48 protein-coding genes (2 of these 48 only partly in view) are annotated in these 57,671 nt (G+C 63.4%); 21 read left to right on the forward strand and 27 right to left on the reverse strand.

Going from position 1 to position 57,671, the window contains the following annotated elements; genetic code table 11:
* Window positions 1–188, forward strand: the 3' portion of a protein-coding gene (gene soxR / locus JMJ54_RS02125; protein ID WP_203536298.1) for a redox-sensitive transcriptional activator SoxR. The gene continues 307 nt to the left of window position 1, outside the view; the window shows 188 of its 495 coding nt (coding positions 308–495); the start codon falls outside the window, past its left edge; the stop codon is at window positions 186–188.
* A gap of 63 nt (window positions 189–251) precedes the next feature.
* On the opposite strand, the gene fghA is transcribed toward soxR, so the two are convergent.
* A complete protein-coding gene (fghA, locus tag JMJ54_RS02130) occupies window positions 252–1,094 on the reverse strand; it encodes an S-formylglutathione hydrolase (protein WP_203536870.1) in 843 nt (280 codons plus the stop codon).
* Window positions 1,095–1,105: 11 nt separating this feature from the next.
* Complete coding sequence (locus JMJ54_RS02135; protein ID WP_275411026.1) at window positions 1,106–2,236, reverse strand: S-(hydroxymethyl)glutathione dehydrogenase/class III alcohol dehydrogenase; 1,131 nt, start codon at window positions 2,234–2,236, stop codon at window positions 1,106–1,108.
* A 106-nt stretch (window positions 2,237–2,342) separates the two neighbouring features.
* On the opposite strand from JMJ54_RS02135, the gene JMJ54_RS02140 reads away from it, so the two are divergent.
* The 3 genes from JMJ54_RS02140 (at window position 2,343) to JMJ54_RS02150 (ending at window position 6,599) form a co-directional block, all read left to right on the forward strand.
* The gene (locus tag JMJ54_RS02140; protein ID WP_238999836.1) at window positions 2,343–3,206 is read left to right on the forward strand and encodes a LysR substrate-binding domain-containing protein; all 864 of its coding nucleotides are present in this window, start codon (window positions 2,343–2,345) and stop codon (window positions 3,204–3,206) included.
* A gap of 175 nt (window positions 3,207–3,381) precedes the next feature.
* A complete protein-coding gene (locus JMJ54_RS02145) occupies window positions 3,382–5,286 on the forward strand; it encodes a B12-binding domain-containing radical SAM protein (RefSeq protein WP_203536299.1) in 1,905 nt (634 codons plus the stop codon).
* Between the two features lie 245 nt (window positions 5,287–5,531).
* Window positions 5,532–6,599 (forward strand): porin, encoded by a 1,068-nt coding sequence (locus tag JMJ54_RS02150; RefSeq protein ID WP_203536300.1) that lies wholly within the window; start codon window positions 5,532–5,534, stop codon window positions 6,597–6,599.
* A 117-nt stretch (window positions 6,600–6,716) separates the two neighbouring features.
* Here the strand turns inward: JMJ54_RS02150 and JMJ54_RS02155 are convergent, their stop codons facing one another.
* Complete coding sequence (locus JMJ54_RS02155; RefSeq protein WP_203536301.1) at window positions 6,717–8,237, reverse strand: fumarate hydratase; 1,521 nt, start codon at window positions 8,235–8,237, stop codon at window positions 6,717–6,719.
* A 151-nt stretch (window positions 8,238–8,388) separates the two neighbouring features.
* Between JMJ54_RS02155 and phnF the strand changes: the two genes are divergently transcribed.
* From phnF to thpR, 3 genes are read left to right on the forward strand one after another with little or no spacing between them, the layout of a single operon-like run.
* Window positions 8,389–9,114, forward strand: coding sequence for a phosphonate metabolism transcriptional regulator PhnF (phnF, locus tag JMJ54_RS02160; RefSeq protein WP_203536302.1), 726 nt, complete (start codon window positions 8,389–8,391; stop codon window positions 9,112–9,114).
* A complete protein-coding gene (locus tag JMJ54_RS02165) occupies window positions 9,114–9,908 on the forward strand; it encodes an NUDIX hydrolase (RefSeq protein WP_203536303.1) in 795 nt (264 codons plus the stop codon). The genes phnF and JMJ54_RS02165 overlap by 1 nt, the downstream gene beginning before the upstream one ends.
* The gene (gene thpR / locus JMJ54_RS02170; protein ID WP_203536304.1) at window positions 9,905–10,414 is read left to right on the forward strand and encodes an RNA 2',3'-cyclic phosphodiesterase; all 510 of its coding nucleotides are present in this window, start codon (window positions 9,905–9,907) and stop codon (window positions 10,412–10,414) included. Before JMJ54_RS02165 ends, thpR begins: the two co-directional genes overlap by 4 nt.
* A 29-nt stretch (window positions 10,415–10,443) precedes the next feature.
* Here thpR and JMJ54_RS02175 read toward each other — a convergent pair whose 3' ends face one another.
* The 5 genes from JMJ54_RS02175 to JMJ54_RS02195 all read right to left on the reverse strand — a co-directional run bounded on the left by JMJ54_RS02175 (window position 10,444) and on the right by JMJ54_RS02195 (window position 16,410).
* Entirely contained in the window at window positions 10,444–11,274 is an 831-nt protein-coding gene (locus JMJ54_RS02175; RefSeq protein ID WP_203536305.1) for a sulfurtransferase, read from the reverse strand.
* A gap of 45 nt (window positions 11,275–11,319) precedes the next feature.
* Window positions 11,320–13,017, reverse strand: a complete 1,698-nt coding sequence (locus JMJ54_RS02180) for a methyl-accepting chemotaxis protein (protein WP_203536306.1) — start codon at window positions 13,015–13,017, stop codon at window positions 11,320–11,322.
* An 81-nt stretch (window positions 13,018–13,098) separates the two neighbouring features.
* Window positions 13,099–14,277: an acetyl-CoA C-acetyltransferase gene (locus JMJ54_RS02185; protein ID WP_203536307.1), complete on the reverse strand. Its 1,179-nt coding sequence runs from the start codon at window positions 14,275–14,277 to the stop codon at window positions 13,099–13,101.
* Window positions 14,278–14,358: 81 nt separating this feature from the next.
* Window positions 14,359–16,065 carry a PHA/PHB synthase family protein gene (locus JMJ54_RS02190; RefSeq protein WP_308437959.1) on the reverse strand — a complete coding sequence of 569 codons (1,707 nt, stop codon included), beginning with the start codon at window positions 16,063–16,065 and terminating at the stop codon, window positions 14,359–14,361.
* An 81-nt stretch (window positions 16,066–16,146) separates the two neighbouring features.
* Window positions 16,147–16,410, reverse strand: coding sequence for a hypothetical protein (locus tag JMJ54_RS02195; protein WP_203536897.1), 264 nt, complete (start codon window positions 16,408–16,410; stop codon window positions 16,147–16,149).
* A 118-nt stretch (window positions 16,411–16,528) separates the two neighbouring features.
* Here JMJ54_RS02195 and pbpG point away from each other — a divergent pair, with 118 nt between their 5' ends.
* A complete protein-coding gene (pbpG, locus tag JMJ54_RS02200; protein WP_308437973.1) occupies window positions 16,529–17,356 on the forward strand; it encodes a D-alanyl-D-alanine endopeptidase in 828 nt (275 codons plus the stop codon).
* Window positions 17,357–17,416: 60 nt separating this feature from the next.
* On the opposite strand, the gene trxC is transcribed toward pbpG, so the two are convergent.
* The 4 genes from trxC to JMJ54_RS02220 all read right to left on the reverse strand — a co-directional run bounded on the left by trxC (window position 17,417) and on the right by JMJ54_RS02220 (window position 21,624).
* Window positions 17,417–17,839: a thioredoxin TrxC gene (gene trxC, locus JMJ54_RS02205; RefSeq protein WP_203536309.1), complete on the reverse strand. Its 423-nt coding sequence runs from the start codon at window positions 17,837–17,839 to the stop codon at window positions 17,417–17,419.
* Between the two features lie 61 nt (window positions 17,840–17,900).
* Window positions 17,901–18,950 (reverse strand): ABC transporter ATP-binding protein, encoded by a 1,050-nt coding sequence (locus tag JMJ54_RS02210; protein WP_203536310.1) that lies wholly within the window; start codon window positions 18,948–18,950, stop codon window positions 17,901–17,903.
* Window positions 18,947–20,560, reverse strand: a complete 1,614-nt coding sequence (locus JMJ54_RS02215) for an ABC transporter permease (RefSeq protein ID WP_203536311.1) — start codon at window positions 20,558–20,560, stop codon at window positions 18,947–18,949. The genes JMJ54_RS02210 and JMJ54_RS02215 overlap by 4 nt, the downstream gene beginning before the upstream one ends.
* A 68-nt stretch (window positions 20,561–20,628) precedes the next feature.
* Entirely contained in the window at window positions 20,629–21,624 is a 996-nt protein-coding gene (locus JMJ54_RS02220; protein WP_308437974.1) for a Fe(3+) ABC transporter substrate-binding protein, read from the reverse strand.
* A 173-nt stretch (window positions 21,625–21,797) separates the two neighbouring features.
* Here JMJ54_RS02220 and JMJ54_RS02225 point away from each other — a divergent pair, with 173 nt between their 5' ends.
* A complete protein-coding gene (locus JMJ54_RS02225; protein WP_203536313.1) occupies window positions 21,798–22,706 on the forward strand; it encodes a recombination-associated protein RdgC in 909 nt (302 codons plus the stop codon).
* 68 nt (window positions 22,707–22,774) lie between these two features.
* On the opposite strand, the gene kdoO is transcribed toward JMJ54_RS02225, so the two are convergent.
* The 4 genes from kdoO to bioB form a co-directional block, all read right to left on the reverse strand.
* Window positions 22,775–23,716 (reverse strand): Kdo hydroxylase KdoO, encoded by a 942-nt coding sequence (gene kdoO / locus JMJ54_RS02230; protein ID WP_203536314.1) that lies wholly within the window; start codon window positions 23,714–23,716, stop codon window positions 22,775–22,777.
* Between the two features lie 8 nt (window positions 23,717–23,724).
* Window positions 23,725–24,180 (reverse strand): DUF2214 family protein, encoded by a 456-nt coding sequence (locus tag JMJ54_RS02235; protein WP_203536315.1) that lies wholly within the window; start codon window positions 24,178–24,180, stop codon window positions 23,725–23,727.
* Window positions 24,181–24,192: 12 nt separating this feature from the next.
* Window positions 24,193–24,984, reverse strand: a complete 792-nt coding sequence (locus JMJ54_RS02240; RefSeq protein ID WP_203536316.1) for a C40 family peptidase — start codon at window positions 24,982–24,984, stop codon at window positions 24,193–24,195.
* 114 nt (window positions 24,985–25,098) lie between these two features.
* Window positions 25,099–26,076 (reverse strand): biotin synthase BioB, encoded by a 978-nt coding sequence (gene bioB, locus JMJ54_RS02245; RefSeq protein ID WP_203536317.1) that lies wholly within the window; start codon window positions 26,074–26,076, stop codon window positions 25,099–25,101.
* 71 nt (window positions 26,077–26,147) lie between these two features.
* Here bioB and JMJ54_RS02250 point away from each other — a divergent pair, with 71 nt between their 5' ends.
* Window positions 26,148–26,822, forward strand: a complete 675-nt coding sequence (locus JMJ54_RS02250) for a ComFC family protein (RefSeq protein WP_203536318.1) — start codon at window positions 26,148–26,150, stop codon at window positions 26,820–26,822.
* 3 nt (window positions 26,823–26,825) lie between these two features.
* Here the strand turns inward: JMJ54_RS02250 and JMJ54_RS02255 are convergent, their stop codons facing one another.
* The 9 genes from JMJ54_RS02255 to JMJ54_RS02295 form a co-directional block, all read right to left on the reverse strand.
* Entirely contained in the window at window positions 26,826–30,716 is a 3,891-nt protein-coding gene (locus tag JMJ54_RS02255) for a translocation/assembly module TamB domain-containing protein (RefSeq protein WP_203536319.1), read from the reverse strand.
* Window position 30,717: 1 nt separating this feature from the next.
* On the reverse strand, window positions 30,718–32,472 hold the full coding sequence (locus JMJ54_RS02260; protein WP_203536320.1) for an autotransporter assembly complex protein TamA: 1,755 nt from the start codon (window positions 32,470–32,472) through the stop codon (window positions 30,718–30,720).
* A 571-nt stretch (window positions 32,473–33,043) separates the two neighbouring features.
* A complete protein-coding gene (locus JMJ54_RS02265; RefSeq protein ID WP_203536321.1) occupies window positions 33,044–33,616 on the reverse strand; it encodes a chalcone isomerase family protein in 573 nt (190 codons plus the stop codon).
* A 72-nt stretch (window positions 33,617–33,688) separates the two neighbouring features.
* Window positions 33,689–34,894, reverse strand: a complete 1,206-nt coding sequence (locus JMJ54_RS02270) for an acetyl-CoA C-acyltransferase (protein ID WP_203536322.1) — start codon at window positions 34,892–34,894, stop codon at window positions 33,689–33,691.
* 195 nt (window positions 34,895–35,089) lie between these two features.
* Window positions 35,090–37,471 carry a 3-hydroxyacyl-CoA dehydrogenase/enoyl-CoA hydratase family protein gene (locus tag JMJ54_RS02275; protein WP_203536323.1) on the reverse strand — a complete coding sequence of 794 codons (2,382 nt, stop codon included), beginning with the start codon at window positions 37,469–37,471 and terminating at the stop codon, window positions 35,090–35,092.
* A gap of 87 nt (window positions 37,472–37,558) precedes the next feature.
* On the reverse strand, window positions 37,559–38,956 hold the full coding sequence (locus JMJ54_RS02280; protein ID WP_203536324.1) for an OmpP1/FadL family transporter: 1,398 nt from the start codon (window positions 38,954–38,956) through the stop codon (window positions 37,559–37,561).
* A 139-nt stretch (window positions 38,957–39,095) separates the two neighbouring features.
* On the reverse strand, window positions 39,096–41,552 hold the full coding sequence (locus JMJ54_RS02285) for an acyl-CoA dehydrogenase (protein ID WP_203536325.1): 2,457 nt from the start codon (window positions 41,550–41,552) through the stop codon (window positions 39,096–39,098).
* A gap of 35 nt (window positions 41,553–41,587) precedes the next feature.
* Window positions 41,588–42,235, reverse strand: coding sequence for a TetR/AcrR family transcriptional regulator (locus JMJ54_RS02290; protein WP_203536326.1), 648 nt, complete (start codon window positions 42,233–42,235; stop codon window positions 41,588–41,590).
* A gap of 170 nt (window positions 42,236–42,405) precedes the next feature.
* Window positions 42,406–42,819: a YchJ family protein gene (locus JMJ54_RS02295; RefSeq protein ID WP_203536327.1), complete on the reverse strand. Its 414-nt coding sequence runs from the start codon at window positions 42,817–42,819 to the stop codon at window positions 42,406–42,408.
* Window positions 42,820–42,895: 76 nt separating this feature from the next.
* Here JMJ54_RS02295 and JMJ54_RS02300 point away from each other — a divergent pair, with 76 nt between their 5' ends.
* The 7 genes from JMJ54_RS02300 (at window position 42,896) to JMJ54_RS02330 (ending at window position 49,096) form a co-directional block, all read left to right on the forward strand.
* Window positions 42,896–43,573, forward strand: coding sequence for an HAD family hydrolase (locus JMJ54_RS02300; RefSeq protein WP_203536328.1), 678 nt, complete (start codon window positions 42,896–42,898; stop codon window positions 43,571–43,573).
* A 2-nt stretch (window positions 43,574–43,575) separates the two neighbouring features.
* Window positions 43,576–44,346, forward strand: coding sequence for a CHAD domain-containing protein (locus JMJ54_RS02305; protein WP_203536329.1), 771 nt, complete (start codon window positions 43,576–43,578; stop codon window positions 44,344–44,346).
* Window positions 44,347–44,605: 259 nt separating this feature from the next.
* Entirely contained in the window at window positions 44,606–45,109 is a 504-nt protein-coding gene (locus JMJ54_RS02310) for a rhodanese-like domain-containing protein (RefSeq protein WP_203536330.1), read from the forward strand.
* A 3-nt stretch (window positions 45,110–45,112) separates the two neighbouring features.
* Window positions 45,113–46,078 (forward strand): serine O-acetyltransferase EpsC, encoded by a 966-nt coding sequence (gene epsC / locus JMJ54_RS02315; protein WP_203536331.1) that lies wholly within the window; start codon window positions 45,113–45,115, stop codon window positions 46,076–46,078.
* On the forward strand, window positions 46,075–46,305 hold the full coding sequence (locus JMJ54_RS02320; RefSeq protein WP_203536332.1) for a helix-turn-helix domain-containing protein: 231 nt from the start codon (window positions 46,075–46,077) through the stop codon (window positions 46,303–46,305). The genes epsC and JMJ54_RS02320 overlap by 4 nt, the downstream gene beginning before the upstream one ends.
* Before the next feature lie 108 nt (window positions 46,306–46,413).
* Window positions 46,414–47,343 carry a family 2A encapsulin nanocompartment shell protein gene (locus JMJ54_RS02325; RefSeq protein ID WP_189460584.1) on the forward strand — a complete coding sequence of 310 codons (930 nt, stop codon included), beginning with the start codon at window positions 46,414–46,416 and terminating at the stop codon, window positions 47,341–47,343.
* Window positions 47,318–49,096, forward strand: a complete 1,779-nt coding sequence (locus JMJ54_RS02330; RefSeq protein WP_203536333.1) for a family 2A encapsulin nanocompartment cargo protein cysteine desulfurase — start codon at window positions 47,318–47,320, stop codon at window positions 49,094–49,096. The genes JMJ54_RS02325 and JMJ54_RS02330 overlap by 26 nt, the downstream gene beginning before the upstream one ends.
* A gap of 59 nt (window positions 49,097–49,155) precedes the next feature.
* Here the strand turns inward: JMJ54_RS02330 and dut are convergent, their stop codons facing one another.
* Window positions 49,156–49,605 (reverse strand): dUTP diphosphatase, encoded by a 450-nt coding sequence (gene dut, locus JMJ54_RS02335; protein ID WP_203536334.1) that lies wholly within the window; start codon window positions 49,603–49,605, stop codon window positions 49,156–49,158.
* The gene (coaBC, locus tag JMJ54_RS02340) at window positions 49,602–50,795 is read right to left on the reverse strand and encodes a bifunctional phosphopantothenoylcysteine decarboxylase/phosphopantothenate--cysteine ligase CoaBC (protein WP_203536335.1); all 1,194 of its coding nucleotides are present in this window, start codon (window positions 50,793–50,795) and stop codon (window positions 49,602–49,604) included. The genes dut and coaBC overlap by 4 nt, the downstream gene beginning before the upstream one ends.
* Window positions 50,796–50,850: 55 nt before the next feature.
* On the opposite strand from coaBC, the gene radC reads away from it, so the two are divergent.
* The 4 genes from radC to JMJ54_RS02360 form a co-directional block, all read left to right on the forward strand.
* Window positions 50,851–51,525 (forward strand): RadC family protein, encoded by a 675-nt coding sequence (gene radC, locus JMJ54_RS02345; RefSeq protein ID WP_203536336.1) that lies wholly within the window; start codon window positions 50,851–50,853, stop codon window positions 51,523–51,525.
* Between the two features lie 326 nt (window positions 51,526–51,851).
* Entirely contained in the window at window positions 51,852–53,060 is a 1,209-nt protein-coding gene (locus JMJ54_RS02350; RefSeq protein WP_203536337.1) for a branched-chain amino acid ABC transporter substrate-binding protein, read from the forward strand.
* A 144-nt stretch (window positions 53,061–53,204) separates the two neighbouring features.
* The gene (locus tag JMJ54_RS02355; RefSeq protein ID WP_203536338.1) at window positions 53,205–56,633 is read left to right on the forward strand and encodes a proline dehydrogenase family protein; all 3,429 of its coding nucleotides are present in this window, start codon (window positions 53,205–53,207) and stop codon (window positions 56,631–56,633) included.
* Between the two features lie 323 nt (window positions 56,634–56,956).
* Window positions 56,957–57,671, forward strand: the 5' portion of a protein-coding gene (locus JMJ54_RS02360) for a branched-chain amino acid ABC transporter permease (protein ID WP_203536339.1). 215 nt of this gene lie beyond the right edge of the window; 715 of the gene's 930 nt are visible here — the first part of the coding sequence; it begins with the start codon at window positions 56,957–56,959; its stop codon lies beyond the right edge, outside the window.

The raw sequence follows: 57,671 nt of genomic DNA on the forward strand, positions 1-57,671 counted from the left end.
CCGATCTCGACGCCCGGATCGCCCAGCTGCAGGCGTTGCGCGACCACCTCGACGACTGCATCGGCTGCGGCTGCCTGTCGATCGAGCATTGCCGGCTGCGCAATCCGAACGACACCCTCGGCGCACAAGGTCCGGGGGCGCGCTATCTGAACATCGAAATGGTTGCGGACGCAGCGGCGCAAGACTGAGCCGGTTTTCGGCGGGAATGAAAAAACCCCGGATCAACCGGGGCTGCAGGGGACTGCATCGTTTCAGGCTGCAAGGTGCTGCGCGTGGAAACGCAGGTGATCCTCGATGAAGCTGGCGATGAAGTAATAGCTGTGATCGTAACCGGGCTGGCGCCGCAAGGTCAGCGGCCAGTCGTGCTGCCGGGCGACCCTCGCCAGCACATCGGGCTGCAGCTGCTCCGGCATGAAGCCGTCCTGCTCGCCCTGGTCGACCAGCATCGGCAAGCGCTCGACGGCGATCTCGAGCTGGTGGCAACTGTCGTAACTCAGCCACGTGCTGCGATCCTCGCCCAGATAGGCGGCAAAGGCCTTCTGCCCCCACGGCACCGCACTCGGATTGACGATGGGCGCAAACGCCGACACCGAACGATAGCGGCCCGGGTTGCGCAAAGCGATCATCAACGCACCGTGCCCACCCATCGAATGGCCGCTGATCGCGCGCTGCTGCGTCACCGGAAAATGCGCTTCGACCAGCGCCGGCAGCTCGTCGACCACGTAGTCGTACATCCGGTAGTGCGCCGCCCACGGTGCCTGCGTCGCGTTGACGTAGAAACCCGCGCCCTGCCCCAGATCGTAGCCGTCGGCATCGGCCACACCGTCGCCGCGCGGGCTGGTATCGGGCATCACCAGCGCCAGCCCCAGCTCGGCGGCAACACGCTGTGCGCCGGCCTTGGTAGCGAAGTTCTCGTCGGTGCACGTCAGTCCGGACAGCCAGTACAGCACCGGCACCGAACCGCCCTGTGCCTGCGGCGGCAGGTAGATCGCGAAGGTCATCGTCGTGCCGGTAGCGGTCGAGCGGTGGCGGTAGCGCTTGTGCCAGCCACCGAACGTGCAGGTACTGGAGACCAGTTCGAGTGTATCGGCCATGATGACGTCGCTCACGCCTTGGTCGCGTAGTGGATGACGGAGCGGATCGACTTGCCCTCGTGCATCAGCTCGAACGCCGTGTTGATGTCTTCGAGCGGCATCGTGTGGGTAATGAAGTCGTCGAGGTGGAACTCGCCCTTCAGGTAGCGCTCGACATAGTCCGGCAGTTCGCTGCGGCCGCGTACACCGCCGAAGGCCGAACCGCGCCAGACCCGGCCGGTAACGAGCTGGAACGGACGGGTGCTGATTTCCTCGCCGGCACCGGCGACGCCGATGATCACCGACTCGCCCCAGCCCTTGTGGCAGCATTCGAGCGCCGAGCGCATCACCTTGACGTTGCCGATGCATTCGAACGAGAAATCGACGCCGCCGTCGGTCATCGCGACGATCACGTCCTGGATCGGCTGGTCGAACTCGTTCGGGTTGATCAGGTCGGTCGCGCCAAGCTGCTTGGCAAGGTCGAACTTGCTGGTGTTGATGTCGATGCCGATGATGCGCGACGCGCCGGCCATCTTGGCGCCGATCACGGCCGACAGGCCGATGCCGCCGAGACCGAAGATCGCCACCGTATCGCCTGCCTTGACCTTGGCGGTGTTCATCACCGCGCCCATGCCGGTGGTGACGCCGCAACCGAGCAGGCAGACCTCCTCCAGCGGCGCGGCCTTGTTGATTTTCGCCAGCGCGATTTCCGGCAGCACCGTGTATTCGGAGAACGTCGACGTGCCCATGTAGTGGTAGATCGGCTTGCCGTCTTTCGAGAACCGCGTCGTGCCGTCCGGCATCAGGCCCTTGCCCTGCGTTGCACGGATCGCCTGACAGAGGTTGGTCTTGCCCGACTTGCAGAACTTGCACTCGCCGCATTCGGGCGTGTACAGCGGGATCACGTGATCGCCGACCGCGACACTGCTCACGCCCTCGCCGACCGCCTCGACGAGGCCTGCGCCTTCATGGCCGAGAATCGCCGGAAACACGCCTTCCGAATCCATGCCCGACAGGGTGTATGCGTCGGTATGACAGACACCGCTGGCGACGATGCGGACCAGCACTTCGCCCTTCTGCGGCAGCTGCAGATCGACTTCCTCGATGGTCAGCGGCTCGTTCGGGCCCCAAGCGACGGCGGCACGGGTTTTCATGGTTTGCATGGAACGTCCTCGATAAAGGTTGGCGCAATGACAGTGATTCTATTTATTACCCATCAGCCGACAATCTGGCTAAATGGAAAGATATTTTTGCCAATGAGAAACAATAATGAACTGGGAAGGCGTCAGCGAATTCGTCGCCGTCGTTGAAACGCAGAGCTTCACCGCCGCAGCGCAGCGGCTGGGGATCTCGGTCGCACAGGTCAGCCGGCAGGTGTCGCAGCTCGAACAGAGGCTGGCGGCGCGCCTCTTGTACCGGACAACACGCAAGGTCAGCGTCACCGAAGCCGGCCAGTTGTACTACCAACACTGTAGGCCGCTCCTCGACGGCCTGCGCGAAGCCGAACAGGCTGTGTCGCAAGCGCAGGACCGGCCCAGCGGCCACCTCAGGGTCACCGCGCCGGTGTATTACGGAGAACGGGTCGTCGCCCCGCTGCTGCACCGCTACCTGCAGGAGCAGCCGGCGGTGACCGCCGAACTCAACCTCGACAACCGCAAGGTCGACCTCGTCGCCGAAGGCTTCGATCTCGGCATCCGCCTCGGACCGATGGATGCCTCGTCGCTGATGGTCCGGCAGCTCGGCAGCCGCACCCACCATGTGTGCGCGTCACCGGCGTATCTGGCGCAGTTCGGTGCGCCGCATACGCTGGCCGAACTGAAACACCACCAGTGCCTGACCGGCACGGTGAGCACCTGGCGATTTCGGGAAGCAGACGGACACACCCGCGAAGTCCATGTCGGCGGCCGGCTGCGCTGCAACAGTGGCGCAGCCCTTGTCGATGCCGCACTGGTGGGCATCGGCATGGTGCAGCTGCCCGACTATTACGTGGACGCCCATCTGGCCAGCGGCCGGCTGTGCAGCCTGCTCGGCGCCTATACGCTGGTCGACGGCATCTGGGCCAACTATCCGCGCAACCGCTTCGTCCCCCTGAAGGTGCAAGGCTTCATCGATCTGCTCGAAACCACGCTGTAAATCTGCCGACCGGCGCAGTCCGGCATGCCGGAGCGCCGAGTCTGGCAAAATACGCCTTTGCGTCGGTGCAAGCCCGCGCGTTTCTTCGGCAAGGCCTGGTAATGAACATTTCGAGTTGGATCGCCGCCCGCAACGGGCATGCACCGGTTTCCGTCATCCTCCGGCGGGGGACCGCATGCTGAACCAGCCGTTCCGCGTCCTCTCGTTCATTCCGCCGATGACGCAGCTCAACACACCCTACCCGTCGACGGCCTATCTGACCGGCTTTCTGCGTTCGCGCGGCTTCGATGCGGCACAGGAAGACCTGGCGCTGCAGCTGGTGCTGGCGCTGTTCTCGCGCGACGGACTCGCCCGGCTGCGGCAATGCGTCGAACACGTTCCGCCGCGCCGCCGCAGCGAAGCGGTGCAGTCATTCCATGACCAGTTCGACCGCTACGACGCGACGATCAGTGCGACGATCGCCTTCCTGCAGGGCCGCGACTCGACCGTCGGCCACCGGATCTGCAGCCGCAACTTCCTGCCCGAAGGCCCGCGCTTCGCTGCGCTCGACGTCTACGTCGACGACGAAGGCGGCGATCCGCTGGCATGGGCGTTCGGTGCGCTCGGCATGCAGGATCGCGCCCGCCATCTGGCCACGCTGTATCTGAACGATCTGGCCGACGTGCTGCGTGACGCGGTCGATCCGCGCTTCGAATTCGTCCGCTACGCCGAATCGCTGGCGATGAGCCAGCCGACTTTCGACCCGCTCGCCGACGCGCTGGCCGCAAAGCCGACACTGGTCGACGAGGTACTCGAAACGCTGACACTGGCCGCGATCGAACGCCACCAGCCGACGCTGGTGCTGCTGTCGGTGCCGTTCCCGGGCGCCGTGTACGCGGCGTTCCGGATCGCGCAGACGATCAAGGCGCGTTACCCGCAGATCAAAATCGGCCTTGGCGGCGGCTTCGCCAATACCGAGCTGCGCGAGCTGTCCGATCCGCGCGTGTTCGACTTTGTCGACTTTGTCACGCTCGATTCGGGCGAACGCCCGCTGCTGGCGCTGATCGACCATCTGAAAGGGGGCCGCTCGCGCGAGCGACTGGTCCGCACCTTCGTGCGTATCGAGGGCAAGGTCCGTTACATCAACTTCCCCGAACCCGACGTGCCGTTCGAGGAATGGGGCACGCCGACCTGGGACGGCCTGCCGCTCGACCGCTACCTGTCGCTGCTCGACATGCTCAACCCGATGCACCGGTTGTGGAGCGACGGCCGCTGGAACAAGCTCACCGTCGCGCACGGCTGCTACTGGAAGAAATGCAGCTTCTGCGACGTCACGCTCGACTACATCTCCCGCTACGAAACCGCATCGGCCAAGGAGCTGGTCGACCGGATCGAGAAGATCATCGCTGAAACCGGCCAGACCGGCTTCCACTTCGTCGACGAGGCCGCACCGCCGAAAATGCTCAAGGCACTGGCCGAGGAACTGCTGCGGCGCAAGGTGGCGATTTCGTGGTGGGGCAATGTGCGCTTCGAAAAATCGTTCAGCCCCGAGCTGTGCCAGCTGCTGGCCGATTCGGGCTGCATCGCGATCTCGGGCGGGCTCGAGGTCGCGTCGGACCGGCTGCTGAAGCTGATGAAGAAAGGCGTCTCGGTTGACCAGGTGGCCCGTGTCACCGCAGCGTTCACCGAGGCGGGCATCCTCGTGCACGCCTATCTGATGTACGGCTTCCCGACCCAGACGGTGCAGGACACCGTCGACGCACTCGAATACGTCCGGCAGCTGTTCGAGCACGGCTGCATCCAGTCGGGCTTCTTCCATCGCTTCGCCTGTACCGTGCATTCGCCGGTCGGCAAGAACCCCGAGGAATACGGGGTCACGCTCGAACCGCTGCCGCCGGGCGGTTTCGCCAAGAACGACGTCGGCTTCGTCGATCCGAGCGGCGTCGATCACGACGCACTGGGCCGCGCGCTGAACAAGGCGCTGTACAACTACATGCACGGCATCGGTCTGGATCAGGATGTGCGCAGCTGGTTCGATCTGCGTGTACCCAAGTCGACCGTGCCCCGGCGCTTCATCGAACGGGCGCTCACCCAGCGCTAGTCTCTCCCGGCCTCGGCCGATCTCCTCGTCGAATAAACCAGCGGACCTGATGGCCCGCTGGTTTCGTTTCACCACATTCAATCAATTTATCAAATCACAAGTGTTGTTTTAATAGCCAAAAACTAAAAACACACTTCACGATTAATGACATTGTCATTTAGTGTTGCCTTGCGTCACGACGATAGACCTGAGCTATCACAAGACGGTTCCCGAAAAAATGCAACGCTTTGCACACAAGGATGATTATGTTCACGCGTATCTTGCTAGCTGCGGCTGTATCCGCGGCCTTCAGCGCCCAGGCCTTCGCCGAAGTCACCATCGGCGGCTCGATCGAAGCCGACGTCTACTACGTCGATTCGCAAGCCAAAGGCTATAAGGGCGAAGTCGAACTCGATGTCGAACCGCGCCTGTTCTTCAGCGGCAGCGACAAGCTCGACAACGGCTCCAAGGTCATCTGGAAGATCTGGACCGGTGTTGAAAACTATCGCGACAACACCGCCGCTGGTGGCGAACTCAATACCGGCAGCTCCGCCCGCACTTGGGGCAACCGCGAAGCCTGGGGCGGCTGGCAAGGTGACTGGGGTACGCTGCGACTGGGCAAGATCTATTCGCCGACCTATCTGAAACTCGACTGGCCGTACGGCAACCTCGGCGGCGCCATGCACGTCGCCGAAGTCGGCGTGATCGGCTTCAACCCGGAAAACGCGATCAACTACGATTCGCCGAACTGGGGCGGCTTCACCTTCTCGGGCCAGTACTCGTTCCGCGGCCAGAACAACCAAGTGGACGGCAAATCGAGCGAGTACTTCTACGACATCACCGCCGGCTTCGCCAAGGCCGGCTTCATGATCGACGCCGGTTACCAGGAAACCCGCAACGACGGCGGCAGCGAGAAGGACAAGATGTACTTCGTCGCCGGTGGCTACAACTTCGGCGCGTTCACGATGAAGGGCGGCTTCAAGTCCTGGGATTGTCAGGCCGGTGCCGGCTGCAACTCGTTTGCCGGTCCGCAGCAGGAACAGTACTGGCTGCAAGGCATCTACTCGGCCGGCAAGCATACGGTCGGCCTGACGTACAACTACTTCACCGAGGCGGAAAACGCCGCGGGCAACAAGATCGATGACAGCGATACCAATGTGCTCTTCGGCCAATGGAACTACGCGCTGTCCAACAATACTTCCGGTTATGTCCAGCTTCGCTATGCGATGAACGGCCAGAACGGCGGTATCGGTGCCAACTACGGGACGTCATACGGCAATGCGGTCGATGCTGACAGCTACCGTCTGCTGATCGGAACCTGGACCGGGTTTTAAACGCTGTACCTAGATACGAGAACCTTGAAAGGCGACTTCGGTCGCCTTTTTTTTCGTCGCCAAACAAAAAAAAACCGGCCCCAAGGCCGGTCTTTTTGTTTGCAGCACACTCGGCGATCAGACCGTTGCGAGCGGGATCTTGCCGATTTTCGCCTGCCATTCCTTCGGTGCAATCGCGTGCACCGAGGTGCCGCCGCTATCGACCGCCACCGTCACCGGCATGTCGACGACGTCGAACTCGTAGATCGCTTCCATGCCCAGATCCTCGAAACCGACAACACGCGAACCCTTGATCGCCTTGGACACGAGGTAGGCTGCACCACCGACCGCCATCAGGTAGACCGACTGGTGCTGCTTGATCGCATCGATGGCAACCGGGCCGCGTTCGGCTTTGCCGATCATGCCCAGGAGGCCGGTCTGCGCCAGCACCTGCCCGGTGAACTTGTCCATCCGCGTTGCCGTGGTCGGGCCGGCCGGGCCGACGACTTCGTCACGCACCGGATCGACCGGACCGACGTAGTAAATGAAGCGGTTGGTGAAATCGACCGGCAGCTTCTCGCCCTTGTTGAGCATTTCGACCATGCGCTTGTGCGCAGCATCGCGGCCGGTCAGCATCTTGCCGTTCAGCAGCAGCGTCTGGCCCGGCTTCCACGAAGCGACTTCCTCACGGGTGACGGTGTTCAGGTCGACACGGGTGGACTCGCTGGACGGCGTCCAGGTCACATCCGGCCAGTCCTCGAGCTTAGGTGCTTCAAGCACTGCCGGACCGGAACCGTCGAGAATGAAGTGGACGTGACGCGTTGCCGCGCAGTTCGGGATCATCGCGACCGGCAGGCTGGCTGCATGGGTCGGGTAGTCCTTGATCTTCACGTCGAGCACGGTGGCCAAACCACCCAAACCTTGCGCGCCGATACCGAGCGCGTTGACCTTCTCGTACAGCTCGATGCGCAGTTCTTCAGCACGGTTTTGCGGGCCGCGTTCGATCAGTTCATGGATGTCGATCTCTTCCATCAGCGCTTCCTTGGCCATCACCATGGCCTTCTCGGCGGTGCCGCCGATGCCGATGCCGAGCATGCCCGGCGGGCACCAGCCGGCGCCCATCAGCGGCACGGTCTTCAGCACCCAGTCGACGATCGAGTCGGACGGGTTGAGCATGACGAACTTGGTCTTGTTCTCCGAACCGCCGCCCTTGGCGGCGATGTCGATCTCGACCGTCTCACCCGGCACGACCTCGAAGTGGATCACCGCCGGCGTGTTGTCCTTGGTGTTCTTGCGGCCACCGGCGGGGTCCATCAGGATCGACGCGCGCAGCTTGTTGTCCGGATGCAGGTAGGCACGGCGTACGCCTTCGTTGACCATGTCGGCCACGCCCATCGTCGCGCCGGCCCACTGCACATTCATGCCGACGCGCACAAAACAGGTCACGATCCCGGTGTCCTGGCAGATCGGCCGCTTGCCTTCGGCGCACATCCGGCTGTTGGTCAGGATCTGCGCAATCGCATCCTTGGCGGCCGGGCTTTCTTCGCGCTCGTACGCTTTGCCGAGGGCCTGGATGTAGTCTTTCGGGTGGTAGTAACTGATGTACTGCAGCGCATCGGCAATGCTGTCGATCAGATCGTCCTGACGGATGACGGCCATGAAGTGCTCCGGAGCTTAGGCGGGAAAAGTGTGCATTTTACCAGCGAGCGCGGACTTGGCGCGCCCCGGGATTACCTCAAGACGTAGAATCATCTAGATGAAACAGCCGTACGCTAGCATTGGCGTACTTCATCAACGACAGGAAAGCACCATGACGGTCGAACGCGGATCGGGCATTGCCTTGTGGCGACAGATCGAGCAGGCCCTCGCCGCCGACATCGCCGCCAAGACGATCACCGATCGCTTGCCGAACGAGATCGAGCTTGCAGCACGCTTCGGCGTCAACCGCCACACGATCCGCCGCGCCGTACAGGCACTGGAAACGCGCGGACTGGTGCGCATCGAACAGGGACGCGGCACCTTCGTTCAGGAAGGGCTGATCGATTACCGCCTCGGGCGCCGCAACCGCTTTTCGCACAGTCTCGACGACCAGCAGCGCCGCGGCAGCAGCCAGATCCAGCGCAGCACCACCACCGTGCCGCGCGACGAGGTGTGCGAACTGCTCGGCATTCCGCTCGGCACCAGCGTCCTGCAGGTCGATGCGCTCGACGTCGTCGACGACCGCATCATCGGCGTCTGCACCCAGTACTTTCCGCTGCCGCGCTTCGCCGGACTCGAAGCCCGTTACGCCGCCACCGGCCGCATCGCCGATGCACTGCCGGCATTCGGCATCACCGAGTTCAATCGCAAGCTGAGTCGCGTTACCGCTCGCTTGCCGCGCCCCGAAACCGCACAGTTGCTGGCACAACCGAAAACGCAGCCTATTCTTTATGTCGAAAACGTCTACGTCGACAGCGCCGGCGTGCCGATCGAATACGGCATCACGCGCTTTGCCGCAGACGCCGTACAACTGCTGATCGAGCCCGAGGCCGGCTGATGAACACGCGACTCCAGCGCGATTTCGCCCCGCGACCACGATTCGACGCCAGCGGTTTGGTCCGCTTCCACGTCCTTGGCGAAGCCGTCGGCTGGCTCGAACCCGAAACGTGCGCATTTCTCCAGGCACTGTCGCCCCGCTTTGCCGGACGAGGACCGCAACTGCATCTGGACGCGACAGCCGACGAGGTCGAGCCGCTGCTTGGCCGGACTGCGCTGGCGATGCGCGATGCGGGCCTGATCCGCGGCTGGCGCAACGAGCGCTACACCTGCTTCGCACCGGACGCGCAAGGCCTGCCCGACCTCGAGCGCCCGCTGTTCACGCTGGAGCGCGCGGCCTTTCGCCGCTTCGGATTGACGAGCCGCGCCGTGCACGCCAACGGTTACACGTCGGACCGGCAGCTCTGGATCGGCCGCCGCAGCCCCCGAAAAACGATCGATCCGAACCGGCTCGACAACCTGTCGGCTGGTGGCATCGCCAGTGGCGAGACGCCCGAACACTGCGTCGTGCGTGAGCTCTGGGAGGAAGCCGGCGTACCGGCCGAAATCGCAGCGAGCGCCGTCTATGCGTCAAGCATGCGCTGCACCCGGAACGAGCCGGACGGCACGCACGACGAGGTACTGCACTGCTACGACCTGCTTCTCCCCGACCACTTCGTCCCGCGCAACACCGACGGAGAGGTGGCGGACTTCATCCGGCTCTCCGCCGACGCCGTATTGGCCAGGCTGGATGAATTCACCGTCGATGCCGCCATGGCGACCTCCGATTTCCTGCATCGGCAACGCTGGTTGTGAGACTGTTCATCGGTCTGACCCCGCCGTCGGCGGTTCGCAACGCGATCGCGGACGAGCGCGACCGCCTGCACGTCAGCCTCGGCGGCAAGCCGACGACAACGGCCAATCTGCATCTGACACTGGTTTTTATCGGTGAAGCCACTGTGCAGACGATGCAACGCCTGTGTCATCTGCTCTCTCGTATCGACATGCCACGTTTTGATATCGGCCTTGATCGGGCCGGTGATTTCAAACGGGGAGCGATTGTCTGGCTCGGCTGCAGCGCCGTACCGGGCGAACTTGCCACGCTGGCGGAGACACTCCGGCAAGCGCTGACCGATGCAGGCATTCCGTTCGATGCACTAGCCTTTGCACCGCACGTCACGCTGCTGCGCAAGGGGCAACCGGTGGCGGAAACGCTGGCAAGCACCATTCACTGGCCGGTCGATTCGCTCGTCCTCTATGCATCGGAGTCGACGCCGGACGGTGTCCGCTATCGCCCCCTGTTCCACCGGCCACTGAAGTGAAAACGCCCGGGCTACCGGGCGTTCTCACTTCAGCTTGCAACCGGGTTGTCCGGGTGCGCACACCATTCACTCCACGAGCCGGGGTACAACCTTGCTCCGGGCAGACCCGCCACTTCCAGTGCGAGCAGATTGTGGCAGGCAGTCACCCCGGAACCGCACTGGCAGACGATGTCGGCCGGCGAACGCCCGGCAAGCACCTCCTGCCATTCAGCGCGCAGCACGTCGGCGGACTTGAAACGGCCACTCCCGTTGAGGTTGTGCTGGAAAAAGCGGTTGGCCGCACCCGGGATATGGCCACCGACCGGATCGATCGTCTCGCCAAGGCCGCGATAACGGTCAGGACTGCGCGCGTCGACAACCAGAAAATCCTGTGCTTCGAGGTTGGCCCGAACCTGTGCCATATCGACGGCCGCATCGCGCCGCTCAACCGCCTCGTAAGCAACAGCAGTTGGCGTTACCGCCCCGGCAGACACGGGCAAACCCGCCTCCAGCCACGCTTGCCAGCCACCATCGAGCACCGCGACATGCTCGTGGCCCAGCCAGCGCAACAGCCACCACAAGCGCGCCGCAAACATGCCGCCGGACGCGTCATAGGCGACGACCTGCGTTTTCGCGCCGATCCCCATTCGCCCTGCCCAGCACATCAGCGCATCGGGGTCGGGCAACGGGTGGCGACCGTTACGTCCGGTTTTGGAACCGGACAAATCAAGATCAAGGTGTGCAAACACCGCACCGGGAATATGCCCCGATGCATATGCAATGCGCCCGGCTTCGGGGTCGGCCAAGTCATGGCGACAATCCACCACCACGAATCCGTTTGAACTGGTCGCCAGTGCTTGTGGCGTCATCAACAGGGGCATCGACGTCTTCTCGCTGAAAACGCCCATGATAGGACGCGACCGGGATCAAACACAGCGAAATCGTGCGGCCGATTGCGTCAGCTTGGACGCCAGCTCGGCAAGACGGGCAGTTGCCGACGAAACTTCGGAAATGGCACTGCTGTTTTCCTCGGTCATCTGCGCCACCTTTTCGACCTGGGATGCAATCTGGCCACTGGTCACCCGCTGTTCCCGCAACGCACCGGCAATCAGTTCGACCACGCGGCCGAGCTGCTCTCCCGAGTCGCGAATGCGCTGCATCGATCCCTGAAGCAGCCGGATGTTCTGCATTTCGCTGATCGTATCGGCCCGGGCAAGCTGCATCCCGGCACTGGCTTCGCTGGTCCCGTCGCGGACGACATTCAGCGTCGCACCGATCTCGTGCGTCGCCTGCCCGACCCGCTCCGCCAGTTTGCGGACCTCATCGGCCACCACAGCAAAGCCGCGGCCTGCTTCGCCGGCTCTGGCGGCCTCGATCGCCGCATTCAGCGCCAGCAGGTTGGTCTGATCGGCAATTTCGCGAATCGTCGCCACGATGTTGGCAATTTCTCCCGAGCGCGCGTCGAGCGAGGCCAAGCGTTCGCCGGCCCGATCCAGTTGCTCGCCGATCCGTTCCACGCCAGCGATCACATGGGACATCCGTCCCTCGCCCTCAACGGCCGCCTGGCCCGCCCCCTTACCGGCAGCATCGGCCTGTTCGGCATGGCTCGAAACTTCGCCGATACTGGCGCTTATCTCTTCGACGGCGGCAGCCATTTGCGACGCGGCATCGGCCTGCGTGCCGGAGGCTTGCGACACCAGTTCCATGCTGTTTTGCAGCGCGCCCGCTGTGATGCCCACAGCCCCGACCGAGGACTGGATTTCCAGGACAAGTCGTTTCAGCTCGTCGCGCATCTGCACGATGCCGGCCATGACACTTCGCTGGTCGCCCGGCAACAGCCGGATTTCGTGCGTCAGGTTCCCGCTGGCGATCGCCTGCGCAGCCTGCCTTGCCTCGTCCGGCTCGGCCCCAAGCTGCCGTATCAGGCCGCGAACAATGACGTAGGAGCATGCAATGCCAATCCCGAGCGCAACCAGCAGGAGTACCGCAGTCACCACCTCGGCATGGCGAACCTGATCACGCGCCGCCTTGTATTCTTCGGCGGCCTCGCGCAACTGCAATGCGGAAAGCGCCGAAACGACATCGCCAACCGGGTCGATCGCGGGATAAAGCGCCGCGGCGGTGAAATCGGCAATGCCCTGCGTATCGTTGGCCTGCAGCAGGCGCTCGAGACGCTGAACCGCCGCATCCGCCACGCGCATGCGCTGCCCCGCTTCGTCAGCCAGCCGCGCCTCCTCGGGCGCCAGCGTGTTCGAGGCATACAACTTCCACTCTTGCCGGATGTCTTTCTGCGCTGCCCTGACCCGTTCAAGCCCTTCGGTGGCGGACAATCCGCCGTTGCGAACCTTGTGGGTCGTATCGACAATGCTCACCGCGTAGCGATCGGCCACGACCTTGAGCCGGGTCAGCGGATGGAGCCGGTCTTCAAATGTCGTCCGGAACCGCTGTTCGTTTTGCATCAGGTTGTAAAGTGCCGAACCGCCCTGTGCAATCGTAAAAGCCACCAGCACGCCAACCAGCAGATACAGTTTGGCTGCCACAGTGAATTTGCCCGGCATTGTCATCTCCACGCTTAACAAAATCAAAGCAATTCCTTTTGTATAGCGTAAGAAAATGAATGCCATCGGCACGGCGACGGACGGAGCCCGCACAAAGAAAAACGCCCTCCAAATGGAGGGCGTTTGTGGTCAACCGGAGTAGCTTGCTCAGCGTTCGACCGCCAGCGCTACGCCCATGCCACCGCCGATGCACAGCGTCGCCAAGCCCTTCTTCGCATCGCGTCGAACCATTTCATGCAACAGCGTGACCAGCACGCGCGCACCCGATGCGCCGATCGGATGACCAAGCGCAATGGCGCCGCCATTCACGTTGACGCGGTTCCAGTCCCACTTCAGTTCGCGGGCTACGCCAAGTGCCTGGGCGGCAAACGCCTCGTTTGCCTCGATCAGGTCGAGCTGGTCGAGCGACCAGCCGGCACGTGCCAATGCACGCTGGGTTGCCGGCACCGGCCCCATGCCCATGAGGGTCGGGTCAACGCCAGCCGAAGCGGCGGCACGAATCGTCGCCAGCGGTTTCAGGCCAAGCGCCTCGGCCTTCTCGCGCGTCATCAGCAGCACGGCGGCAGCGCCGTCATTGATGCCCGAGGCATTGCCGGCAGTAACAGTCCCTTCCTTGTCAAAGGCAGGGCGCAGCTTGGCCAGACCTTCCATGGTCGCGTCGGTCTTGATGAATTCATCTGCATCGAACACCAGCGGGTCGCCCTTGCGCTGCGGCACGCTCACCGGGACGATTTCGTCGACGAAACGACCAGCGGCCTGGGCTGCGGTTGCCTTCTGTTGCGACGACAGTGCCAGCTCATCCTGCTCGGTACGGCTGATGCCGTACTTCTTGGCAATGTTCTCAGCGGTCACGCCCATGAGGTACTTGTTGTACACATCGGTCAGGCCGTCGTAGACCATGGTGTCGACCAGTTGCGCGTTACCCATGCGGAAGCCGTCGCGCGAACCCGGCAGGATGTGCGGTGCCGCACTCATGTTTTCCTGACCGCCGGCGATGACGATGTCGGACTCGCCCGACAGGATCGCCTGCAACCCCAGCGCGACGGACTTCAGACCCGAGCCGCACACCTGATTGACCGTCAGTCCGGGGACTTCGTCCGGCAAACCGGCGTACCGCAGCGCCTGACGCGCCGGATTCTGGCCAAGGCCGGCGGTCAGCACGTTGCCAAGGATGACTTCGCTGACCTGATCGGCAGGCAGACCGGTCTTTGCCAGCAGCGAGCGGATCACGGTTGCGCCCAGTTCCGGCGCGGAAACCTTGGCGAGCGAACCGCCGAAATTGCCCAGCGCGGTACGTTGGGCGGCAACGATAACGATGTCGGTCATGATGTTTCTCCCATCTGCCCATTGGGGCTGTGTTTTAGATTAACGGACCGGCCAGTGGTTCGGTCGGTCCGGCACTGCAAATCAGGACAGGCGTTCCCTGACGTAACGTCCCGGCGCCGGCTCGATCGGTTTGAACTGGCGATTGCCAAGCGACTTCGGCGGGGCAACCCGCTTGCCGGCGCGAGGGGCCAGCCACTGTCCCCAATCCTGCCACCAGCTACCCGGACGCGACTCCGCAGCGTCGAACCATGCTTGCGGATCGGCCTCCAGCGTTTCGTTGACCCAATAGTTGCGCTTGTTGGTCGAGACCGGATTGATGGTGCCGGCAATATGGCCGGACGCGCCGAGTACGAAACGCAACGGCCCCTTGAAAATGCCCGTGGTCCGATATGCCGAACTCCACGGCACGATATGGTCTTCACGCGCTGCAAACACGTAGGTCGGTATCGTGATCTGTGTCAGATCGATGGGCACGCCGCACAGCGAAATCGAACCTGGCTTGGCCAGCTTGTTTTCGAAATACATATTGCGCAGGAACCAGGTATGCATGGGCAGCGCGAGGTTGGCCGAATCGTTGTTCCAGTACAGCAGGTCGAACGGCGGCGGCGTCTTGCCCTTGAGGTAGTTGTTGACGACGTAGTTCCAGACCAGGTCGTTCGCGCGCAGCGCTGCAAATGTCCGCGCCAGTTCCTTGCCCGAGATCACGCCCCCCTGATCGATCACCAGTTCGCGGCTGGCAACAACGGACGGATCGAGGAAGTGCTTGATGTCACCGGGTTCGGTGTGGTCGATCATCACCGTCATCAGCGTCAGCGACTCGAACCAGTCCAGTCCGCGCGCCTGCATCACCGGCACGGCTGTCGATACCAGTTCGCCGCCAATGCAGAACGACAGCACGTTGATTTTTTCCTGCTTGCCGATCTGACGCACGACCTCGGCAGCCGCAATCACACCCTGCTCGATGTAATCGTCCCACTTGAGGTGCCCGAGCTCCGGCGTGATCGACTTCCACGACACCAGGAAGGTCGTATGCCCTTCGCCGACAACCCAGCGGACCATCGAGTTCTCGGGTTTGAGATCCATGATGTAGTACTTGTTGACGCAAGGCGGCACGATCAGCAACGGGATTTCGTGCACATCGGGGGTCGTCGGCGCGTACTGGATCAGCTGGATCAGTTCGTTCTCGAACACCACCTGCCCGGGCGAGACCGCCAGGTTTTCGCCGACGACGAATTGCGACTCGTCGGTCATGGTGATGGTGCCCTTCTGGATGTCCTCCAGCAGCTTCTTCATGCCCTCGTTCAGGCTTTCACCCCGGGTGTCGACCGCCAGCGCCAGTACCTCGGGATTGGTGACGGCAAAGTTCGTCGGACTGACCGCATCGAGATATTGCCGCGCAAAAAACGCCATCCGCGCTTTGGTTTCCTCGTCGGCATGAACGTGGTCGACCATTTGAGTCAGCCACTTGGACGTGAGCAGATAGCTTTGCTTCAGGAAGTTGAACAACGGCAACTCCCATTCCGGCGCGGCAAACCGCCGGTCGCCTTTTTCGGGCTCGAGCTGCTGTCCGCCCCCCGCGCCGATCAACTGCAACCAGAGCGCGAGCTGTTGCTGGTAGTACAGGCTATGGGTTTCAAATGCCTCCGGTGAAACACCCTGAACGGGGGCCACACCCGACGGCATTGCCGCGGCGGCGGGGGTCACGGCGTTGACCCAGCTTTGCCACCACTTCTGGTTGGCTTCGTTGAACTGCTGGAAAAACGACTCAAGCGAGGTGGACTGCAACACGGGATGCTCCATTCGAATAGAAACGGCAACGCATGAACACCAAAGCACAGCGGACATTGTGCGGCGCAACACAACAAAATATCACACCGTCTGCAAGTATCGGGAAATCTTTAATGAGGAATCTACAAAATATCCTATTAGCATTTGATTTTCCGTCACATTTTCTGCTTTACCTGCTTTAGAATAAGAAGCAACTGATGTAATAAGCTCGAACTCGATTCCGAGGTAGTTGATGAAACCCAGCATTCCCGGGCTTTGCGCTCTCCTGACAGCGCTCTCGCTCGCCGCCGTGCCAATGGCCGAGGCGGCCACCCAGCATGCCGAATCAACCAGCAAAACGGCCAAATCAAAGCCGGCTGGCAAGCAGACTGTTGCGAAAAATCAACAGAAAAAAACCGCTCAACCGAAAAAACCGACCATCAAGGTCACCGTTCGCAAAAAGAGCTCTGTCAGCAGCCAGGCCATTGCCAACGCCCGCCAGGAAGTTCGCGTCGCGCGCGCTGTCGCCCTACCCTCCACGCTGGAGCGCCCCGGCGTGCAATCTTCGGCCGTACTCGTCGTCAACGAGCAAAGCGGTGAAGTGATTTACGAAAAGAACGCCGACTCGCAGGTACCGATCGCTTCGATCACCAAGCTGATGACGGCGATGGTGACGCTGGATGCTCGCCTGCCGATGAACGAACTGATCACGATCAGCGACGAGGACGTCGATACCCTCAAGCACACCAGTTCGCGCCTCACGGTGGGCACGTCACTCACCCGTGCCGAAGTGCTCTTGCTGGCGCTGATGTCGTCGGAAAACCGTGCGGCTGCGGCATTGTCGCGCACCTACCCCGGCGGTCGCGATGCGTTCGTGCGGAAGATGAATGAAAAGGCCCAGCAGCTGGGCATGCGCGGCAGCCGTTTTTACGACTCGACCGGCCTGACGCCTAGCAATGTATCGACGCCTCGCGATTTGGTGCAGATGGTCAAGGCCGCGCACCACTACGCGGAAATCCACCAGTTCTCGACGTCAAGCGAATACCGCTTCATTTCCAACCGCAACGGCCGGGAAATGATCTACCGCAACACCAACCCGCTGGTGAAATCGGACGACTGGGATATCGGCCTGTCCAAGACCGGCTTCATCAACGAAGCCGGCCACTGCATCGTGCTGCAGGCAACGATCGAAGGCACGCCGGTCGTGATGATCCTGATGGATTCGCAAGGCAGCTACACCCGGATCGGCGATGCGAACCGGGTGAAAAAATGGCTGGAAACCAGCCCCTACGCCAAATTGCGCGCAGGCTGACCCTGCTGGCGACAACGAACAACGCCCCGATTTCGGGGCGTTGTCGTTTTTGCGGGCAACTCAGATCAGCTGGCTGACCCAGGCCTTGAACTGGCCGGACGACATCGCACCATTGAGGCGCTCGATCTGGCGCCCCCGATCGAAGGCAATCAGCGTCGGGATGCTGCGGATCTGGTACTGCGCTGCCAGCGACTGCTCAGCGTCGGTATCGACCTTGAGGAACAACACCTTGCCGGCGAAGTATTCAGCGGCCGATGCGAATGCCGGTGCGAACTGCTGACAGGGCCCGCACCAGGTCGCCCAGAAGTCGACAACCACCGGAATCGTGCTGGCCGCAATCAGTGCTGCGGCGCTCTCCGCCGTTGCGGCAATCGGCGCGCCGGCCAGCAGCGGCTCGTGGCACTGGCCACAGTTCGGGGCGTCGGCAAGCCGGGATGGCTCCAGACGATTGGCGGTCTGACAATGCGGGCAGGCAACGATCATGGTTTTCTCCGGAACAGACCGAGATGGTCGCCTAGCGCGTGCCGCCGATCAAGCATCCGTCTCATTCGCGCACGTATGCAATGGCATGGGCCATCTCGAGCCGGATACCGATCTCCTCACCCACCACGTGACTATGGTGACTTGGGACGAGAGACAGTACTTTTTGCCCCGACGGCAGCCCCAGCGTGTAGAGAAACTCGGCACCGCGAAACGCGCGCGCCAGCACGGCAGCCTTGAACGGGCTCGCGTCGTCGTGCTGCACGTCGTCAGGACGAACCAGCACGTCGACGCGGCAGCCGTCCGTTTTGCAGTGCATCGGCACCTGCCCGGAAAACACCCCCAGTTCAAACTCGATCTGCGCCCTGTCGTTCACGATGCCGGGCAGCAACACCCCTTCGCCAATGAAGTTGGCCACATAGCGGTCAACCGGCTGGTGATACAGCGCATACGGACTCGCCCACTGACGGATCCGGCCGTCGACCATCACGCCAACGACATCTGCGACGGCAAACGCCTCGTGCTGATCGTGCGTCACCAGGATCGCCGTTGTACCAGCGGCCTTGAGGATGTCGCGGACTTCGTGCCCCAGACGCTCGCGCAGCTCGGCATCCAGATTGGAGAACGGCTCGTCCAGCAGCATCAGTCGCGGCTTGGGCGCCAAGGCCCGCGCCAGTGCAACACGCTGCTGCTGGCCACCGGACAGTTCGTGCGGGTAGCGGTGATGCTCGCCCGCCAGCCCCACCAGCGCCAGCATTTCGTCGACACGCTCGGTCCGCGCGCCGGCCGACAGTTGCCGCAGGCCGAAACCGATATTGTCGGCAACGTTCAGGTGCGGAAACAGCGCGTAGTCCTGAAACACCATGCCGATCCGCCGCGCCTCCGGCGGCAGACCCTGCCCGGCTCCGGCCACCACATCGCCATCGATGCGGATTTCCCCGTCGTCGAGCGCCTCGAACCCCGCGATCGCGCGCAACATCGTCGTCTTGCCGCAGCCCGAATGGCCGAGCAGGCAACCGATCTGCCCCGGCGCCAGCGAGAAGGATAACGACTCGATCACCGTACGCCCCGGATAGCGGACCGTGACGGCATTCACTTCAAGCATGGGTTTCATGGTTCGGACTTCCGGATCAGCAGCACCACCGGCACGAGACCGGCGAGCACGATAAACAGACTGGGCAAGGCAGCGCGATCCCACATGCCTTCCGACGTCATTTCAAAAACACGCACGGCCAGCGTGTCCCAGCCAAAGGCTCGCGTCATCAGCGTGATCGGCATTTCCTTGAGTACATCGACAAACACCAGCAGCGCCGCAGACAACAGCCCGCCACGCAGCAACGGCAGGTGCAGATGCCACAGCGCCTGGCGCCCGTTCAGCCCGAGCGAACGAGCGGCCTCCTCCTGACTGCGGGTGATCCGCTGCATCGCCGTATCGACCGGCTGGAAGCCGACGGCAAGAAAGCGCGCAGCCAAGGCCAGCAGCATCACCGCCAGCGTGCCCTTGAAGAGCGCCAGACCTTCGTACCCCAGCGGCCGCAAGGCTGCGAGCAGAACATTGTCCAGCCAGGCGACCGGGATGAAGACCCCCACAGCCAGCACGGTACCCGGCACCGCATAGCCGAGCGTTGCCAGCCGGATCAGCCAGCGGGTGCCACCATCGCGGTAGCGCCGGCGCGCGTAGGCAAGCACGAGCGCCAGTAGCGTGACCAGCAAGGCGGCCATGGCCGCGATGAGCAAGGAGCGGCCGATGAACGCCGGATAGCGCGAATCGAAATCGTCAGCCCAGACGTCGTGCACCCACAGCAGCAATTGCACCAGCGGCACGATGAAAGCCAGCAACAGCACCAGTGTGCACCAGCCGGCAGCGAGCCAGCGCGCCATACCGGCCAAGGCAATGCGCTCGGCATGCCCGCTGCGAACCTGATAGCTGCGCGCACCACGACCGTACTGTTCCAGCACCACCAGCAGCAGCACGAACATCACCAGCAGCGAGGCCAGCTGAGATGCGGCGGGCAGATTGAACAAGGCGAACCACGCCTTGTAGATGGCGGTGGTAAAGGTGTCGAAATTGAAAATCGACACGGTACCGAAATCGGCCAGCGTCTCCATCAGTGCCAGTGTCACGCCGCCGATCAGCCACGGCCGGGCCATCGGAATCGCGACCGACACGAAGGCTCGCCGCCGCGACATGCCCAGCGTCTGCGCGGCTTCGACTGCCCGCCGCCCCTGCGTCAGGAATGCGTTCCGGGCCAGCAGGTACACATAGGGATAGAAGGCCATCGACAGCACGAGGATCACGCCGCCGGTACTGCGGATTTGCGGAAACCAGGCACTGGTCCCGAACGCCGACCGCAGCAGGGTCTGGACCGGGCCGGTGAAATCGAGCAGGCCGACCTGAACGAAAGCCAGCACGTAGGCCGGCATCGCCAGCGGCAGCATCAAGGCCCAACTGAAAAAGCGCCGCCCCGGAAAGGCGTATACGGCAGTCAGCCAAGCCAGCGGCACACCGAGCAGCAGCACCCCGGCGCCAACACCGAGAACCAGGATCAGCGTATTCCACAACACGCCCGGCAACACGTAGCCGAGCAGGTGCGCCCACACCTCGACCTGCGGATCGAGCACCGACGACAGCACCACCAGCAACGGCACGACCGTGAGCAAGGCAACGGGCAGGGTGTACAAGAGGCCGCGACTCGGTCGCGGCAGTCGGATGGCGAAAGGCATGGTCAACATTACAGGTCAAAGAAAAACGGGCAGCGCGCGCTGCCCGTCATTGCAGAAGGATTCACACCTTACTTGTAGCCGGCACGATCCATCAACTGCGTGGCCTTGCCCTGCAGCTCGCCTGCCTTGGTCACATTGATGAGGCTGGGCTTGAACGCCCCCCACGACGACACCAGATCGTCCGGCTTGACCTTCGGGTTGACCGGGAACTCCATGTCCTTGTCGGCGTAAAGGTTTTGCGCCTTGGCGCCGGACAGCCACTCGATCAGCTTGACCGCGCCCTTTTCGTTCTTGGCATGGCGGGTAACCCCGGCGCCCGAGACGTTGACGTGCACGCCGCCGGCATTCTGGTTGGCCCAGAACAGCTTGGTCGGGAACTGCGGATTCTTGGCAACCAGACGGCCGTAGTAGTAGCTGTTGGCGATGCCTACCTGGCATTGGCCCGCAGCAATGGCTTCAAGCAGCTTGGTGTCGTCGGGGAAAACCGGCGCGGCCAGATTGCTCACCCAGCCGCGGACGATCTTCTCGGTCTTCGGCTCGCCGTACTGGGCAATCATCATCGCCACCAGCGACTGGTTGTAGACCTTTTTCGACGTACGCAGGCACAGCTTGCCCTGCCACTTCGGATCAGCCAGGTCTTCATAGGTCGACAGATCCGCCGGCTTCACGCTGGCCGGATTGTAGAAAATCGTCCGAGCGCGGATCGACAGACCATACCACTCGCCATTCGGATCGCGCAGGTGGGCCGGCACGTTCTCGTTCAGCGTCTTCGACTGGATCGGCTTGAGCAGGCCCTGCTTGCCGGCCTGCCACAGATTGCCGGCATCGACGGTGATCAGCATGTCGGCCGGCGTGTTTTCGCCCTCGGCCTTGAGGCGCTCCATCAGCGGGCCTTCCTTGTCAGTCAGCAGCTTGACCTCAACGCCTGTGTCCTTGGTGAATGCATCGAACAAGGGCTTGATCAGCTGTTCATTGCGCGCCGAGTAGACGGTCACGGATTCGGCATGAGCGAGGCCGGCCAGCAAGGCTGCGGCGAGCGGGACGAGGACGAATTGCTTCAAGATGGGGCTCCGGAAAGAGGAACGGGATCGGGATGGAATCGCGGCAAACATATCGAAAATGGAAACAATTCTCAATAAGGGAAATGCCATGGCCATTTGGATCAAGGTGACAATGCAAGGTTCCCGTCTTTTGCCTCACTCGTTACAATCAGCGGCCGTTTCAAAAGGATCGTCCCATGCTCTGGTTCCGCAATCTGCAACTCTACCGCCTTGCCCCTGACCACGCGCTCAGCCTCGACAGCATCGGCGACAGTCTGGCCAAGCGCCCGTGGGTGCCGTGCGGCAGCCACGATCCGATGAGCCAGGGCTGGGTTGCACCGGCACGGCATGCGCCGGACCTCAAGGCCTACGGCTACGACGATGCCGTACTCGTGGCACTGAAAACCGAAGAGAAGCTGCTGCCCGGCAGCGTGGTCAAGGAAGAGACCGAAGAGCGTATCGCCCGGATCGAAGCCGAAGAAAACCGCAAGGTCGGCCGCAAGGAAGCCAAGGAACTGCGTGAACGCGTAGCCGAGGAGCTGCTGCCCAAGGCATTCACCCGCGCCCGTAGCCAGCGCGCGATCATCGACCTGCAACTCGGTCTGGTACTGGTCGAGAGCGCCTCGGCCGCCAAGGCCGAGCAGCTGCTGTCTTACCTGCGCGAAACGCTCGGCAGCCTGCCGACCCGGCTCGTCAATACCCAGGTCTCGCCGGAAACGGCCATGACGCTGTGGCTGGAATCGGCCGACGCCGGTGAATTCGACCTGGGTCAGGACACCGAGCTGCGTGCACCGGGCGATGATGGCGCCATCACGCGGCTGGCACGTCAGCCGCTCGACACGGCCGAGGTCAAGCAGCATCTCGAGAACGGCCTGCTCGCCAGCAAGCTGGCCTTGGCGTGGGACGACAAGCTTGCGTTCCAGCTCACCGACAAGCTGGAGATCAAGCGCCTGACGATGCTCGATGTTCTGCAGGACGAACTGAAGGACATGGACGCAGCCGATCAGGGTGCGATCTTCGATTCAAGCCTGGCGCTCACCGTCGGTACGTTGCGCGCATTCGTCCCCGCGCTGATCCGTGCACTGGGCGACGAAATGCCGGCCTGACCGTCGTCATCGCACGACAAAAAACCGCCCCTCGGGGCGGTTTTTTATGGTTGCTACCCCAGCTGCGCTCAGCAGGCCTCGATGGTCAGGGCCAGCAGTGCGATGACAAGCGCGTAGACCGCCCGCTTGTAAATCAGCGCCCTGCCGGTCAGGCGCTGCAGGATGGCCAGCGGCGACCGCGTCTGATCGGCCATGCTGTCGACCGGCAGAAAGAACGTCTGCTCGAGCATGAACTGCCCGCCCATCGCCGCGTGCGAGGCCTGATCCGAAAAGCAGATCCAGCCGCCGCCCGGAGCAAACTCGACACGTTCCTGCGCGCAGCCTTGCTGGTAGCCCGGGTCGCCCTTCATCGCGTCGTGCAGATTGAGCATGATGTGGTCGTACGGACTGCGGCGACGCTTGGTGATCTTCAGGGCGTGCAGCAGTCTGGCCGATCCCGGCCACTGGCGCGGAATCTTCGGCAGAAACTGTCTGGCGACCGTCTCGAACGATTCGCCGACCCGCCAGACCCGCGGCTCGCCGGCCGGATTGACGTTCATGAACACCCGCAGGATGCGTTCGCCGTAGTTCGGACGCGACGGAAAGGCATCGACATGCAGTCGGCTGTCATCCTTGCGCCACGAGGTCTGACGCCCCTCGACCCTGTGCAGGCGCAAGCTCGTCGGCGCCTTGCGCAAACGACCACGGTACTCCGGGAACAGCGTATCGACGAGCGAACCGGCGGCGTCGTGATAGCGCCGGATCATGGCCTTGACCGCATCCTGTGTCCCCGCGTCACCGACAACGCCATGCAGCACACCGGACTCCGGATCGAGGCTGATGTTCTTGCGCTTCGGGTCGGCCAGCGACAGGTCAAGCAGGTGCTGCTCTCCCGCCTCGAGCGAGAATGGAAAGCGCTGGAAATACAGCACCTTGCCCTCCTCCACGGCTGTCAGCAGCGTCTCGCGCGGCGGCGAGAATCCGGTCGCAGCACCGCCGCTCACGTCGACAACCTGGCGTACGCTATCCATTTTTCTTCCTATCTCAGTCCGAAGCCGCGCGCCATGAAGGCGGCAAGAATCGGCAGCAATATGATCAGGTGGGTTTCCCACATCAGGCAGCGGCGCACCCGCGACAGCTCCTGATCGGACGGCACGAACGCCGCATTCGCGACCGCGGCCTTGCGCCATGCCGAAAAGCGCCGGGTCGGGTAGATCGAGATCAGGCCGATCAGCACGAAGACCGTCATTTTGGCGTGAAACACCGGGTTGTGCAGATAGAAATCCGCCCCCTTGACGCCGTAAAACAGACGCCCCAGCCCGGTCGCCAGCGCCAGCATGGCCATCAGGAAGTAGATCAGGTCGTAACGCGCCAGCCGCGCAGCGGCCGTCGGCATCCATTCGCGCCGCACCAGTACGGTCTCGATGGTCAGGAACGTGATGACCATGAAGATGGCCAGGTAGTGGGCAGCGGCAAGAATGGCATCGGTCAGCATCGAAAACTCCGTTCAGCGGGCATTGCCGAGCAGCAGCGGCCGCGAGGGCGGCTCCGGCTCGGGGTGGAACTTGAGATGGCCGACGTAGACCAGCGACCGCCTGACCCGCAGCGAAGGTACGTCGCCTTCGCGCATGTGCAGGATGTCCGCCGGACTGAGCCAGCGCGGATCGGCGTCGGTCATCGGCAGGCCGATGTGCCTGTACGCCTCGAGTACGAATTGCGAGCAGAAGAAGCGCCCGTCACTGCCGCTACCGAGCTGGATCGTTGCAACGCCGCGCAGGCAGCCGTCCCGAACCGACTCGGGCAACAGCGGCAGTTCGCAGACACGCCGCTGCAGCGAGAACGGTGCATGCAGCATCACGCCGACGTAATCGTACCGGAGCCCGAGGCTGCGGCCAGCAAATTCGCGCATCGGCACGTCGAGTCCGGACTGAAAATCCGGGTGGCGAAATGCAACAACCACGGCCTCGTCGGCAACCATGGTGTCGATCTTGCGGACGCGAACGCCACTGCCGACCGCCTCGGCCACATCGCCGTCGCCAAGATACAGCGCCGCGTGGCTGACCGGTGCCGTGGTCATCAGCCGGATACCGGCCGACGTCAACCCACTCCCCGTCGACAGCAGAATGTCGCCCGGCATCAGCGCAGTAGCAGCAATCATCGCCTCGCCATTGGCCGGGCGCAGCGCATTGCTCTGGAACGTGACCGCCGGCCCCGGCGCCGCAATGCGCTGGGTATCGACCTGGGTAGCACAACCGGCACACGCACCGACGAGCAGCGCCGCCATCAACAAGGCTTTCACATGCGGTTCCGGTGGACATCAATCGCGCGATTTTTTCACAAAATGACAGCCAACAGCCAGCAGCCGGAATAAAAAAGCCCGGCGGGTGCCGGGCTTTCCGGTTGGATCGCCTTTTTACAACGGTTTCAGATCGAGCTTTCCGAACAGCGCCTTGTCGCGCGTGACGTCCGGGTTGCCGGTGGTCAGCAGCTTGTCGCCGTAGAAAATCGAATTGGCACCCGCCATGAAGCACAGTGCCTGCGTGGCTTCATCCATCTGCTGCCGGCCTGCCGACAGGCGCACGAAGGACTTCGGCATGGTGATCCGCGCCACCGCGATGGTGCGCACGAACTCGGTCCAGCCAACCGCCTGGTCACCATCCAGCGGCGTGCCTTCGATCTTGACCAGGTTGTTGATCGGCACCGAATCCGGTTGCGGGTCGAGGTTGGCGAGCTGGGCGATCAGGCCGACCCGGTCTTCACGGGTTTCACCCAGACCGACGATGCCGCCAGTACAGACGTGCAAACCCGCCTTGCGCACCTTGCCGAGCGTATCGAGCCGGTCGGCATAGCTGTGCGTGCTGACGATGTCGGCGTATTTCTCGGGGCTGGTATCGAGATTGTGGTTGTAATAGTCGAGACCGACGTCGCGCAGCTCCTCGGCCTGCCCGTCCTTGAGCATGCCGAGCGTCGCACAGGTCTCGAGGCCGAGCGCCTTGACGCCGGCAATCATCTGTTTCACCGACTCCAGATCCTTGGTCTTCGGGCCTCGCCATGCTGCGCCCATGCAGAAGCGGCTGGCACCGTTCTCCTTGGCGATCCGTGCGACTTCGATGACCTCGTCGGCATTCATCAGCGTTTCGCGCTCCAGACCGGTATCGTGCCGCGCCGATTGCGAACAGTAGCCGCAGTCCTCGGAGCAGCCGCCGGTCTTCACCGACAGCAAGGTCGACAGCTGCACGCGGTTGGCATCGAAATGCTCGCGGTGCACTTGCTGTGCACGGAACAGCAGGTCGTTGAAGGGCAAAGCGAACAAGGACGCCACATCGTCGAGGCTCCAGTTCTGTTGCTGCGGATGCGGCGTGAGGCGCTTGAATTCGATCGTTTGCGTCATGGCGGGCGATGTGGGCTAGAAATGAAGTCGCGCCATTTTCTGCAGCCCCACAGCCATTGTCAAATTTGCGAATGCGATTTCTGAACAAGATTCCCCGCCTGCCGGTGTGCTGTGCACTGTGCCATCGCAGCTGTCACAGCACGCTGTGCGATGCATGCGATGCGGCACTGCCCAGACTGCCGACCCACTGCTGCCCGCGCTGCGCGTTGCCGACGCACGATGGTGGACTGTGTGGCGGTTGTCTGGCCCACCCGCCCCGCTTCGATGCCAGTCACGCGGTGCTGCGCTACACCGGCGAGGCAGCCCATCTGATCACCGCCGGCAAGTACGCAGGCCGCTGGCCCCTCTGGCGCGCCTTGGCCAGCCTGCTGGTTGCCTGCCTCCCGGCCGCCCCCGACGTCGACCTGATCATGCCGATGCCGCTGCACCCGCACCGGCTGCGCGAGCGCGGCTTCAACCAGTCGGCCGAACTGGCCGCCGTCATCAGCCGCCATGCCGGACTGCCGCTACGTCACGACCTGCTTGAACGGGTTCGCGACACCACGCAACAAAGCCGGCTCAGCCTGCCGGAACGCCGGCGCAACCTGAAAGGCGCTTTCGCTGCAGTCGGTCAGCTTCAAGGCATGCGCATCGCCGTGGTCGACGATGTCATGACCAGCGGCCTGACGCTCGACGCGGTGGCGGCAACGCTCAAGCGGGCCGGCGCCGCCCGGGTCGAGGCCTGGGTGCTGGCGCGCACGCTGTAACGACTACGGCTTCGCCGGTGTCGCCGGCTTGTCGTTACCCCACAGCGAATCGAAGTTGATCGAGTACTTGGCGTCGAACGTGCTCTCGTCGGTACCGACCCGGGTCACGAAGGACCAGCGCCGCGACAGCTGCACCGTGAAGCGGACCGCATCCTTGAGGCCATTGACGCTCTTGTCGAGCCCCAGCGTCAGCCACTTGTTGAGCCGCTTGCTTACGGTCACGACCTGCGTGGTCGTGCCGTCTTCCATCTTGTCCGACGCGACGCCGACCTCGTCGATGCCCAGCTTGCCGAACAACTCGTCCGAGAAGCTTTCTCCCGAGTCACCGCTCGCGAACGCCGCATTCAGGAACTGCAGCAGCACCGCCGAATCGCCCTTGTCCATATTGTCGGTGCCGTGACCGAACAGCAGCCACGAGAGCTTCTCGTTCTCCGGAACCGACGGGTTCGAGTACAGCTTGACCCGCGGATTCAGCGCCGACCCCTTGACCTCGACGCCGGCCTCGACCGACAGCCCTTCGCGGACCGCGAGAATGTCGAGTCCCGGGTTGTCGAGCTGGCCCGAGAACGACACGATGCCGCGCTCGATCGCCAGCTTCTGGCCATAGGCACGATACGTTCCTTCCTCGACCTTGACCGTCCCGAAGCCCTGCAGGCTCTGGTTCGGTGTCGTTTTCAGGCGCAGCAAACCCGACAACTGCGCTTCCAGCCCGTAGCCACGGAAAGTGAAATCGTCACCAAGGTCGATCTCGAACTGCAGGTTCGCCAGCGGCAGCGGCTTGCCGACGTCCCGCTTCTGCCCGACGATGACCACGTCGTCGGACAGATGCGGCACATCGGTCGAGCGGTAGCGGATATCGCCGTGGTCGGCCTTCAGGTTGCCGGTCACCGACAACCCTTCCTTGCCGTAGCGCACATCGCCCTTGCCCGAGACGACCAGCACCATGTCCGGCTTGTTGATCAGCGTCAGCTGTCTGGCGGTGATCGTCGCATTCGCATCGGCACCGTTGTCGCTCAGATCGATCTGGCCGGTTGCATTCAGGTCACCACGCCCGCCCTTGAATGTGAAGGTATCCAGCACCACACGATTCTGTGACAAGCGCACGCGGGCCTTGCCGTCCTGCAGCGAGACGCCGGTTGCCGCATCGCGGATCGAGAGATAGTCGCCGTTGACGGTGCCGGCCAGCACGCCTTGCGACATGGGGCCGCTGCGGCTGACGTCGAAATCGATCGCGCCCTTGAGCTGCAGGCTGTCACTGATCAACGGCGACACCTTGGCCAGATCGGGCAGCTTGCCGGCGGCCCGCAGCGTCAGCGGCGCCCCGATTTCGACCTGCCATGCGGGCGCGTCGATGCGCGTCGCACCGGTCAGGGCAATCTGGCCGAATCGGCTGCTGTGGATCTGCCCGTCGAGCGACACCTGCGACTGGCGCGCCTGGATACGCGCACTCAACTGATCCAGCTGCAAGGCATGCGCCGGACTGCGTTCGCTGGCCGGCACGCGAATGTCGCCGCTGAGGCGGTTCAGCGTTACGTCGCCATCGAGCGTCGCGCCCTGTTTCAACTGCCAGCGCCCGCCCAGCACCAGATCGCTCTGCACGGCCTTGAAATCCGCCAGTTTCAGCAGCTCGGCGGTCACCAGTCGCTCGGCATTGCCGTCGGTTTCCAGTCGCCCCGGTTGCCAGAACAGCCGGTCTAGCCGGATCCTGCTCTCGCCGATCGCCAGCGTCGTGGCACCCACCTCGACCTTGCTCGCGCCAAACGTCGCATCGACGGCCGACTGCACGCTGATCGGCAACATCGCGCGACCATCGAGCTTGTTGATCCGGCCACGCCATTGCCACTGCGCATCCAGCCCGCCGGCGGCTGCCAGATCCAGCCCGATCGGCTCTGCGTGATACTGGCCGGTCGCGGCCAGACGCAAGGTATGTGTGCCCCGGGTACCGTTGATGACGAGCTTGAGCTGCGCGATTTTGGCGTCAAAGCCTTCCAGCCCGGACAGGTCCACGTCGAACTGCATCGGACTCGTCAGATCGGAGTACAACTGGCCATCCAGCTTGCCGCGCGCCAGCTTGACGCCGAACGGCGTCGCCAGGCCGGCAACGTTCAGCGACGTCTTGATCAAGGGCTTCTTGAACGCGCCGATCAGCTGCGTTGTTCCCTGCACGCGGCCACCAAAGCCAGGGCCGAGTTCGTTCAGGCCGTCGAGCGCGAGCTGCAGGTCCAGCTTGTCGCCGGCGGCGCCAAGTGCACCGCGGGCGGTAATCCGGTTGCTGCCCAATGCCAGCCAGAGGTCGGCATGCTTGAGCCGGGTTTCGGTCAGGTCGAGCTCGCCCTTGCCGGACAGGGGCCGGTTGTTGAAGCTGCTTTGCGCCAGCTCGTATTTCACGCTGGCACTCAGCGCCGGCTTGAGCGCGCCCTTTGCATCGACGCGCCCGCTGATCCGGCCCGCCGGCACGGCGGCAAACTCGGCCGGATTGACGTTGTCCAGCGTCGCCTCGGCGACAAAGTCCTCGCGCTCAAAACCGAATTCGCCCTTGAGTGACAAGGTACTGTTGCCGCGCTTGAGTTCCGCACTTCGGATTGCCAGCCGACGCTCGGTTTGTGGCCGGATCCAGCCCAGATCCGCATTGAGCGCGGCCTTGTAGGTCGGATCGTCGAGCTTGGCCACGACATCGGGTGCCGCATAGGCCCCCTTCAGAAGAATCTGCCCGCCCAAGCGGCTTTTCGGCTGGCGTTGCACCAGCTGCGACAGGTCCAGCCCGGCGATATCCACCGTGGCATCGAGCTTGTCCGCCTGAAACTGCCCTCGCCCCTTGAGCTGGCCGCCACCCGGCAGGGTCGCGAGCAGGGTCGTCAGATCGAGAGCATCGTTGCTGACCGTAAAGGCTGCACTCAGCGTTTCCAGTGGCAGTCGGTCCGTATTCACCGGCCCGGGCAAGGCGTTCTTCAGCGACAGACGCCCAGCTGCAAGCTTGCCGCTACTGGGCGCAAGGGACAGCTCGACGTCAAGCGCCGCTTTCGGCAGGCCCGGCTGCAACGCGGCCGGATTGACGCCATGCGCCTTGAGCTGGGCCGACTTCAGCATGGCGTAGGCATAGGGCGCAAAGACGTCGAGCCGGCTGTCGAGATCGATGCCGACCTTTTCGCCCTTCACCGAGCCGTTCAGCCCCAGATCGCGCAGCGAGCCGGACAGGTTGACCCGGCTTTCCAGCTGACGCTCTTCAATGACCCCGGCGTAGCCAAGGCGGCCGGCAACGGCAAACGGCGCCCGGCCATCCAGCGACAGCTGGGCCTTGAGCCGGCCACGCGGCGTATCGAGCCGCTGCAGATCAAGGCGGTGCACATCGCCGTCGCTGTGCAGGTTCAGCTGCACCTGCTTCAGGTCGACCGGCGAACCGGCCAGCGTGAAACGCTGCAGGCTGGCCGCATCGACGTCGATCGCCACCGGCAGGCTCAACGAGGTCGGTGGCGGCGATACCGGCTGGTTGGGCGGCGACGGCTTGCTGGTGATGTCGAGATGGCCCAGTTCGAGCCGGCTGACCGAGACCCGCCGGGCAAGCAGGGCTTCCGGCGCCCATTCGAGATAACCCCGGTCAAGCTTGACCGTCACCGCGGCCGTATCGACGACCAGTCCGTTGACGGTCACCCCACGCCAGAGCGAGCCTTCCAGCGACTTGAGTTTGGCGATGCCGCTGGCGTTGATCCGCTCGACCAGCCAGCGATGTCCGCCCGCACTGTCGATCCACGTCAAGGCCCCGGCCAGCAGGCCGGCCAGCACCACCACGATGCCGAGCACGCTCCACACCAGCCAACGCGGTATGCTGCGTTTTGCCGGTGGCGCTACGGCGGTTTCCTGCTCCGTAGCCGGTGCAGGCTGTTCGTTTTCGCTCATGTCAGAACGTCAGCCCCAGCGAAAAATAGAAACGCCATTGTTCGGCGTCGATGCCATAGGCCAGATCGGCGCCCAGCACGCCGACCGGACTGACCCAGCGCGCGCCGACACCGACACCGGTCTGGCCGTCGAAACTGCCCCAGGTATCGGCCGCATCGCCGTAGTCGGCGAAGACCGCGGCGCGCCAGTCCTTGTAGACCGCGTACTGGTATTCGAGCGTCGCCGTGGCCAGCACCCGCCCCGGTTCTGTCGTCCCGTCCGAGATGATGCCGAGACTTTGATAGTCGTAACCGCGGACGCTGTTGGCGCCGCCGGCCCGGAACAGGTAATCGGTCGGCACCTTGGTCGGATCCTTGGTGAAGTTCTGGCCGAGTTCCAGCCGGAAGAAGGCGACGTCGGCCTGCCCGACCTTCCAGTACTGCACCCCCTGGGCGTACAGCTCGACGAAGGACTCGTCGGTCGCTACACCCTGCACGGCCCCTGCGCCTTCGAGCTGCAGGATGTTGCCGCTCTTCGGATCACGCCGGTTGTCGAGGTCGCGACGAATCCACTTGTAATACGCAACCAGCGCCTGCGGGCGCTCGAGGTTGCCGTCCGCGTTGACCCGTCGTTCGCGCAGGTATTCGATACCCATCGTCCGGTCGATCAGGTCTTCCTTGCGCGTCCGCGAGACACCGCCCTTGTAGGTCTCGGTATCGAGCCCTTCGACGGTACTGCTGGTGTAGTTGACGTAGGCACGATGCGAATAACCGCTCTTGAACTGCGGGAAATCGATCGACAGCTCGCCTTCCTGCTCGTCGCCATCGAGCTTGGCGCGAATCCCGCCGACCCAGCCACGGTCGAGCAGGTTGTTGTAGCTGTACTGCGCCTCGGCCCGTGGGCCGGTGTTGGTGCTGTAGCCGAGCGACAGCGCCAGCTTGTTCAGCGGTACTTCCTGCAGATTGATCACGACCGGCGCGACATAGGGCGGCTTTGCCGAAGGCTCGGCCTCGACCACCGCAGCGCCGAACTGCGGCATCGATTGCAGATCCGACTGCAGATCGGACAGCTCCTTGCGCCGGTACTCGCCCCCTTCCTGCAAGTCGATGCGGTTTTTGACGATGCGCTCCGGATACCGCTGCAGCCCCTTGATGGTGACCGGGCCAAAGACGTAGGCCGGGCCGCTGTCGATCACCATCGTGATGTCGGCGCGATTGCTCGCCGGATCGACGCTGACTTCGCTTTTGGTCACATGGGCGGTCAGGTAACGCCTCGCCAACATCCGGTTGACGACCCGCTGCTTGGTTTCCGACCAGGCGGCCTGAGTGAAGACGTCGCCTTCGGCCAGCGCCCAGCCTCCCTCAAGCCGGTTCAGCACCCGTTTGTAGAACGCCTCGTCCTCGGTCACCGCGCCGATCAGTTGAAAGTCGATCTTCCCGACTCGCGTCAATGGACCCGGATCGACCTCGACCACGGCGCGGTAGTTGCCGCCGTTCTGCTCGAGCCTCGATTTGATCTTGGAAGAAAAATAGCCCTGCGTATGCAGCAGCGCCGCCGCTTCCTGCGGGGTGCGATCGACCAGCAGCTGCAGGCTTTCGGGCGTGGTTTTCTTTTCATCCCGCCAGCGGTACAGGTCGAGGTAGCGCTCAAGCAGGTTTTCGATGTCCGACGGTGCGTCGATCTCGACCTGATACGACGCAATTTCCCCTTCGTCGCCCCATGCCAGGCTCGCGGCAAACAGAACACTCAGCAGGGCGGAACGGGTCAGGGCGGACATACAGCGGAGGCAGGCAGAAAACACCGTACTTTAGCCGAAAGCCCGCGCGGCGCGGCGACTCGATACGGTGAACAACAAACAAAAAAAATTGCCCGGCTCAACCGGAAGGTTGATGCACGGGCATGAATAGGAGGAGTCGATAACGGCCAAGAGGCCGGGTACTACAGAGATGCGCGCAACCGCGCTACTACATCAACGAACGAGCGTCAGACGCCATCCGTAAGATTTAACGATCAGGCTCTGGGCCTTCTCGACGTTTTTCACGATTTTCAACAGCGTTTTCATGTCCTGCTCCTTGGAGAGGCTCAACTGCATTTGTTGTCAGCAGGCTTGCTGGCATGGGTTAACTTTAGCAAGACTACGAAACCAGCGCAAGTGTTTTCGTACTTTTACTACCTATATTTTCGCGTTACCCAATGTAACCAACTACATCAAACAAGCTGAAACCTATAAAAACACTGAAACATTTTCGTAGCACGTAAAAACCAACAACAATTACGCATGTAACCCCACTACAAAAGAAAAGGGGCTGCCTGTGGCAACCCCTTCTGATCTGCGCGGACCCGGCTGCTCAACGTGCGCCGAGCAACTGTGCCTTGAGTCCTGCCTGTACCGGCGATTTGCCAAGCCAGATCGACAGCAGCGCCGACGCGAAGTCATCGCCGGCAATCACCGGGTAGGCCTTGCCGCGCACCGTCACCCGGGTGCCCTGCCCCGGCAGCAGATCCAGCTGGATCACGTCCCCCTTGCCGACGGTCTTGACCTCGCGGAACACCTTGTCGAGCGCATCGAGCTGCGGCGCGAAACGCTTCATGTCGCCAGCGCTGATGTTATCCTGCAGCCCATCGACGAACGATTCGTGCATCGTGCCGGCCGATACTTCGCGCAACATGCGCAGCTCCATCCGGCGCGGCGTCGTTGCGCCGAGGATGGTTGCGGCGTCGCCCACCTTGGCGCCGGTATACAGCGACGCCACATAGACGTCGAACACCACCTTCTTGCGGACGCCGGCTCCGTTCAGCAACAGCGATTGCCCGGCCACCTCGGCCTTGTCGGGTACCGACGTGCCGCCGACATCGAGCGCGCTGGCCACGCCGGCGGTCAGCGCCAGCATCAGGACCAGTGTCATTGCGCGTTTTTTCATTGTCGTCCTCCAGAAAAAAAGCCCACGGGATGAGCGTGGGCAAAGACAGGCAGAGTCAAATTCGTCGCGGCCTCACAGCACCTGGATGATGCCGGCGGCGCCCATGCCCGTGCCGATGCACATCGTCACCATGCCGTAGGCACCCGGCTTGCCCTGGCGGCGCAGACCGTGGATCAGCGTGGCGGCGCGGATGGCGCCGGTGGCACCGAGCGGGTGGCCGAGCGCAATCGCCCCCCCGTTCGGGTTCACCTTGCTCATGTCCAGATCCAGATCACGGCTAACGGCCAGCGCCTGTGCGGCGAAGGCTTCGTTCAGCTCGATCCACGACAGATCGTTCAGCGTCAGGCCGGCCTGCTTCAGCGCGGCCGGAATCGCTTCCTTCGGACCGATGCCCATGATCGCCGGCGGCACGCCCTTGACCGCGAAGGTCGTGAACTTGGCCAGCGGGGTCAGGTTGTATTCCCTCAGCACCTTTTCCGACACCAGGATCAGCGCACCGGCGCCGTCGGACATCTGCGAGCTGTTGCCGGCAGTGACCGAGCCCTTGGCGGCAAACACCGTCTTGAGCTTGGCGAGGCCCTCAAGGCTGGTGCCTGCACGCGGACCTTCGTCGGTGGTCAGTGTCTTGCTCACCAGCTCGACTTCGCCGGTGGCCAGATTCGGCACACGGTAGGTCACGTCGAGCGGGGTAATTTCATCGGCAAACGCACCCGACTCGATCGCGGCCAGCGCACGGCGGTGCGATTCGACCGCGAACGCATCCTGATCTTCGCGGCTGACGTTCCACTGGTTGGCGACCTTCTCGGCGGTCAGGCCCATGCCGAAGGCGATCGCCATGTTTTCGTTATTGGCGAAGAATTCCGGGTTCAGGGCGATCTTGTTGCCCATCATCGGCACCATCGACATCGACTCGGCGCCGGCGGCGATCATCACGTCGGCTTCACCGACGCGGATGCGGTCGGCGGCCATCGACACGGCGTTGATGCCCGACGAGCAGAAACGGTTGATGGTGATGCCGCCGACGGTGTCCGGCAGGCCGGCGAGCAAGGCGCCGATCCGCGCCATGTTCATGCCCTGTTCGGCTTCCGGCATCGCGCAGCCGACGACGACGTCGTCGACACGCGCCGGATCCAGCCCCGGCACCTGCGCCATTGCGCCCTTGATCACGTGGGCCAGCATGTCGTCGGGACGCACGTGCTTCATCATGCCGCGCGGCGCCTTGCCGACCGGCGTGCGGGTCGCAGCGACGATATAGACTTCCTGAATCTGTTTGCTCATTGCAGAGCTCCTATCTGAATCTGTACGTCGACCGATCAGGTCGACCGGAACACATCGCGCGGGAATTGGCCGGGATGCGTTGCGAGGAGGCAAAGGGCAAGGCGCTCAGGAGCGCAGCGACCGGAATGGACTGAAGTCCATGAGGATCGCGAGCACCGCACAACGCGGCCATTTGCCTCCGCAGTAGCATCACGGTCAATTCCGGAGGGGCTTGTTGTTCTCCAGCATGTACATGATGCGTTCCTGGGTCTTGCCCTTCTTCAGCAGGCCCATGAAGCGTTCACGCTCCAGCTTGAGAATCCACTCCTCGTTCACCAGCGTGCCGGCTTCGACGTCACCGCCGGTCACGACCTCGGCGATCTGCACGCTGATGTGGTAGTCGTACTTGGAGATGAAGCCGCCTTCGAGCATGTTCACCAGCTGGCCCTTGATCGTCGCGGCGCCGGTGCGGCCGGCCACCGGGAACGCCTTCGGCTTCACCGGTGCGCGGTAGCCGGTCGCAGCCAGCGCACGGACCTGGGCCTGGGCGACGAACAGCAGTTCGTTGCTGTTGAACAGCACGATGTCCGACTCGCGCAGGTAACCGATCTGTTGACCTTCTTCGGCGCTGGTACCGACCTTGGCCATCGCCATTGCCAGGTAGTAGTCCTTGAGCACGCCGAGGATGTCGCCACCCTTGGCTTCGCGGCTGGCGCGCAGCGCGAACTCCTTGCAACCGCCACCGGCCGGCAGCAGGCCGACGCCGACTTCGACGAGGCCGATATAGGTTTCGACTGCTGCCACAACCCGTGCGCAGTGCATCAGGAACTCGCAGCCACCGCCGAAGGCGTAGCCCTGCGCCGCGCCGACCACCGGCACCTTGGCGTACTTGATCGCCATCGACGCGCGCTGGAACTCGGCGACCATGTTTTCGATCGCGTCGAAATCACCGGTCATGAACGCCGGGCCCATGCTGGCCAGGTCGGCGCCGACCGAGAACGGCGCATCCGGATGCCACAGCACCAGCCCCTGGAAGCGCGCTTCGGCGATGCGGATCGCTTCCTGCACGCCGGCCAGCACGCCGGCACCGATGCAATGCGCCTTGGTCTTGAACGACAGCACCGGCACATCGGTTGCCGCCGGCGGCAGCCACATGCGAACGCTGTCGTTCTCGTACACGGTTTCGCCAAAGTTCGGCTCGGCGTCACCGACGAGTTGCGGCGGGTACAGCTGACGGCCGTAGACCGGCAGCGTCGAACGACCGACCTGCTTGTTCTGCGCCGCGCTGTACGAACCTTCCGGCGCATGCACGCCATCGCGCTGGGCCACCCAAGCCGGCAGCGGGGTCGACGCCATGGTCTTGCCGGCAGCGATATCGGCGCTCACCGCTTCGGCCACGGCCTTCCAGCCGGCGGCCTGCCACAGCTCGAACGGACCCTGCTTCCAGCCAAAGCCCCAACGGATCGCGAAATCGATGTCGCGGGCCGAATCGGCGATGCCGTCCAGCAGGGTGGCGACGTAATGCCACACATCGCGCAGGCAGGCCCAGAGGAACTGCGCTTCCGGATGTGCCGACTCGCGCAGCGCCTTGACCTTGGCCGCCGGGTCTTCGAGCTTCAGGATCGCCTTGACCTCGTCGCTGCCCTTCTGGCCGGACGGCACGTACTGGCCCGCCTTCGGGTCGAGCACGAAAATGTCGCGGCCTTCTTTCTTGTAGATGCCGGCGCGGGTCTTCTGACCCAGCGCGCCCTGCTCGATCAGCGCGGCCAGCCAGGCCGGGCTCTTGTAATACGCCGCCCACGGATCATCCGGCAGGTTGTCGGTCATGGTCTTGACGACGTGCGCGAAGGTATCCAGGCCGACGACATCGGCGGTACGGAAGGTCGCCGACTTCGGACGGCCCATGCGCGGGCCGGTCAGATCGTCGACGACGTCGAAACGGATGCCGAACTGTTCGGCGTGATGGATCGTCGCCAGCATCGAGAACACGCCGATGCGGTTGGCGATGAAGTTCGGGGTGTCCTTGGCGCGCACGACGCCCTTGCCCAGACGGGTGACCAGGAAGGTCTCCAGCGCGTCGAGCTCGGCGGTTTCGGTGCCGGCGGTCGGGATCAGCTCCACGAGGTACATGTAGCGCGGCGGGTTGAAGAAGTGGATGCCGCAGAAGCGGGACTTCAATTCACCCGGCACGCCATCGGCCAGTTTCTGGATCGACAGGCCGGAAGTATTGGTCGCGAGAATCGCGTGCGGTGCCAGATGCGGTGCGATCTTGGCGTACAGATCGAGTTTCCAGTCCAGGCGTTCGGCGATCGCTTCGATCACCAGGTCACAGTCGCCCAGTTTGGCCAGATCGCTGCCGTAGTTGGCGGCGTCGATCAGTTCGGCACGCATCGCCGACATCAGCGGTGCAGGCTTGAGCTTCTTGAGGTTGTCGATGGCCTTGAGCACGATGCCGTTGGCCGGGCCCTCTTTGGCCGGCAGATCGAAGAGCACGGTCTCGATACCGGCGTTGGCGAGATGGGCGGCAATCTGCGCTCCCATGACACCGGCACCGAGCACCGCAACCTTGCGGATCTGTTTCTGCGATACGTTAGACATGCAATATATCCCCGCGTGGAAAACGCCCTAGAAGGCTGCGGCCGGCCGGCCGCCTGGCGGACGGGTTACCCCGCCCGCCGTCCTGCCTTAGAAGCGGTAGTTGATTTGCGCGCCAAAGATGTTGGCGTAGGTCTTGAAGTCGGCCTTGGTCGTCGTGCCGCTACCGGTACACCCGTTAGCCGCCGAGCATTCCTTGTTGTTCATGCTCACGTCCTTGAAGTCGACGAAGGTGTAAGCCACGTCGACCGACAGGTCCTTGCTGAATGCATAGTTGGCACCCAGCGAGTACCAGGTCCGGTCGCTGTCGGGCAGCGCGGCGATCCGCACCGATTCGTTCGGCACCGGGCTTTGGTCATAGGCAAGACCGAAGCGCAGCGTCAGCGGATCGTTGACCTTGTAGGTCGCGCCGAGCGAGTAGCGGCTGGTGTTGGTCCAGTCCTGCTCGATCACCGCGTCCGGCAGGCCGGTATCGAACTTCAACCGCAACTCGTCGAACTTCGAGTTCCAGGTGTAGGTCCAGTCACCCATGATGGCGAACTGCGCGTTGATTTCTTTGTAGAAGTTCAGCGAGAACGAGTCCGGCGTATCGATGTTGGCGGTACCCGTGCCGTTGCGATAACCCTTGAGTGCCAGATTGCCGATCACGGTGGCATCAAGCGCCCCCAGTCCCAGCGTGCTCGGCCGCGACCAGTTGGCATCGCCTTCGAGCTTGTGGCTGATGCTCGAACGGTAAGCGGTACCGACGCGCAGGGTCGGATCGATCTGCCACATCGCACCGAGGTTGAAGCCAAAGCCCCAGTCGTCGCCGTCATAGTCCAGCGCACCGTCGTACTGACCGGTACCGGCCACCAAACGCGGGTTACGCGCTGCCAGCGGCTGGCCACCGACAACGGTCGCGCCGGCCTGGGTGCCGAAGTCGGCACGCTTCTTGAACTTGCCGTCCATGTACTCGGCGGTCACACCTGCACCGACCGAGAACTGGTCGTTGATCTTGAACGCGAAGGTCGGGTTGATCGCGATGGTCTTCAGGTCCAGCGTGTTGCCGTTGTAGCGGCCCACCCAGTCGCTGTTGTAGTCGATCGCATCACCGAACGGCACGAACACGCCAAGACCCACCCACATCTGATCGTTGAGCTGATGCGAAATGTAGAGTTGCGGGACCGCAACCGGCGAGGTCGGATCGCCAGGGCCGCCGCCGCTGATCGGACGACCTGCAGCCGTTGTCGCGCTGATGTTCTGCGCTTCGACATGCGGATCAACCACGACCAGACCCATCGACACATTGGTGCCAGGCAGATAGGTCATGCCGGCCGGGTTGTAGAAAATCGTCGTGGCATCCTGCGCCGCGGCACCGGCTGCATTGGCAACCCCTTGCGCGCTGACGCTCTGTACCCCGAAGTTGTAACCGGATGCGTTGGCCCCGGCCGCTGCCACGACCAGGCTCCCTGCACCAATCATGCGCAACGCAAACGCGATCTGTTTCATTCGTGCTCTCCTTAGACGCAGCAGTGCTGCAGGCTTTGTTTGTTAATCACTCTTTTCAAACGAGCGATTTATCTATGGTTCGGCACTGGCGATGTAGTGTCAATAATCACACTACCTATCGCCCCGTTTCGTTGCACGTTCAGATCACTTTGCGGTGGATCGCACCAGAATCGGCCATCGCCAGTTGCGGATCGAAATCATCGACCATGATCACTTCACGCTTCAGACGACGCGCACGCTGAACGGCGGCGAATTCGATGTCATTGATCAGGCCCTTGCCGCGCGCGTCGTCGAGCTTGTCCTGCGCGGTAATCCCGACCAGTTGGCCCTTGCGCTGCGCGCTGCGCAGCTTGCCTTCAAGCGCCTCGGTCTCGATCACAGCCTTCAGTGCATGCTCCAGCACGCCGACGGCATCGTTCTCGTCCTTCGACCGGTACATGTAGTGCACCAGACGGTCCCGCGAGGCCGATGGTTCCATCAGCAGCTTGGCGACGGCAGTGCCGGTGCGGTCGCTGGCCGGCTTGTACGACTGGCCGAACGGGAACACCACGCGGCGCATCAGCCACGCCAGTGCACCACTCGGGTGGTTGGCGAGGAAACCGTTCATGGCTTCCTGGCAGTCGAACAGCGCGGTCTCGACAGCCCAGCGCAGCAGCGGCAGGTCTTCCTTCGGTGCACCGTCGTCCTCGAACTTCTTCAGCGACGCAGTCGCGATGTACAGGTTCGACAGCATGTCGCCGAGACGGGCCGACAGCTTTTCCTTGAACTTCAGGCTGCCCCCCAAGGACGCCATGCCCATGTCGGCCAGGAAGGCGAACGCCGACGATAGACGCGTGATGTCGCGGTAGTACTGCGCGGTCGGGCCGCTCTTGCCGCCACCAGCCAGCTTGGCACCGGTCGCACCGAGCACCAGCGCACGCACCGCGTTCGATACCGTGAAGCCGATATGACCGATCACCGCGTCGTCGAAGGCCTTGCCGTCGTTGCCCATGGCCGCGCGCATTTCCTTCAGCACGAAGGGATGGCAGCGGATGGCGCCCTGACCGAAGATGATCATCGACCGGGTCAGGATGTTCGCGCCTTCAACGGTGATCGCAACCGGAATCGCGCCGTAACCGAGCGCCAGATAGTTGCGCGGACCGGTGCAGACGGCCTTGCCGGCATGCACGTCCATCGCGTCATTGATGGTTTTGCGCATGCGCTCGGTGTTGTGGTACTTGAGGATGCCCGACAGCACCGACGGCTTCTCGCCCAGATCGAGCGCCGTCAGTGCCAGACGTTGCGCGGCATCCATCTGATAGGTGAAGCCACCGATTCGGCCCAGTGCTTCGTCGACGCCTTCGAACTTGCCGATCGACATGCCGAACTGGTTGCGGATGCGGGCATAGGCACCGGTGGTGTACGAGGCAAGCTTGCCCGACGCGACCGACATCGCCGGCAGCGAGATGCAGCGGCCGACCGACAGGCACTCGACCAGCATGCGCCAGCCTTGGCCGACGTAATCCTTGCCGCCGATGATCCAGTCCATCGGAATGAACACGTCCTTGCCCCAGTTCGGGCCGTTCTGGAACGTCGCGGTACCCGGATAGTGGCGGCGGCCGATGCTCACGCCTTCGTGGTTGGTCGGAATCAGCGCGCAGGTGATGCCGATGTCTTCCTTGTCGCCGAGCAGGTGCTCCGGGTCATACAACTTGAACGCCAGACCGAGCACGGTCGCGACCGGGCCGAGGGTGATGTAGCGCTTTTCCCAGGTCACGCGCATGCCGAGCACGTTGTCGTGCTTCTCGCCGGTACGCGGATCGGTGTAGCTGCCGCGGCAGACGATGCCGTAGTCGGGGATGCCGCCGGCGTCCGAGCCGGCTTCCGGGCTGGTCAGCGCGAAGCACGGGATATCCAGACCCTTGGCGAGGCGCGGCAGGTAGTAGTTCTTCTGCGCGTCGGTGCCGTAGTGCTGCAGCAGTTCACCCGGGCCGAGCGAGTTCGGCACCATCACGGTCACCGCGGCCGAACCCGAACGGGTGGCGATCTTGGTGACGACGCGGGCGTGGGCGTAGTTCGAGAACTCCTTCCCGCCGAACTGCTTCTTGATGATCATGCCCAGGAAGCCGTTGTCCTTGATGAACTGCCAGACCTCGGGCGGCAGGTCCTTGGTTTCCTGCGTGATCTGCCAGTCGTCGAGCATCTGGCACAGCGTTTCGGTCGGGCCGTTGAGGAAGGCTTCTTCCTCGGCGGTCAGCTTCGGTGCCGGATAGCTGTGCAGCTTGTTGTAATCGGGCTTGCCCGAGAACAGGTCCCGATCCCACCAGACGGTGCCGGCGTCAATCGCTTCCTGCTCGGTCTGCGACATCGGCGGGGTGATTTTCTTGAAGACAGAGAACAGCGGACCGGTAACGATCGCGCGGCGCAGCGGCTTGAGGTTCAGCACCGCAAGCACGGCGAGCGCGCCCGCGCCCCAGCCCCAGTGCGCACCCTGCACGGCGATACAGTAGCCCAGACCTGCCAGGACCACGAGGGACGTCAGCCACAACGGTGCCCGCTTGTACGCAAGCACCAGAAAGGCGACCAGAACAACGGCGATTCCGATCAGTGCGGTCATGATGAACTCTCTCCTCTTGAGGGGAAAAGCAGACGTCAGCCGGCAGACGGGGCATTGAGCCCCGCGACGACAAACGGCAGCAGCATGCGCGCGACCAGCTCCGGGTCCCGCGCGTTGACGATGGGTTGCGCCATGAACAGACGCAGCACGTTGTTGCCGGCGAACGCGTTGAACAGCGCGCTCGACAGGAAATGGAAACGCCAGTGCAGTTCGAGCTCGGACAGGTGCGGCATGGCCCGGCCCAGCGCGGCGATGTAGCGGCGCGAGACTTCGCCGTAACGGCGCGGCATGCTTTCCTTCAGTGCCGGGTGCGGCTCGACGAAGGTGCGCGCCAGCAGCTTCACGAACAGCTGGCCGCCGTAGTCGGGCTCGTTGCCCATCTGCAGCGCGGCATTGGTGAAGGCGTGGACGATCTGCAGCGCGCTCGGCACCGGATTGACGCGCTCGGCCTCGTCCAGATGCGCGAGCATCAGCTGCGAGAACGGCTCGGCACGGCGTTCGAACACGGCCTTGAACAGACCGTCCTTCGAACCGAAGTAGTAATTGACTGCGGCGATATTGACGCCGGCAGCCTGCGTGATCAGTCGCATCGACGTGGCGTGGAAGCCATGTTCGACAAACAGCTTCTCTGCTGCATCGAGGATGCGCGCCGAGGTTTCGAGTGCTTTGGCCGATTCAGCCATCTTCTGCTCCTTGTGTTTTGTAATCGACCGATCACAGTTTCAAACACATGTTTGAAAAGTACGCCACACCCTGATCATCGTCAAGACATTAAGCAAACGATCGTTTTAATTTTGACGCATCGGCACCACAAACGCACGACCGTCCTGAACGGACGGCGGTTTTTGGTGCATCAGTGGCCGGAATCAGGGGCGTCCAGATCTCCGTTGATGTACAGCCAGCCTGCTTGCGGATCTCGACGGAAGCGGCTGCGCTCGGTCAGCCGTTCCGCCTTGCCGCCCACCTTGTAGAACGCGGTAAACGCGACCTCGGCACGATCACCGGCCGGAAAGTGCCCGGCCACCTCCAGCCTCAGCCACTTGATCGATGCATCGTCGGCCACATCGAGCGAGGCCGGCCGTGTCTCCGGCGCCCAGCTCGCCAACAGATAGGCTTCGAGTCCGAGCACGTAGGCGCTATAGCGCGAGCGCATCAGCGCCTCGGCGTCCGGTGCCAGTTGCCCGGCGTGATAGCGGCCACAGCAGGACAAATAGGCCTGGCCGCTGCCGCACGGACAGTCGCCGGCATGCGGTTTGCGTTTCGACATGGATTTCCCCCTTCGCTGCGGCCGGACGGCCGCATCGGTTAAACTACTGCTTTACTGGAAACCCGGATTATCTGCGATGCAGCCCTTCCCCGCGCGTGGTGCGATTTTCGACATGGACGGTCTGCTGCTCGATACCGAACGGATTGCCTGCCAGGCATGGCAGCACGCGGCCGACGAACTGGGGCTGACGATCGCCGAATCGGTCGTGCTCGGCATGGTCGGCATGCACTCGAGCAAGGTCGACGCCTACCTGTCCGGCGAGCTCGGCAGCGACTTTCCGATCGACGCCATCCGCACGGCAACGCACCGCCACTACCTGCAGCTGACCGACGCACCCATCCCGCTCAAGCCTGGCGTAGTGGCGCTGTTCGAATGGTTCCGCGAGCGTGGCGTGCCGATCGCCGTCGCCACATCGACGCGCCGCAGCATCGCCGAACACCACCTCAAGGCCGCCGGGCTCTGGTCCTATCTGAGCGCCAGCCGATGCGGCGACGAGATCGAACACCCCAAACCCGCACCGGACATCTATCTGGCCGCGGCCAGCGCGCTCGGCGTGCCTGCGCACGAGTGCTTTGCCTTTGAGGACTCGAACTTCGGCGTCAAGGCCGCACACTCGGCCGGTTGCCGCGTCGCCATGATTCCCGACCTGCGCCAGCCCGACGCGCACACCCGGTCGCTGAACGTACCGGTGCTCGACTCGCTGCACGATGCCCTGCACTGGGTGCACGGTCAGACCACCACCGAGCAGGCCTGACCATGGACCGACGGCAGCGCTGGCAACGTTCACTCAAGCGCGATGCACTGGCCATCGAAGCCGCCTACGCCGCACTGCAGGCCGGCAGCGACGATCCCGAAGCGCTGCATACGCTGCGTGTAGCCGTACGCGGCCTGCGTGCCGCGCTCGCACCGTTTTCCGCTCACCCCGACATCGCATCTGTCCGGGCCGGACTCGGTGCGCTGGCACACGACACCAATGCCCTGCGCGATGACGAAGTGATCCGCGCCCTGCTGGCCACACTACCCGGCGGCGGCACGCTGCTGGCAATGCTGGCCCCGCCCGCTGACGAACACACGCTGACCAGCGTGCTGGCAGCCCATCGTGCGGCAACCGACGGCCTGCACCGACGCATCCTGCTCGCCGTCGATGCGCTCGATCAGGTGCAGCTCGAAACCGCCAGCCGGCAGGCCACACGCCGCGCCCGCCGCAAGTTGCACGGTACCCTCACACAACTGACCCCGGCGACCCCGGCACATGAATGGCATGCCGCACGCCTGCAGGTGAAAAAGGCCCGCTATCTGCATGACGGGCAAGCATTGTGGCTGGGCAAGCGCTGGCAGCGCTTCGGCCCCCAGTGCAAACCGGCTCAGGAAGCCCTCGGCCATTTGCACGATCTGGATGTGCTGCATCAGCGCTACGGCAACCGGTTCGATCCGGCACTTGAAACGGCATGGCAGCAGGCCCGTCGCAAAGGGCTCGCTGCTGCGGATGCCGCAGTCTGGACGCTCTGCCGTACGCTGAACGACTGATCCGGCCAGCCCGTGCAGTGATCATCCAAGCCCCGCGCCGCGGGGCTTTTTTCTGTCTGGCACAACCGCATTCAGCCTGCATCACCCCGCACTGCCTGGCTGACGGGGATCGCCACCAGAACATTACAAACACAAATAACAAACCGGAATAAATAGGATATTTGATATTCCTTTACGCCGATTTTCCTGATTCTTATCCTGCGCACATCAGATCGCGCAAAACGGTGCCGCGATATGGCCCCGACAGGAGAAGAATCATATGTCCACCACCGCACTCGCCCCGCAGACCGACGCAAATCCCGAAACACATACTGTAAGCACGCACCCGCTGCTGCTGGCCGCGCGCCAGCGTCTCGATGACGCACAGCTGCCCTTCGCGGGCAGCGTCACGCCACAGGAAGCCTGGCAACTGGTCGAGGACGGCGCAGCCCGGCTGGTCGACGTGCGCTCGCCCGAAGAAGTGAAATTCGTTGGTGCCGTGCCCGACACGCTCAATGTCCCATGGGCATCGGGTACCGCACTGAACCGGAATCCGCGCTTCGTGAAGGAGCTGGAAACCAAGGCCGGCGGCAAGGATGCGGTACTGCTGCTGCTATGCCGCAGCGGCAAGCGCTCGGCCGAAGCCGCCGCAGCAGCCAGCAAGGCCGGCTTCAGCCAGGTTTTCAATGTGCTGGAAGGCTTCGAGGGCGAGCTGGACGCGCAGCAGCGGCGCGGCGCGATCGGTGGCTGGCGTCATCATGGTCTGCCCTGGCTGCAGGACTGAACCATGAAGATCGCCGATACACCCCCGCTCGTCGCGCCGTCCACCGACAGCAGCCTGTGGCCACTGCACCAGATCGTTGCCGACCTGCGCACCATCCGCAGCCAGTGGCGGACCGCCCAGCAGCGCCTGCCCGAACCCAGCAGCCGCGAGCTGCCTTCCCGCGATGTCCTGACCACGATCGCCCACGCCCTGCGCGGTGCGCTGTTTCCGCTGCGGCTGGGCCCAGCCGACCTGCGCCCGGCCAGCGAGGATTTCTACGTCGGCCACACACTCGACTCGGCGCTCAATGCGCTGCTCGGTCAGGTCAAGCTCGAACTCAACTTCGCCGGCCGCACCCGGCCGGACGACGCCGGCAACCAGCTCGACCAGCAGGCCCGCGACATCGTGCGGACCTTTGCCACCGGTCTTCCCGAAATCCGCCGGCTGCTCGACAGCGATGTCGAAGCCGCCTATCTCGGTGACCCGGCCGCGCGCAGCGTCGACGAAATCCTGCTGTGCTATCCCGGCATCATCGCCATCATCCATCACCGGCTCGCCCATGCTCTGTACGTGCTCGGTGTTCCGCTGCTGGCCCGCATCGTCGCCGAACTCGCCCACGCCGAAACCGGCATCGACATCCACCCCGGCGCACAGATCGGTCGCGGTTTCTTCATCGATCACGGCACCGGTGTCGTCATCGGCGAAACAGCTATCATCGGCGAACGCGTACGGCTGTATCAGGCGGTCACACTGGGCGCCAAGCGCTTCGACACCGACGCCAACGGCGCGCTGCACAAGGGCCTGCCGCGCCACCCCACTGTCGGCGACGACGTCGTGATCTACGCCGGCGCCACGATTCTCGGCCGCATCACCATCGGCCAAGGCTCGGCCATCGGCGGCAATGTCTGGCTGACGCGCAGCGTGCCGCCCGGCAGCGTCATCACGCAGGCCAGCCTGCGCCAGCAGACACAGGACGAGGCGACGACATGACGAGCCGCTATCTGCACTTCGGCCGGATCATCCGGCATGCCCGCGAATCCCATGCCTGGTCGCAGGAAGCCCTCGCCGAGCGCGCCGACCTCAACCGCTCCTATCTGGGCGAAATCGAGCGCGGCGCGGTGGTGCCATCGCTGCACACCATGGCCAAGCTCGCACAGGCCCTCAACCTCAAGCTGTCCGAACTCGTCGCCCGCTGCGAGGAAAGCACCGTGGTCTGAGCGCCGGACCTCGCTGGCGAGCCGCATTGATGGCGATAGCATGTTGAGCTTGTTTCATGCCAAGCGGATATTTGCATATTCCATTTATGCATAAACAGGAGCCGTTTGATGTCCGCCCAACAAGACCCGCAACTGGCACTCGGCGACAACGCCGCCCGCCAGCTTGCGAATGCCACCAAGACCGCCCCCCAGCTTTCGATCATCACTCCGCGCTGGTTGACGCATTTGCTGCAGTGGCAACCGGTCGAGGCCGGCATCTACCGCCTCAACAAGGTCAAGAACCCGCTCGACGTGCGCGTGGCATGCTCGCAGCGCGACGAAGCCGAACTGCCGAACACCTTCGTCGCTTACGACGAGCAGCCGCGCGAGTACTTCCTGAACGCCGTAACCACGGTGCTGGACGTGCACACCCGCGTGTCGGACCTGTATTCGAGCCCGCACGACCAGATCAAGGAACAGCTGCGCCTGACGATCGAAACGATCAAGGAAAGACAGGAAAGCGAGCTGATCAACAATCCGGATTACGGCCTGCTGGCCAATGTCGCCGACGAGCAGCGCATCTCGACGCTGACCGGCGCACCGACACCGGACGATATGGATGACCTGATCACCAAGGTCTGGAAAGAACCCGGCTTCTTCCTGACCCACCCGCTGGCGATTGCCGCTTTCGGCCGCGAATGCACCCGTCGTGGCGTGCCGCCGCCAACCGTCAGCCTGTTCGGTTCGCAGTTCCTGACGTGGCGCGGCATTCCGCTGGTGCCGTCGGACAAGGTGCCGGTCGAAGACGGCAAGACCAAGATCCTGCTGATCCGCAGCGGCGAAAAGCGCCAGGGCGTGGTCGGCCTGTTCCAGCCGGGCCTCGCCGGCGAACAGAGCCCGGGCCTGTCGGTACGTTTCATGGGCATCAACCGCAACGCGATCGCGTCGTACCTGATCTCGCTGTACTGCTCGCTGGCCGTGCTGTCGGACGATGCACTGGCTGTTCTCGATGATGTGGAAATCGGCAAGTACCATGACTATCCAGATACCTACAAATGAGCCCGTACCGGCAGGCTTGCCGGACGAGCTGAGCTTGGCGCAACTGGCTGGCGAGTTTTTTGCTGCACTGCCCGGTAACCCGCTGGAGGAGTTGCGCAACCGCGCCACGCCGCCGCGTGCGGCCGAGCCGGCCATCGTGCTGGGTAGTGGTTCGCCCACGCTTGCACCGGTGGCACCGCCGGGCGAGGCACCGGTCGGTGCCGGCGTACCCCGCAGCAGCGCAGCCCAGCCCGGCTTGCCGGAAGGCTATGCCGCAGCCTTGCCGGGTGTGCCCGCGCCATCGGCACCGTCCGCATCGTCGCCGTTCTACTTCCTCGACCACGGCTATCCAGCCGGCGCCGGTCTGGTGGTCCCGGACCAGATCGCCGTGCAGCCGTTCGGCTTTCCCGGTGACGCGGCATTGCGCTCGTTGCTGGCAGAGATCGATCATCGCCCGCCGGCATCGGCAGCGCCGTCAGGCCCGGGTGGTCATTTCTATTTTCTGGACCCGCTGACAGAACGCCGGCAGACCACTGCAGCACCGCAAGCAGCCAGCAGCGCGACGATCGACGTCAACCGGGTACGGCGCGACTTCCCCATCCTGCAGGAACGGGTGAACGGCAAGCCGCTGATCTGGCTCGACAACGCGGCAACGACACACAAGCCGCAATCGGTGATCGACCGGATCTCGTACTTCTACGCGCACGAGAACTCCAACATCCACCGCGCCGCGCATGAACTGGCCGCGCGGGCCACGGACGCCTACGAGGCGGCCAGACAGAAAGTGACGAAGTTCCTGGGCGCGGCTTCGCCGGACGAAATCATCTTCGTGCGTGGCGCCACCGAGGCGATCAACCTCGTGGCCAAAAGCTGGGGGGTGGCCAATATCGGCGCCGGTGACGAGATCATCGTTTCCAATCTCGAGCACCACGCCAATATCGTGCCTTGGCAGCAGCTGGCCGCCGAGAAAGGCGCGCGCATCCGCGTGATTCCGGTCGACGACAGCGGCCAGATCCTGCTCGACGAGTATCGCAAGCTGCTGAACAGCCGGACCCGGCTGGTGGCGGTCACGCAGGTTTCCAATGCGCTGGGCACCATCACGCCGATCCACGAGATCGTTGCGCTGGCGCACAGCGTGGGCGCCAAGGTACTGGTCGACGGCGCACAAGCGGTCTCCCACCTGCGCGTCAACGTTCAGGCCATGGATGCGGATTTCTACGTATTCTCCGGCCACAAGGTGTTCGCCCCGACCGGCATCGGCGTGGTTTACGGCAAGAAGGCGATCCTCGACCAGATGCCGCCGTGGCAGGGTGGCGGCAACATGATTGCCGATGTGACCTTCGAGCGTACGCTGTACCACGGCGCGCCGGCGCGCTTCGAGGCCGGCACCGGCAACATTGCCGACGCGGTCGGTCTGGGTGCGGCGATCGATTACATCGAGCAGCTGGGACTCGAAAACATCGCGGCCTACGAACACGCCCTGCTCGACTATGCCATGCATGGCCTGGGCGCCATTCCCGGCCTGCGGCTGATCGGCACCGCACAGCACAAGACGAGTGTGGCGTCGTTCGTGCTGCAGGGTTACCGCACCGAGGAAGTCGGCGACGCACTCAACCGTGAAGGCATTGCCGTGCGTTCCGGTCACCACTGCGCACAGCCGATCCTGCGCCGCTTCGGTGTCGAGGCCACCGTGCGGCCATCGCTGGCGTTCTACAACACCTGCGAAGAGGTCGACCGGCTGGTCAGCGTGGTGCGCGGTCTGGCACGGCGCTGAGGCTGGTCACGAAAAAAGCGGGACAGTTGTCCCGCTTTTTTACGAACGTTGCGTGGGCGTCAGTGCTTGCCGGTACTGCCAAAGCCACCTTCACCACGCTCGCTCTCGGCGAAGTCGTCGACGATATTGAACGCTACCTGCACCACCGGCACGATGACGAGCTGGGCGATGCGCTCCATCGGCTGCACCGTGAACGCCTGACTGCCGCGATTCCAGACCGAGACGAAAATCTGCCCCTGGTAATCCGAATCGATCAGGCCGACGAGATTGCCCAGCACGATGCCGTGCTTGTGGCCAAGGCCGGAGCGCGGCAGGATCATCGCCGCCAGCCCGGCATTCTCGAGATGGATGGCCATGCCGGTCGGCACCAGCGCGGTGGCCCCCGGTGCCAGCTCCAGCGGTGCGTCGAGACAAGCTCGCAGGTCGAGCCCGGCGGCACCCGGTGTGGCATATGCCGGCAGGTTGTCCTTGAGGCGATCATCGAGAATCTTGACGTCGAGCTGGGTCATGCGGTTCTTCCTTGTTTGGCGTAAAGCTTGGCAATATGGGTAATCATCCGGCGCGCCACGTCGAGCTTGGGGCCGCGCGGCAAACGGTGTTCACCGTCGTCGTCGAGCAGGATGACCTCGTTGTCGTCGGCGCCCATCGCCTGCTGAACCAGATTGGCGGCAAGCAGCGGCAGGTGTTTGCGACGACGCTTGGCTTCGGCGTATTCGAGCAGGTTCTCGGATTCGGCCGCGAAGCCGACACAGAACGGTGGCAGGTCGCGGCAGGCGATCTTGGCGAGGATATCGGTGTTGGGCGCCAGTTCCAGCGTCAGGATGTGCGCATCCTTCTTGATCTTGTGCTCGCTCTGGTTGAGCACATAGTAATCGGCGACTGCGGCAACCGAAATGAAGATGTCCGTGCTGTCGACTTCGGCTTCGACCGCCGCGAGCATGTCCTGTGCCGACTTCACGTCGATGCGGCGCGCATCCAGCGGCGTCGGCAAGGCCGTTTCACCGGCGACGAGCACCACCTCGGCGCCGGCCTCGCGCGCAGCGCGCGCCAGTGCGAAACCCATCTTGCCGGAGCTGGTATTGGAAATCCCGCGCACCGCATCGATACGCTCGAAGGTCGGCCCCGCAGTCAGCAGCACCCGTTTGCCCGCCAAAGGTTTGGGCTGGAACGCAGCTTCGAGCCGCGCCATGATTTCCTCGGGCTCGATCATCCGGCCCAGCCCCACTTCGCCGCAGGCCTGCTCGCCCGCCGCCGGGCCGAGAATGGCCACGCCGTCATCGCGCAGTTGTTGCACGTTGCGCTGGTTCGGGGGGTTCTCCCACATCTGCCGGTTCATCGCCGGCACGACGAACAGCGGACAGTCGCGCGCCGCGATCAGGGTCGACAGCAGGTCGTCGGCAAAACCATGCGCGGTTTTGGCCATCAGATCGGCCGTCGCCGGCGCCAGCACCAGCGCGTCGGCGCCGCGGGTCAGCTGGATGTGCGCCATGCCGTTGCTGATCTCCGGCGCCCACATCTGCTGGTAGACGGGCCGGCCGGACAGCGCCTGGAACGTCACCGGCGTGACGAAGCGCGCGCCAGCGTCGGTCAGCACCACGTCGACCAGCCAGCCAGCCTTGACCATCAACCGGGTCAGTTCGGCTGCCTTGTACGCGGCAATCCCGCCCGACACGCCGAGCACGATGCGTTTTTGCTTCATTGCGAGCCCTTGCTTATAACGAGGTTTCCCATCGGAACGAGTTTACCCGAGAAGCATGCCGATCACCGACTGGCCCACCACCGAAAGACCACGGGAAAAGTTGCTCAACCTTGGCGCAGCCGCGCTGTCTGAAGCCGAACTGCTGGCAATTTTCCTGCGCGTCGGGCTGCCCGGCAAAAGCGCAGTCGATCTGGCGCGAGACCTGCTGCGCCACTTCGGCTCGCTCGCTGCGCTGTTTGCCGCGCCACGCCCGGCCTTCGCCGCCGTACCGGGCATGGGCGACGCCAAATATGCACAGCTGCAAGCCGTTCTGGAGATGGCACGGCGCACGCTCAAGGAAGAGCTCCATCAGGCCAGCGCCCTTGATTCGCCGAGTGCGGTTCGCGGCTATCTGGGTCTGTTGCTTCGCCATCGCGATATCGAAGTCTTCGCCGCGCTGTTTCTCGATTCCGCGAATCGCGTGATGGCCTGCGAGGAGCTGGCCCACGGCAGCCTGTCGGAAACCCGCGTTTACCCGCGAGAACTGGCGCGGCGGGCACTAGCTCACAATGCTGCAGCAGTCATCGTCGCACACAACCATCCCTCCGGTCGCGCCGATGCATCCGAAGCCGATCGCCTGCTGACACGACAGCTGATTCAGACGCTGAACCTGATCGACGTCCGCCTGCTGGACCACTTTCTTGTCGCTGGGCCCCATGTCGAATCGTTTGCCGAACGTGGCTGGATGTAATCAGGCCGAACGGCAATGGCCACCGCCTCCGTTCGTCGATGCGCCGATCCAACACCCTGCGCGCCGACTTCGTCCTACACGCCCCTTCCGCCCGTCGGCGCTAAACGCTTGCTTTAATGGACAAAGCCACCAAAGGCGTCATCAGTTTCAAAGGGGTGGGTATGTTGCATTTGCTGCACCCGGGAAAACCCGGATTTGACAGCATTTCTGCCGCCTCTCCATGATGATTTCCAGCGTTACATGGGACTGTTATGGCCGTTTTGGCCAAAAGCTGTGACCACACAGATCAAACGCAAGACAAGATCTACCACCTGGGGAACGAGAGCATGAGCATCGCACGTTACAGCCTGATCGCAGCCGCAGTGCTGTCGATTTCCGCCTGCGGCAAACAGGAACCGGCCCAGCAGGCCGCCAGCGAACCGGCCGCATCGGCCGCTTCCGCAGCGCCCTCGGGCGGCGGCGACACGGTCAAGCTCGGCCACGCCGCACCGCTGACCGGCAACATCGCCCACCTTGGCAAGGACAACGAATACGGCGTCAAGATGGCGATCGACGAGATCAACGATGCCGGCGGCGCCGACATCGGCGGCAAGAAGGTCAAGTTCGAACTGGTTTCCGAAGACGACCAGGCCGACCCGAAGACCGCAACGACCGTGGCACAGCGCTTTGTCGACCAGAAAGTCGTTGGCGTCGTCGGCCACCTGAACTCGGGCACGACGATTCCGGCCTCGAAGATCTATTCCGACGCGGGCATCCCGCAGGTTTCGCCGTCGGCCACCGCCGTCGCCTACACCGCGCAAGGCTTCAAGACTACCTTCCGCGTGATGGCCAACGATGCACAGCAAGGCAAGGTGCTTGGCGAGTTCGCTGCGACCAAACTCGGCGCCAAGAAGGTCGCCATCGTCGATGACCGCACTGCCTACGGTCAGGGTCTGGCTGACGAGTTCGAAAAGGCCGCCAAGGCATCGGGCGCCGAAGTGGTGAAGCGCGAGTTCACCACCAATCAGGAAACCGACTTCAACGCCATCCTGACCAGCATCAAGGGCGCCAAGCCCGACCTGATCTTCTACGGCGGCATGGACGCACAAGCTGCGCCGCTGAAGAAGCAAGCCAAGAAACTGGGTATCGGCGCCAAGATCATGGGCGGCGACGGCACGCAGACACCGGAGTTCATCAAGCTGTCGGGCAGCGACTCGGAAGGTATGATCTCGTCGAGCCCGGGCATGCCGAAGGAACAAATGCCGGGCGGCCAGGCCTTCCTCGACAAGTTCAAGGCCAAGTTCGGCACCGAAGTCCAGCTGTACGCGCCGTACTGCTACGACTCGGTCAAGGTTCTGGTCGAAGCGATGAAGAAGGCGGGTTCGACCGAACCGGCCAAGTATCTGCCGGAACTGTCGAAAATCGAATATCAGGGCGTGACCGGCAACGTGTCGTTCGACGACAAGGGCGACCTGAAAAACGGCCCGATCACCCTTTATCAAGTGAAGGGCGGCAAGTGGGAAGTCCTCGAAATCGCGGGCGGCGCAGCCAAGTAAGCCCTCCCGTTTCGACAAAGCGGCGTCTTCGGACGCCGCTTTTTTATTGGCGGCAGAACAACACCCTCCCTTCCCCGATGCGCTCGCCAGCGCATTGCACGGCGGTGCTGGCTAAGCTGGAGCAAGCGCGCAAACGGAACCGCCATGCCAGCCACCGGGCGTATTACGCCATTCGACCTCGCCCAAACCCATTTTGCCGACGAAACCCATCTGGTTCGTCGCCTCCTCCCGCTGGCACGGCTGTCCGCAGACGAGAACACCAGTGTGCAACGGTACGCACCATTGGTTGTCGAGCAACTGCGTGAACAGCATCGCCGGGGTAACGGATTCGATGCACTGTTGGCCGGCTTCCCGCATGACAGTCCTTCAGGCCAGGCGCTATTGACGCTGGCTGAAGTCTTACCCCGCATGCCGGACGACGCCAGCACCGACAGGATGATCATCGAGGCACTGCATGCAGTGGACTGGCAGCAGGTCAATGCGTCGTCAGCGGTGGTTCGCCTGGCGCGCTGGACCCTCGTGCGCGCAAGCAGCTGGAGCGAACACGAGCGGACCGAACCCTTGGTCAGACTCGGATTGCGCAAGGCGCTCCGCGAACTGGGTCGTCACTTCGTCATCGCCGAGCGGATCGACGACGCGCTTGCGCGGCGCAACCCTGCCTTGAGCTACTCGTTCGGCATCCTCGGCGAAAGTGCACAGACCCAGGCCGATGTCGATCGCTACGAGACCGCTTGCCGGGATGCACTGCTGGCGCTTTCCAGCGACGCCGCAGCAAGAAAATCCGGAATTTCGCTCAAACTGTCGGCACTCCATCCGCGCTACGAGCCCCGCCAGATCGATCGGGTGCGTGAAACGCTCTGGCCCCGACTGCGCGCACTCGCCCAACTGGCGCACCAGCACGATATTCCGCTCACGATCGACGCAGAGGAAAGCGATCGTCTGTTATTGGGTCTGATGCTGTTCGAACGACTGCTGGCCGAGCCGGCGCTGGCCAACTGGGACAGGTTGGGCATCACCGTGCAGGCCAGCCAGAAGCGGGCCATCGCGCTCATCGACCAGCTGGTCGAACAGGCCCGCCTCCATCAGCGGCGTTTTGGCATCCGGCTGGTCAAAGGCGCGTACTGGGACGACGACATCCGGCAGGCACAGCGTGAAGGCTGGGCCGACTACCCTGCATTCACGCGCAAATCGCACACGGACATCAGCTACCTGGCCTGCGCCCGCCGTTTGCTCGATGCCGGCGAGATCGTCGTTCCCGTATTCGCCACGCACAACGTCGACACGGCCCTTGCGGTTCATGCGATCGCGGCGGGCCGGCCCTTCGAGTACCAATGCCTGTTCGGTCTGGGCGAGTCGTTGTACGACCTGCTGCCCGGCCATGGCCTGCCACCCTGCCAGATTTATGCGCCGGTTGGCGATGAGATCGCCCGGCAGCCTTATCTGATCCGGCGGTTGCTTGAGAACAGTGCCAACAACGTCGTCCTCCAACGCTTGCTGGCCAGTGACGAACCGGGCACCTCCTATTGCGACCCGATGACCGATGCCCTCGCCCATCCCGAACCCGCCCTGCCGCCACCCTGCCATCGTGCCGACGGGGACCTCGCAGCGACGGGAATATGCTGGAGCGATGCGACTGCGACGTCGCTGCTGGCGCAAGCCCTTGCCCCAAGCGACCGCCATACCGCCACGCCCACGTACCCGGCCCCCGAGGCTAGCCGGAGTGGCCGGGTGATTTTCGAATCGGCACGGCCGGATGTCTGCCTCGGCCATACCGTCGATGCCAGCGATGCCGACATCGACTTCGCTTTGACGCGCGCCAGCTCGATCGCCCCCGTCTGGGCAGCAACACCGCCGGACATACGCGCCAACTGCGTCAATGCCATGGCCGACGCCTTGGTCGAAAACCGGGCGACCTTGCTGCACCTGCTGGTTCGGGAGGCCGGCAGGACACCGGCCGATGCACTGGCGGAATGGCGCGAAGCCGTTGCGCTCTGCCGGCAACACGCCCGCCACGTGCAAGAGGAATGGGGTAGCCCCAAGCCACTCGGCATCGTCGCAGTCCTTGGTGCCAGCGCATCGCCGCTGGCCACCTTCGTCAGTCATATTGCAGCGGCACTGGTCGCAGGCAATCCGGTTCTGGCCAAACCGGCCTCGCCCACGGCACTGATCGCGGCAGCGGTAATCGCCGCCGGCCACATGGGCGGGCTGGATCGCGACGTGCTTCAGCTGCTGCCCGGTGGCGCGACCGTAGGGGCCCGTCTCGTCGCCGACCCGCGGATCGGCGGTGTCGTGTCGGCCGGCTCGGCGGCAACGGCACACGCCCTTCAGCGGAGTCTGGCGCGCCACGAGGCACTGAAGCTGCTACTGGCGAAATCCGGCGGACTGAACACCCTGATCGCCGACACATCAACGTGCACTGAACACGTGGTGCGTGATGCGATCACCAGCGCCTTCTCGCACGCCGGCCAACACGCCAGCGCATTGCGCTTGCTGTGCATTCCGTATGGATCGGCCAATGAACTGATTGCCAGGCTGCACGCCGCCATGGCCGAACTCCGGCTCGGCGATCCGGCCGCGACCAGCACCGACGTCGGCCCCCTGATCTCCGCAAGCGTCGCCGAGCAGGTGCAGGCGAACATTGCCGCACTGCATCGCGCCGGTTATCCGGGCGCCCAGCACGGCATCGTCGATGGCTTCGTGCCGCAAACCCTCGTGGCACCGACCTTGGTCGAAATTGATCGCCCCGACGCACTGCCGGCAGGATTCACCGGCCCCGTGCTCGCAGTACTGCGCTATGCGCCCGAGCAGCTGCCAGCCTTGCTGAGCAGTCTCGATACCTGCATGCAGGGTGGCAGCCTGGCGATCTACAGCCGCGGCCCGCATTTCATCGACGCGGTTCGCGCACGCATTCGTTCCGACGCGATTCACATCAACTGTACCCCCACCGGCTCGAACGCATGGCAAGACAGTCTGGTTGACCTGATGACCCGGGATGGCGATCCGTTCCGGCCCGGCGCCGTTGATCCAGCCATTCAACAACTTGCCGAGCGGCTTCACAGGCTGGTGGACCGCGACTGCGAACCCGATAAAACAGCTGTGCTGCACATGCTGATTGACGACACGACGGCCCGCTCGCCGGTCGGCCGCCATGAAGAAAGGGCGGCACCGGCCGGAGAGCGGCAGACGCGCATGTGGCGCCCCCTCGGGCTGATTGCCTGCCTCGGCCACGATGCGACCATGCTGCGCCAGCAGTTGATCGTGGTTTTGCTGACCGGCAATACCGCAGTGCTTCCCGACCTCGACGCGCCTGCTGTATGGGCATCCGAACTGGCCGGGCACTGCCAAATCGCCCCCGATCCGCTCGCGTTGCCGATCGTCGCCTGCCTGTGTGCCACCCCGCCAACTGTTGCATTCAAACAGCATCTGGCGCAGCGGGGCGACACCATCGTCTCGCTGATCACGCCCATCGCGCAGAACCGCTACCCGCTCCATCGCCTTGTCAGCGAAACGGCAGTTTGGGAGACCCTCGCCTCGGGCTGCGGCAGCGCGGATTTGCTCGACACAGCCAAGTAAAACCATCATTTCAAACGAACGACCCACAAGTGTCTGACTAGGGTGTCAGCCGGCTGCACCGGATGATGCTAACCGTACTAGCCTCGCGGCTCACAAGTAAGGGAAAGCACCAAGTATTGAAGGCTTGACGCGCGAATGTAAGTTTTCAACATCCACTGCTACGGTAATAATCACGTAGAACTGCACCGCTCCGCAGCGCCGACCACAAGCCGGCAACGGGTGGTGAACACCGCGTCCCACCGGATACGGCCGGGCCTGGCGCCATGCCAACCCCGATCAGGCAACAACCCGCAAAGCAAAAAAAGCGCTACGAGGACACTACGGTGGACATATTCCTGCAACAAATCATCAATGGCCTGGTGGTCGGCAGCATTTATGCGCTGATCGCACTGGGCTACACCATGGTGTACGGCATCATGCAGCTGATCAATTTCGCCCACGGCGAAATCGTCATGATCGGCGCCATGGTCACCATCACCTGCATCAATCTGCTGATCGGCGCCGGCGTCAATCTGCCCGGCCCGCTGCTGCTGCTGGCCGGCCTGCTGATGGCCATTCCGATCTCGATGCTGCTTGGCTTCACCATCGAACGCGTGGCCTACCGGCCTTTGCGACGTGCGCCACGGCTCGCGCCGCTGATCACGGCAATCGGTGTATCGATCGTGCTTCAGCAAGTGGCGATGCTGATCTGGGGTCGCAACTACCGGCCCTTCCCGCAAATCCTGCCCACCACGGTGCATGACTTCTTTGGTGCAGCCGTCACCGACCTGCAGATCGCCATCGTCATCCTGTCGCTGGTGCTGATGGCCGGGCTGTTCTGGCTGATCGAGAAAACCCGCCTCGGCCGGGCGATGCGCGCGACCGCGCAGAACCCGGAAGTCGCCGGCCTGATGGGCGTGAACATCAATACGGTGATCTCGATGACCTTCATCATCGGATCGTCGCTCGGCGCCGTTGCCGGCGTGATGGTTGCCGCCAACTATGACCAGGCCCATGCCTACATGGGCTTCATGATCGGCCTGAAGGCATTCACCGCCG

The organism is Jeongeupia naejangsanensis (genome assembly GCF_016865585.1).
Lineage (GTDB): Bacteria > Pseudomonadota > Gammaproteobacteria > Burkholderiales > Chitinibacteraceae > Jeongeupia > Jeongeupia naejangsanensis.

Excerpts from the sequence above, each read along its gene's own strand:
- fghA (WP_203536870.1), bottom strand. The coding sequence starts at position 1,094 with ATGGCCGATACACTCGAACTGGTCTCCAGTACCTGCACGTTCGGTGGC.
- JMJ54_RS02135 (WP_275411026.1), bottom strand. The coding sequence starts at position 2,236 with ATGCAAACCATGAAAACCCGTGCCGCCGTCGCTTGGGGCCCGAACGAG.
- JMJ54_RS02140 (WP_238999836.1), top strand. The coding sequence starts at position 2,343 with ATGAACTGGGAAGGCGTCAGCGAATTCGTCGCCGTCGTTGAAACGCAG.
- JMJ54_RS02145 (WP_203536299.1), top strand. The coding sequence starts at position 3,382 with ATGCTGAACCAGCCGTTCCGCGTCCTCTCGTTCATTCCGCCGATGACG.
- JMJ54_RS02150 (WP_203536300.1), top strand. The coding sequence starts at position 5,532 with ATGTTCACGCGTATCTTGCTAGCTGCGGCTGTATCCGCGGCCTTCAGC.
- JMJ54_RS02155 (WP_203536301.1), bottom strand. The coding sequence starts at position 8,237 with ATGGCCGTCATCCGTCAGGACGATCTGATCGACAGCATTGCCGATGCG.
- phnF (WP_203536302.1), top strand. The coding sequence starts at position 8,389 with ATGACGGTCGAACGCGGATCGGGCATTGCCTTGTGGCGACAGATCGAG.
- JMJ54_RS02165 (WP_203536303.1), top strand. The coding sequence starts at position 9,114 with ATGAACACGCGACTCCAGCGCGATTTCGCCCCGCGACCACGATTCGAC.
- JMJ54_RS02175 (WP_203536305.1), bottom strand. The coding sequence starts at position 11,274 with ATGCCCCTGTTGATGACGCCACAAGCACTGGCGACCAGTTCAAACGGA.
- JMJ54_RS02180 (WP_203536306.1), bottom strand. The coding sequence starts at position 13,017 with ATGGCATTCATTTTCTTACGCTATACAAAAGGAATTGCTTTGATTTTG.
- JMJ54_RS02185 (WP_203536307.1), bottom strand. The coding sequence starts at position 14,277 with ATGACCGACATCGTTATCGTTGCCGCCCAACGTACCGCGCTGGGCAAT.
- trxC (WP_203536309.1), bottom strand. The coding sequence starts at position 17,839 with ATGATCGTTGCCTGCCCGCATTGTCAGACCGCCAATCGTCTGGAGCCA.
- JMJ54_RS02210 (WP_203536310.1), bottom strand. The coding sequence starts at position 18,950 with ATGAAACCCATGCTTGAAGTGAATGCCGTCACGGTCCGCTATCCGGGG.
- JMJ54_RS02215 (WP_203536311.1), bottom strand. The coding sequence starts at position 20,560 with ATGCCTTTCGCCATCCGACTGCCGCGACCGAGTCGCGGCCTCTTGTAC.
- JMJ54_RS02225 (WP_203536313.1), top strand. The coding sequence starts at position 21,798 with ATGCTCTGGTTCCGCAATCTGCAACTCTACCGCCTTGCCCCTGACCAC.
- kdoO (WP_203536314.1), bottom strand. The coding sequence starts at position 23,716 with ATGGATAGCGTACGCCAGGTTGTCGACGTGAGCGGCGGTGCTGCGACC.
- JMJ54_RS02235 (WP_203536315.1), bottom strand. The coding sequence starts at position 24,180 with ATGCTGACCGATGCCATTCTTGCCGCTGCCCACTACCTGGCCATCTTC.
- bioB (WP_203536317.1), bottom strand. The coding sequence starts at position 26,076 with ATGACGCAAACGATCGAATTCAAGCGCCTCACGCCGCATCCGCAGCAA.
- JMJ54_RS02250 (WP_203536318.1), top strand. The coding sequence starts at position 26,148 with ATGCGATTTCTGAACAAGATTCCCCGCCTGCCGGTGTGCTGTGCACTG.
- JMJ54_RS02255 (WP_203536319.1), bottom strand. The coding sequence starts at position 30,716 with ATGAGCGAAAACGAACAGCCTGCACCGGCTACGGAGCAGGAAACCGCC.
- JMJ54_RS02260 (WP_203536320.1), bottom strand. The coding sequence starts at position 32,472 with ATGTCCGCCCTGACCCGTTCCGCCCTGCTGAGTGTTCTGTTTGCCGCG.
- JMJ54_RS02265 (WP_203536321.1), bottom strand. The coding sequence starts at position 33,616 with ATGAAAAAACGCGCAATGACACTGGTCCTGATGCTGGCGCTGACCGCC.
- JMJ54_RS02270 (WP_203536322.1), bottom strand. The coding sequence starts at position 34,894 with ATGAGCAAACAGATTCAGGAAGTCTATATCGTCGCTGCGACCCGCACG.
- JMJ54_RS02275 (WP_203536323.1), bottom strand. The coding sequence starts at position 37,471 with ATGTCTAACGTATCGCAGAAACAGATCCGCAAGGTTGCGGTGCTCGGT.
- JMJ54_RS02280 (WP_203536324.1), bottom strand. The coding sequence starts at position 38,956 with ATGAAACAGATCGCGTTTGCGTTGCGCATGATTGGTGCAGGGAGCCTG.
- JMJ54_RS02285 (WP_203536325.1), bottom strand. The coding sequence starts at position 41,552 with ATGACCGCACTGATCGGAATCGCCGTTGTTCTGGTCGCCTTTCTGGTG.
- JMJ54_RS02290 (WP_203536326.1), bottom strand. The coding sequence starts at position 42,235 with ATGGCTGAATCGGCCAAAGCACTCGAAACCTCGGCGCGCATCCTCGAT.
- JMJ54_RS02295 (WP_203536327.1), bottom strand. The coding sequence starts at position 42,819 with ATGTCGAAACGCAAACCGCATGCCGGCGACTGTCCGTGCGGCAGCGGC.
- JMJ54_RS02300 (WP_203536328.1), top strand. The coding sequence starts at position 42,896 with ATGCAGCCCTTCCCCGCGCGTGGTGCGATTTTCGACATGGACGGTCTG.
- JMJ54_RS02305 (WP_203536329.1), top strand. The coding sequence starts at position 43,576 with ATGGACCGACGGCAGCGCTGGCAACGTTCACTCAAGCGCGATGCACTG.
- JMJ54_RS02310 (WP_203536330.1), top strand. The coding sequence starts at position 44,606 with ATGTCCACCACCGCACTCGCCCCGCAGACCGACGCAAATCCCGAAACA.
- epsC (WP_203536331.1), top strand. The coding sequence starts at position 45,113 with ATGAAGATCGCCGATACACCCCCGCTCGTCGCGCCGTCCACCGACAGC.
- JMJ54_RS02320 (WP_203536332.1), top strand. The coding sequence starts at position 46,075 with ATGACGAGCCGCTATCTGCACTTCGGCCGGATCATCCGGCATGCCCGC.
- JMJ54_RS02325 (WP_189460584.1), top strand. The coding sequence starts at position 46,414 with ATGTCCGCCCAACAAGACCCGCAACTGGCACTCGGCGACAACGCCGCC.
- JMJ54_RS02330 (WP_203536333.1), top strand. The coding sequence starts at position 47,318 with ATGACTATCCAGATACCTACAAATGAGCCCGTACCGGCAGGCTTGCCG.
- dut (WP_203536334.1), bottom strand. The coding sequence starts at position 49,605 with ATGACCCAGCTCGACGTCAAGATTCTCGATGATCGCCTCAAGGACAAC.
- coaBC (WP_203536335.1), bottom strand. The coding sequence starts at position 50,795 with ATGAAGCAAAAACGCATCGTGCTCGGCGTGTCGGGCGGGATTGCCGCG.
- radC (WP_203536336.1), top strand. The coding sequence starts at position 50,851 with ATGCCGATCACCGACTGGCCCACCACCGAAAGACCACGGGAAAAGTTG.
- JMJ54_RS02350 (WP_203536337.1), top strand. The coding sequence starts at position 51,852 with ATGAGCATCGCACGTTACAGCCTGATCGCAGCCGCAGTGCTGTCGATT.
- JMJ54_RS02355 (WP_203536338.1), top strand. The coding sequence starts at position 53,205 with ATGCCAGCCACCGGGCGTATTACGCCATTCGACCTCGCCCAAACCCAT.